Genomic DNA, 57,671 nt, shown 5'->3' with positions numbered 1-57,671 from the left:
CAGGCCGGAGGCATGCCACCGGGGATGGTTCAACAGACAGGCGCTGACCAGCAACTGGCACAGATAGGTGAATGAAAAGTACAGAACAACGCCAATACGGCGAGTCAGGTTAAAACCGTCCCCCGCATGGCCCAGCGCCAGGGTATAAAAGGCGAGGGCAGCACAGGCAATCAAACCGAGCCATGGAATCCAGGCAACGCGCCGAGCCTGAACACCAAGCTGGCGCAACCAGAGACCGTTCAGCCACCAGAACAAAATCCCCAGCAGTGCTGCCGGCAGCATGGTCCCCTTAAAAATGAAATAAGCGGTACCGTGGCGACCGGTTCGGCTGATGCTGGTGCAGCTGTCCCAATACGGCACACACCACGACACATACCCTTCTATTACCGACACGGCAAAGGTCAGGTGGATCGTCAGCAAGGGAATCAGTGCCGCTGCAAACGCCAACCACCATAGTGGCAAAGATCGATGCCCCATACCGTTGCTCCTGAAACGTTTTTTCTCTGACGAACACCATCCGAAGTCGGATGGCAAACGTAGGCACAAACCCAAGAATAAGACAGATTCCAGGTGCAGGCGACGGCCAAAAACGCCATACTCGGCAACACATTGGCGAAAAATCAAGCGAAGACAAAAGTACCAATGAGATCCGGGATACCAACCATCAACCTACCCGCCCAGCCGGAAAAACCGGTTCCGGACACCAGTACCTCCGCCGAGGGCCTGCAGGCCGTGCTCGACAATCTCGATGCCCTGGTTTATGTGTCTGACTTCGAGACCCACGAATTACTTTACATGAACGCCTACGGCCGCCGCATCTGGGGCAGCATAGACGGCCGCAGATGCTGGCAGGTGCTGCAAGACAGCGACGGCCCTTGCTCTTTCTGCACGAATGACCTACTTGTCGCCGATGACGGCACCGCCAACGCACCTCATGTCTGGGAGTTCCAGAACCAGCTCGACCAACGCTGGTACCAATGCCGGGACCAGGCTATTCAGTGGACAGATGGTCGGCTGGCGAGGCTGGAGATTGCAACTGACATAACTGAACGAAAGAACATGGAGCTGGCGTTACACGAAGCCCACGAGCGGGCTCGGGCCGCCGCGTTCGAGGATGAACTGACCAGGCTCAGGAATCGCCGGGCGTTCTTTGAGCTTGGCAATCAACTACTCAGCCGCGCCCTGCGACAACAGTCCCCGATGGCACTGATCATGATGGACCTCGACCATTTCAAGCAAGTCAACGACACCCACGGTCACGAGGCGGGCGATGAGGTGCTTCGCAAGGTATCTTCAACGCTTGGTGAGAACATCCGCGACTATGACATCCTTGCCAGGATGGGCGGCGAAGAATTCGCACTCCTGCTCCCGGAAACCACGGAGCAGGAAGCTCTGGATACCGCTCACCGACTTCTGAGTGCGCTGACCAGCCTCACAGTGGATTATCGGAACCATGCAATCCAGATCAGCGCGAGTTTTGGGATTACCCGTCTGGGGCGGCAAGACCAGCGCCTGGAAGACCTGCTACACCGAGCAGACCGGGCACTCTATCGCTCGAAAGAGCTTGGGCGTCGTCAGGTCAACCTCGATGCACCGTTATAAACCCTGATTGCCAACGTACCGGACCGTATATTCCTCGATAAGCGCTGGCAATCTTCTGTTCACCGTCAGGTGCGAGAGCCGTTCCATAAAAGCTTCCCTGAAGGATTCTGAATTGCACGGTGAGCCTTTTGGAAACGCAAAGAACAGCCCCTCCCTCGAAATCGGTGGGTCCAGCGCAATAAAATCGCCGGCAAGCCCGAGCGTCTGGAGTTTCACCTGCCCCTGAAGTTGCTCGTACAACACATAGTCAACTCGACCCGCCCTGGCCATGAGGAATGACTGCTCTATCGTGCGCACCCCTTCGATCATCAGGTTTGCTTTTGCGTACTGATCGAAACGCTGACCAAAACTGTTGTTGATCAGGGTGCTGCCCCGTTTCATAAGCAAATCCGGCCAATGGCGATACTCAAAAGGCCGGTCCTTTGGCACCCAGACGCTGGTGGGCAAGTGAGTCATCGGCGGCAACACATAATCCATATAACCAATGCGCTCCGATGTCATGAAAGCGCCGGCCACGAGATCAAGATCACCCAGCTTTGCAAGATGCTGTACCCTGGCCCAGGATCCCTTGTCCCGAACCTCAACCTTGACTCCGAGCGGCTCTGTCAGCTCCCGCAAAAATTCTGGTATAGCGCCAATCAGCTCCCCGGGCGACCGGTCTGAACGCCATAGCAGGGGTGGATACTGAGGATTACCACTGGCCACGAGTGTACTGCATACCAACCTTTCAGGCTCTCCGGCCGCGACCCCGCGATGGCTTACCGACACCATCATCAAGCAGGCAAGCACGAGCCTTGTCATCGCCCCACCAATCGTCACGTTGATTGACACACAGTCTCCTGATGCGAGAAAGCAGCCGCTGCAAACTGGCTGATAAAATGAACTAAATTGAGTGTATCACCGATCCCGGGGACCGGCAGGCTGAAAACTTGATATCTCTCAAACCCCGGTCAACTTCCTCAAACCAGTTTCGCCAATTCGTGTCAGCCCTTCACAAATAATATGTTATAACATAACATTATCAGCCCGGATTCAGCTTATCTCGCCAGACCAAGAGGCTCTAGCAATGACACAACACCCTCATAACCTCGAACGCTCCCTGAGTGTCCACGGCCGAAATGCACGGTGCCTTGCGGAAATACTCCGTGACAACGTTAACCTGGCCGTCTGGCAGAGACCCCGGAACAACCGCTGGGTCGCATTCGTAAATGAATTCTGTAACCGCGCGGGGAACCTTGAGCGTTTCGTTAGCCTCGAACGTGGGCAAAGTGCGGCCACTGCATTGCCCGGGTGGGCTCTTGATATCGAAGGTTCCAACCACTGGGTTGCCGATGTCGACGAGCTGGCAGAGATGTATCAGTGCTTGTTTGAGCCTGAAGCGATAGGTCTTCGCATACATGTTCTGGCCGACACTATGTGCCCCAGATTTCATGTGGATCGGGTACCGGTGCGACTGCTTTGCACATACCGCGGGCCAGGAACCGAGTGGCTACCCGAAACCCTCGTTACCCGCCCTGCCGGTGAAGGCCCTCTGCCAGAGCAAAGTGTTCCCTCAGATCAAATTCAAACCATACCCACTGCCGCCGTCGCCCTTCTGAAGGGCGAAGCATGGGAGGGCAATGAGGGCCGGGGACTGGTGCATCGTTCACCGCAGCCGAATGGCACCCCAAGACTGATTGTTGGCCTCGATTGGCTTTCATCCTGAACTTTTAATGCAACGTTATAACATGAACAAAGGAGTGAGAATTCAATGAAACTAGCACCCCCCGCTCAAAAACCGGTAACACCAAGGCTGATCATTACATCCATTGTCGCAGCCTCAGCACTCATGCTTTCTGGATGCGGCGGCAGCAGCTCCAGTGACGGTCACGACCACACAGAGATCGAGACCGCCGGGCGCCTGGCCATTTATGACAGCACCGGCTCACAGATCAAGGTGATGGACCTGGACGACGGAAGCATACTGGAACAATTCCCCCTGGACGGTGAGGCACCCCGCCTGTACCGATCACCCAACGCACGGTATGGGGTAGTCATCCAGCGTGGAGATGACCTGGTGTCCTTTGTTGACAGCGGACTCTATACCGAAGACCACGGCGACCACATGCATGATTACGCGGAAACGCCATCCATGCTGAGCCTGACGCTGAACGATCACCGGCCCACCCACTATTCCCTCGGCGAAGAGTATGGCGTGGTGTTCTACGACGGCGCGGCCAGCGCGGCCAACGCCAAGGTGACAGTCTTCTCCGACCACTCCCTGGAAAGTAACAGTGAGGTCGCATCTCTGGGTCGTGACAACAACATGCATGGCGTTGCCAAGATGGTTGGGGATCGCCTGTTCGTTACCCGTCGTGATTCATCGATCACCGATACGACCCTGCCAGCGGAAGTTGAGCGTTACCAGCTGGACGGTGGCAGTTTCACCCACGAACACCTCTACGCTGAACAATGCCCACGCCTGCATGGCGCGGCAGCCAATCACCATGCCCTGGCCTTCGGCTGCTCCGATGGTGTGCTGGTGATCGATCTGGAAGACGATACCTTCCCTGCGGAAAAACTGGATAACCCACCAACCCTGATCGACGGCAGCCGCATTGGCACCCTGGTTGCCCATCATGACGTCGACGCCCTGGTTGGCATTGCCGGAAACCAGCTTTTCGTCATCAACCCGGAAGATGCCGAGCCCTACCTGGAGTTGACCTTGGGCGAAGGCGTCACTCGCATTGCCCAGGGCTTTGATGGTCACGGTGAAACCTTCTACGTGTTCGGTAATGACGGCAAGCTTCGGTTGTTCGACCCGGCCGACGGCTGGCTGCTGGTTGCCACCCTGGACGTTATGGATCCACTGGCAGAGGGCGACCAAGTTGCGTTTACCGAGTCGGCCAGCGAAGACCGCCTGTTTGCACTGACACCGGATGGTCAGTCGATCATCGAAATCGACACCCATGAGCGGGAGGTTCTGCGGACCATCGCCCTGGACTTCCCGGCCGCCAGCCTGGTCTGGCTTGGCCTGATGGATGATCACGACCACGATCACGCTCACTAACCAACACCGATCACACAGCGCCGGCTGCCTAACGCATCGCCGGCGCTGACTCCATTTCCTATGCAAGCAGTACGAGGATTCAACATGCGTTTTACCCGCCTTCAAGCCGGCCTGTTCTCCACCTTGCTGGTGCCATTTGCGTCGGCCCAGGCCAATGAAATGAACCCAGACATCAGCGTGGTTCTGGATGGTTATTACAAACAGAACGCCACCGCGCTGTCCCACCGGGACGAAGGCTTTGGGCTCGGGCACACCGAGCTGTCTTTGTCTGCCCCAATTGATGATCTGTTCGCAGGCCGCCTGACCGCCGTCCTGGAAGAACATCACGGCGAAACCGAAGTGGCACTGGAAGAAGCCTACCTGCAGACCACCGGCATGCCCTGGAACCTGAGCATTCGGGGCGGCCGCTTCCTGTCCCAAGTTGGCTACCTGAACAGTCGCCACATGCATGAAGACAACTTTGTCGAGCGCCCCGCAGCCTATCGGGCTCTTCTGGGAAGCCACTACTTCGACGACGGCCTGCGGGTCAACCTGCTGATGCCCACACCGTTTTTCTGGCAGATCGGGGCGGAGGCTTTCAACGGCAATCGCCTGACGGAAGGTGACGAAGACATTGGTGTGTACACTGTCAACACTCGTTTCGGTGGCGACATCGGGGTGTCACAAAGCTGGCAGGCCGGGCTGTCCTATCTGAACAACCGCCAGGTTCAGGGTGACCATGACGGCGATCACGATCATGATCATGACCACGGTGATCACGACCACAGCCATGCCGCCGCCTACACCGGCGAGAACCTCTATATCGCCGACCTGGTCTGGAAATGGTCGCCTGATGGCAACACCCGCCAGCAACAGCTGACGCTCAGCGGCGAATACCTGTACGCGGACGAACTGAACGAACATGCCCGCTCCTCAGATTACCACCAGGGCTGGTATACCTCCGCTGTCTACCGCTTTACCCCCCAGTGGTCTGTCGGTGCCCGCTATGGCCGGGTGGATCTCAAGGAAGCCCACGGTGACCACTTCCACGATCAGCAACTGAAAGAAACCGACGTGATGTTGGCCTGGTCCCGGTCCCACTTCTCGACCCTGCGTCTGCAGTACACGCACCAGAGTGCTCACGGTTTCGATGACGCCGACAACACCGTCACCCTGCAGTACGTGATGACCTTCGGAGCTCATGGTGCCCATGATTTCTAAGCCCAACCGCCTGGCATGGGTGTTTGGCTGGCTGCTGGCGTTTGCCAGCGTGCCGGCCAGCGCCAGTCTGAATGTGTTCGCCTGCGAACCAGAGTGGGCCAGCCTGGTCTCGGCGTTGCTGCCGGATGCAACCATCACCACCGCGACCACCGCCTGGCAAGACCCGCACTACATTGAGGCCAGACCCAGCCTGATTGCCGCCATGCGTAAAGCCGACCTGGCCGTGTGCACGGGTGCGTCGCTGGAAGCCGGCTGGCTGCCTTCGCTGATCTCAAGGGCGGCCAATCGCAAGATCCAGCCCGGTAGCGATGGGCTGTTCTTTGCCGCCGACCATGCTCCTCTGCATCAGAGTCATGAGCACGTTGACCGCAGCATGGGGGACGTCCATCCAGAGGGCGACCCGCACCTGCATCTGTCTCCGGACGCCATCCCCCTGGTTGCCGATGCCCTCGCCGAACGACTGGCTGCCCTGGTCCCCGATCAGCAAGCGCAGATTCAAGTGAGGTACATTCGGTGGCGGGGAGAGTGGAATCAGCAGCGCCAGTCCTGGCGCCATGCCGCCCGGCAACTGGCCGGGACCGGTGTGGTTACCCAGCACTCCACCTTCGATTACCTGCTGCGTTGGCTGGGCATCGAGGTTATTGCCGACCTGGAGCCGAAACCCGGGTTACCACCCGGCAGCGCGCACCTGCGAAACGTGCTGGCCACCCCGGACCTGGCTCGCGCCAGCGTGATTATGGTGGCCTCCTATCAGGATGATCGTCCGGCCCGGTGGTTATCCTCACAATCCGGCGTACCGGCGATAGTGCTACCTGGCACCGTCACCGGCCAACCGGGTGAAGAGAACCTGGCGCAAGTGATCAGCCTGATCGTCAACACCCTGTTAAATCATCAGGAGCCAACGAATGTGGAATGAGTGGGGCTGGATGTGGCCGGCACTCACCGCCAGCGCGCTGACTGCAATCGCCCTGGTGCCTCTGGGCAACCGGGTACTTGAGCGGGGTATGGTATTTGCGGATCTGGCGATCGCCCAGTGGGCGGCGCTGGGCATTTTGCTGGTCGGTACGGTACTCCCTGCCAGCGGCTCCACTGCAAGCCTTGCCAGCAGTCTGGCCCTGGCGCTGCTTGCGGTTGCCTTGGTCAGCCTGGTTTTACGGTATCTGACCCGTCACCGTGAAGCCATGATTGGCCTGCTCTACGCACTGGGCGCGTGCCTGGCCACCTTGCTGGTAAGCCAGGACCCCCACGGCGCACAGCGGCTTGCCCATACCCTGAACGGAGATCTGCTCTGGACCACACCCACGGTGCTGGCCCCGATGGTGCTGCTGGCACTGGCCGTGCTTGTCTGGCAATACGTCCTGCCGCAGAGTTACAGGGGCTGGCTGTTCCTGCCAATGTTCGCTATCGCCATCACACTGACGGTCGACCTGGCCGGCATCTACGTGGTGTTCACCTCATTGATTGCCGCCCCACTGCTACTGATACACCTGCGGGGCACCAGCATTGTCTTCGCCATACTGACGTGCCTGGCGGGCCACAGTCTGGGGCTTCTGATCTCGGCCTGGCAGGATCTGCCAACCGGGCCAACCGTGGTTATCGCTGCCATGGCCACCTGTGCCAGTGCGGCGGTGCTGGCGCGCAAACCCATCAACCGGGACGCTTGGTAACCGCCATCGTCAGCCTGGAAATGCAGGTCAGCTTGCCTTGCTCGTTCTCCAGGCGGATTTCCCAAACCTGGGTGGTGCTGCCGATGTGCTGGGCGCGGGCCGTGCCGTATACCCAGCCGCCGGTCACCGGGCGAATGTGGTTGGCGTTGATATCCAGCCCCACCGCCACGGTGTTCTTGTCTTTCAGGCAGCAATTGGCCGCCATGCTGCCCAGGGTTTCCGCCAGCAACACCGAGGAACCGCCGTGCAGGATGCCAAATGGCTGAACCGTACGCTGGTCCACCGGCATGCGGCCCTTCACGTAATCGTCACCAATCTCGAGGTATTCAATACCCATGTGGCTGACGGCGGTGTTTTTACTTGCCTCAGCCATGTGTTCCAGGTTCGGGGTTACTGTCCAGATCGCCATATGCGGAATTCTCCAGATTGAACTTTGGTCTGTTATAACTGTCTGCAATGAGTCTATACAGGTAGCATGCTCATAACCATGCCTTTATAGAGCATTTTGGTAACCTAACCAATCAGACTAAAAGAGAGGGACCTGAGATGAAAAAAACCGGTGTTATTACCGCCGCTATACTCGCTGCTTCGTTTGCCATACCAGCGGTTGCCCAGTTGAGCGTGGAGGACCAGATCAAAGCACGCCAAGCGGGTTACCAGTTCATGTCCTGGAACATGGGCAAGATCAAGGCCCAGGCGGTTGATGGCGACGTTGAATTCAATGCTGACCAGATGAAAGCCGCAGCCAATGCCATTGCCGCCGTTGCCAACTCCGGCATGGGCGCTCTGTACAGCCCGGATTCAGCCATGGACAAGGCGGAAAACACTCGCCTGAAGCCTGAGTTTTTCCAGCAAACGGATAAAGTCCGGGAAGTCGGCACCAACTTTGTTCGTGAAGCCAACAAACTGCGGGAAGTGGCTGCCACTGGTGACCGTGGTGCATTGGCGCGCCAGTTCAGCGCTGTCGGGCAAACCTGCAAGGCCTGCCACGACAACTTCCGCGCCGACTGATCAGCGCGGTTAACCTACCAACCCAGATCCTGGGGTGCGGGTGCCGGCGGTGGTGATACAAGCTCACCGCTGGCCACCCACACCACCGCCAGTGCAAGCACCAGAGACACCACGAATGCGATCGCACCCCCGCCTTTAGCATCCTCAGCCTGCCCTTGTGGGACCACTTTCCTGCCGGTGATCATCGGTTCCACCAGATTGTCTTTCTTGACGTGGGTGTAGAACATCACCGCTGCCACATGCAGGGCCACCAGGCCATACAGATACCATTCGGTTTGCCGGTGCCAGCCACTCAGGGTGCCGCTCAGATCTGACGACACCAGCGGGTACAGAGGGCCGTAGAAGGCGATTTCGTCATTGGCGAACAACCCAGTCACGGCCTGAAAACCGAACAGGCCGATCAGGGCCAGAACCGATAAAGCACCCAGCGGGTTGTGGCCCACGCCCTGCCACCGGCCTTTGAGATAGGCCATGATAGCGCCGGGGCCGCGTACAAAACGGGTAAACCTGGCGTAACTGGAACCCAGAAAGCCCCAGACGATACGAAAGGCCAGCAAGCCCACAACCAGCAAGCCAAATCGCTCATGCCACGCCATCCAGCTGCCACCGAGCTTGGTGGTCACGATGGCGCCAATCACCGCCAACACCAACAACCAGTGAAACAGCCGGACCGGTAGATCCCATAATCGAATAGTGGTCATCTTCATTCCCTTGCGTCACTCACGGATTGGCGACATAGACCATCATAAGCTTACTAAGTTCCTTGTAACCCTCAGTACACTCTGACCAACTCCTGCTTCTGCCACCCCAACCGTCCGGTTTCGACAACCTGACGCCGAATGCCCGGTACTGGCCGCACCATGAACAGGTCGCCATTTCGGCCAACCATGGCCCTGGGCACGCCTGCACCTTTCGCAAGGTCGGCATGCACGTCCATGTGTTCAGCCTCACCGTGAACAGGAATGGCAATGCGGGGCTGAACCCAGCGATACATCGCCTTGAGTTCATCCTGGGCCGGATGGCCTGAGGCATGAATGGGCACGCCCGCGTCTTCGGCGGTAATCACAATCACCCCCAGTTTGCGCAGCTGGCTGATCAGCGCCTCGATGGCTTCTTCATTGCCGGGTATTGCCCGGGCACTGAAAATCACCGTGTCACCGGCTTCCAGCTCAAAATCCGGGTGGCTGCCCTGGGCAAGGCGCCGCAACGCGGTTCGAGGTTCACCCTGGCTGCCGGTGGCCACACCCAGTACCTCATGGCGCGGCAGGTAGCCCAGATGGGCGGGGCTGATCAGTTTGTCTGAGCCCGGCCAAAGCCCCGTAGCCTTGGCCGCACCACTCATGTTTACCAAAGAGCGGCCCAGCAATCCCATGTAGCGGCCTGTTTCCCGGGCAATACTGGCCAGCGTATGCAGGCGCGCAATATTACTGCCAAAGCAGGTGACAATCACCCGCCCCTCGGCCACCGCAATCAGGTCCCGCAGGCCTTCGTGCAGCGCCGCCTCGGACACCGAGTGGCCCTGCACGGTGGCGTTGGTGGAATCACAGACCATGGCGGCCACACCCTCTTCCGCCAGATCGGTAAACGTGGATGTGGTGTAACCGTGACCAACCAACGGATTATCATCCAGCTTCCAGTCACCGCTGTGGAAAATGTTGCCAATCCGGGTGCGGATCATCAGGGCATTGGGGTCGGGAATCGAGTGGGTGAGTGCCAGCCACTGCACATTGAACGTGCCGATCTGCCGGCGCTCTCCGGTGTCCACCTCGATGATCGGTACCCGATGCAACAGATCAAACTCCGCCAGCTTTCGGCGCAGGATTTCAGCGGTAAATCGGCTGGTGTAGACGGGGCACTGCAGCAGTGGCCAGAGATAGGGCACGGCGCCGATGTGATCTTCGTGGGCATGGGTAATGATCAACCCCGCCAGTTTGTCCCGCCGGTCGGCGATAAACGCCGGGTCTGCCATCTGCACCGGTGGCTCACCACGATGGTGCACGGTGCCATCGGCCGCGATACGGCCCGGCTTGGGGAAGGTCACCCCGCAGTCCACCATCAACCACTGGCCATCGTGGCCGTAGAGGTTCAGGTTCATACCGATTTCACCCGTGCCGCCAAGGGGCAAAAACCATAAATCGTTGTGGTCAGGGGTCATTGAGCGGGTTGTTCCAGGTACTTCAACACAAGATTTTCCTTGATACCTTCACGTTCGATCAGCTTCAGGGCCGCGCGAATGTCGTCAGCATATTTTAGCGCAGGCGATTTATCCGACACCGCAATCCAGGAACGTTCGCCCGGCACAAAAAACGGAGATACCTGCGCCGGGAGTTGCAATCGACTGATGGTGTACAGGCCTACAAGTTCCGGAGCGATCACCACATCCACCCGGCCTTTTTCCATCATCAGCATCAGGTTCTCGTAGTGCGGTGCCGATTCTTTGATCAGATCCCTGTCGCGATCAAACCGGCTGAAGTAGGTGGCGCCATCCAGGACGCCAACCGTTCTTCCGTAAAGATCGTTGTAGCGGGTGATCCGGTGGTCGTCATCCAGATAGAAGAAAAGACGGCGCTCCGGCGGGAAAGCGGGGGCAACGAAGGTCATGTAGTCCTCGCGACCGTCGGTTCTCAGCGGCCCCAGCATTACATCCACTTCCCCTCTTTGCAGCATCAGCAGAACACGCCGAAACGGCGCCTCCCGGTACTTCACCTGCCAACCAAGGCGATCGGCAATTTCCTCGAAAATCTCCAGATAGAGGCCACCTTTATGGCCGGCGTCCAGTATTCGGTAGGGCGGAGAATGGTTCACCCCGACGGTGACCGTGAGTGGTTCGACGGTTTCCGTGCCCTGCTGCGCCTGTGCTGACAAGGAGAACGCTAGCAGTATAGATGCCAGCCACAGCGGTGTGTTTCTCACGTCCATTTCGGCCTCAATCCATGGTCAAATGAGTGTAAAACGATGACAGTATAGTAGGCCGCAGCATCCATAACCTACCTGTAACCGTAATCCCTGTTGAAATATCGCCATCCCGCCACAAGGTCTCGGGGTAAGGCACATCAAACTCGTTTCTCAACTCCGACACAAGGATCGACCACAATGAAGATACTGATGGTACTGACTTCCCATGACCAAATGGGCGATACCGGCCACAAGACAGGCTTCTGGCTGGAAGAGTTCACGTCACCGTTTTACGTCTTCAAGGACGCAGGCGCCGACATTACCCTCGCGTCCCCTAAAGGCGGTCAGCCGCCGGTAGACCCCAACAGTGAAGCCGAAGACGCCCTCACTGAATCCACCCGCCGCTTCATGGACGACACTCACGCCCGTGAAATGCTCGCCAGCACGAAAAAGCTGGCGGATGTGGACATGAACCAGTTCGATGCCATTTTCTACCCCGGTGGCCACGGCCCGCTGTGGGATCTGGCAGAGGATCAAAAGTCCATCGCCCTGATCAAGACGGCCTACGAGCAGGACAAGGTGATTGGCGCTGTTTGCCACGCCCCGGCGGTTTTCAAGAACGTGTTCGTCAAGCCGGATCAGAACATCGTAGGCGGCCGGGAAGTCACCGGTTTCAGTAATACCGAAGAAGACGCCGTTCAGCTCACCAACATCGTGCCGTTTCTGCTGGAAGACATGCTCAAGCAGAACAACGCCCGCTATACCCGTGGCGATGACTGGGCACCGCACATTGTGGTGGACGGCAAGTTGATCACCGGGCAAAACCCGGCCTCTTCCGAGGGCACCGCCAAGGCCGTGGTGCAGGCGTTACAGGCCAGCTAACAGGCTGAGTCCATGACCGAAAAAACAAAGGGGAGGCCGGCGGCCTCCCCTTTAACGTTCTGACCTGGGTGCAACCCTGATCAGAAGTGAATCACCGTACGGATGCTCTTGCCTTCGTGCATCAGGTCGAACGCCTTGTTGATGTCTTCCAGCGGCATTTCATGGGTGATGAATACATCCAGCGGAATCTCACCCTTCTCGGCCTTCTCCACGAAGGACGGCAGTTCGGTACGGCCCTTCACGCCACCAAACGCGGAGCCACGCCACACCCGGCCTGTCACCAGCTGGAACGGGCGGGTGCTGATTTCTTCACCGGCACCGGCCACGCCGATAATCACCGACTCACCCCAGCCCTTGTGGCAGCATTCCAGGGCTGCACGCATCACCTTGACGTTACCGATGCATTCGAAGGAATAGTCCACACCGCCGTCGGTCATCTCGACAATGACTTCCTGAATCGGCTTGTCGTAGTCGTTGGGGTTGACCACGTCGGTGGCACCCAGCTGCCTGGCGATATCAAACTTGCCAGGGTTGATGTCGATGGCGATGATTCGGCTGGCCTTGGCCATGGTGGCGCCGATGATCGCTGCCAGGCCAATTCCCCCCAGGCCGAAGATGGCCACAGTGGCACCCTCTTCCACCTTTGCGGTGTTCATCACCGCACCGATACCGGTGGTGACACCACAACCCAGCAGGCACACCTTTTCCAGAGGTGCTTCTTTGGGAATCTTGGCCAGGGAAATTTCCGGCAGCACGGTGTATTCGGAGAAGGTAGAGCAGCCCATGTAGTGGTACAGAGGCTGGCCGTTGTACGAGAAACGGGAAGTACCATCCGGCATCACGCCTTTGCCCTGGGTCGCCCGCACCGCACCGCACAGGTTGGTCTTGCCAGAGGTACAGAACTTACACTCGCCACACTCAGCGGTGTACAGAGGGATGACATGGTCACCTACCTTCAGGTCTTTCACGCCCGGGCCAACCGCTTCCACAATGCCCCCACCTTCATGGCCCAGAATCGTCGGGAACAGGCCCTCCGGGTCGGCACCAGACAGAGTGTAGGCATCGGTATGGCACACACCGGTGGCGACAATCTTCACCAGCACTTCGCCCTCTTGAGGCGGCGCCACATCCACTTCCACAATTTCCAGTGGCTTGTTAGCCTCAAAGGCTACAGCCGCGCGGGATTTAATCACTTTCAATCTCCTGGTATCCGGTTGAGTCGAATTGCCTGCCAGCATTAACCTTGGACTTTAGCACGTCAGTGCCCTCAAGGCCTGAAACAGACGCCAATCCTCCGGGCAATTACTGACGTATGTTCCGGTAACTTTTTCAGAAGGTTTAATACTTTGAAAACGCTTTACTGGTTTACCCGCGACCTGCGAATGCACGATAACGCAGCGCTACTGGCAGCGGCCCGCTCTGACATGTTGCTGTGCGTGTACGTGGTGGATCCCCGGTGGTTTGCCAACGGGCCATTCCAGTGCCGGGCGATGGGTGAGCATCGATGGCGGTTTCTGTGGCAAAGCCTGACCGACCTGGAGCGCAGCCTGCGGGCCCTGGGCCAGCGGCTGCACATTGCCTTCGGAGAACCGGAGCAGGCACTCCCTGGGCTGGTTCACCAGCATTCCGTTGATCGCATTATTCGCTCACGCCAGCCCGGCACCATCGAAGCGCAACAGTGGCAGACGCTTCAACAGAAGCTGCCAAACACCCTGTTTCAGGAGTTCGAAACACTGAGCCTGTATACGGAAGGCTCGCTGCCTATGCCTCTCAGCGAGCTGCCCGGAACCTTTTCCCAGTTCCGCAAGCGGATCGAGAAGCAGGGCGAACGGGGCCCCGATCTTCTGCGTATTCGCACGCTGACCGCCCTGCCACCGCCGCCCGGGTTCCCGGAAGACAACCGGGGTGAATGCCCGCCTATCCCAGAGCCCTCATCGGCGCTGACGTTTACAGGCGGAGAGACTGCCGGGCTGGCGCGCCTGCAAGAGTATTGCTTTGGCAACCACGGCATTGCCACCTACAAGGAAACCCGCAACGCCCTGGATGACTGGGACTCGTCCTCCAAGTTTTCCCCCTGGCTGGCCAATGGCAGCCTGTCAGCTCGGGAGGTGGCTGCCACCATCGAAGATTACGAACGCCAGCACACCCGTAACGATTCCACCTACTGGCTCTGGTTCGAACTGCTCTGGCGCGAATACTTCTACTGGTACGCGCTCAAACACGGCAGCCACCTGTTCCGCCGGGATGGTGTGCAACGCAAGCATCGGCAGGTGACCTTCTATGGCCATCGTTTTAAGGCCTGGTGTGAAGGAAACACCCAGTATCCCATCGTCAACGCCGCCATGAACCAACTGCGCGAAACCGGCTACATGAGCAACCGGGCCAGGCAATTGGTCGCCAGTTGCTTCGTGCACGAACTGGAACTGGACTGGCGCTACGGCGCAGCCTGGTTTGAACAGCAGCTGGTAGATTACGATGTCGCCAGCAACTACGGCAACTGGCAGTACCTGGCCGGCGTGGGCGCAGACCCGCGAGGCTTGCGGCAATTCAATCTGGACAAGCAGGCGCAACAATACGATCCTGATGGAGCCTTCGTTGAGCGATGGCAGGGCAGGTCTTCACAACCGGTGGGCCTGCATACCGTGGACGCAGCAGACTGGCCCATTCTATGAGCACATCAGCGGACAGCCCGGCCAAGGTTCTGGCACGAATCATCGACACCAGCCAACCCCAAACCCTGCTTTCTTGCGGAAGCACCGCCAACGACGTTGCAGCAGTCTGGAAGCAGCAGGCAGGGTGCCAGTTACTGACTCTGGACACCAAAGACCCAAACGCCCACCTGCCACCGGCCCAGACACCGGATCTGGCCCTGATCACCGACACCCTTGAGCACCTTCCCTATGAAGAAGGCGCCCTGTTACTGGGCCAGCTGAGGAACTACGGCGCCCACCAGATTGCCGTCGTTATGCCCCAGTCCTCCGATTGGGGCTTTACCGATTTCATCGCTTTGGGTTTCCAGCGCCACGCAGAGCTGGAAACCGAGAACGGCGCACTCACGCTTTACACCTACAATCTGGATACTTACAACCATAAACGGGCCTGGAACAATCCCGATAACTGGGCCAATCCGCACATGTGGGGAAAATCGTGGTGGTAAAGAAAACAACCTCAAAAACACTGACACCCAGCTCCATCCGTATCGGCACCCGCTATCGGGCCAGCCGTTTGAAAGGCCCTTATGACGCCCTGGTGATCGGCTCTGGTATTGGCGGCCTGACCACCGCCGCCTGCCTGTCCAAGGCCGGCTACAAGGTGCTGGTTCTGGAACAGCATTACACCGCGGGCGGCTATACCCACAGCTATGCCCGCAACGGCTATGAATGGGACGTGGGTGTGCACTACATTGGTGACATGGGCGCCCGCCATACTCTTGGCCGCCGGCTGTTCGATTACATCACCGATGGCAAGCTCGAATGGGCGCCCATGGACGAGAACTACGACCGTTTCTTCCTGGGCGACAAGGTCGTCAACCTTCGGGCCGGCAAGGAGGGCCTGCGGCATTCCCTGTTGGCCTCGTTCCCAAACGAAAGCGAAGCCATCGATCGCTACCTGGCCCTGCTCGGAAAAGTTGCCGACGGCATGCAGTGGTACACCCTGTCCAAACTGTCCCCGGCCCTGGCCGGCCCGCTGGTTTCCCGGGGCCTGAAAACCGTCCTCCCGGACTGCTTTAACCGGACCACCTACGAGGTGTTAAGCGACCTGACCGACAACCAGGAGCTGATTGGCGCCATCACCGGCCAGTGGGGCGATTGCGGCGTGACGCCCAAACATTCCAGCTTTATGGTGCACGCGCTGATCGCCAAGCATTACCTGTATGGTGGCTTCTACCCGGTGGGCGGCGCCTCGGAAATTGCCAAAACCATCATCCCGGTGATTCAGGCCGGCGGTGGCGATGTGCTCACCTACGCCGACGTGAAGGATATCCTGATCGAGAAGGGCAAGGCCGTTGGCGTGCGTATGGCCGACGGCCATGACATCCGCGCCCCACTGGTGATCAGCAATGCGGGGGTGATCAATACCTTCGAACGACTGCTGCCCGAGTCCATCGCTGACCGCATTGGCTATCCCGGCAATCGGGAACACATCAAGCCGTCCATGCCACATATCGGTCTTTACATCGGTCTGAAAGGCACGCCCGACCAGCTCGGCCTGCCCCGCACCAACTTCTGGATTTACCCGAGCGCAGACCACGATGGCAATGTGGAGCGGTTCCTTAGTGATCCCCATAACGCGCCTTTCCCCGTGGTCTACATCTCGTTCCCGGCGGCCAAAGACCCGGATTACCAGAATCGCTGGCCGGGCACGTCCACCATCGAGATTGTGGCGCCCACCACCTGGGAGATGTTCGAGCCCTGGCAGGGCTCCACCTGGGGCAAACGAGGTGATGATTACGAGGCAGTGAAAGCCCGGATCACCGACCAGTTGCTGGAGGTGATGTATGAGAAGCTGCCCCAGCTCCGGGGCAAGGTGGACTATGTGGAAACCTCCACACCGCTGTCGACTGCCTGGTTCTGCCGTTACGAGCAAGGCGAACTCTATGGCCTGGACCACACACCGGAACGCTTTGAACAACGCTGGCTGCGGTCGAAAACCGACATCCCCGGCCTGTACCTGACCGGGCAGGACATACTCACCTGCGGTGTGGTGGGCGCGATGATTGGCGGGCTGGTGACCACCCTGGCGATCCGAGGTCTGAAAGGCGCAGGCCTGGCCAAACGGATCTTTGTGGGCTGAGGTGCTGCGATGAGCTCCACACTGACACCTGAAGACGTGTCTCGGGTTATCGAAATGGCCTGGGAAGACCGCACACCCTTTGAGGCCATCGAAGCCTGCTTTGGGCTGCCGGAGAAAGAAGTCATCAGGCTAATGCGTCGGGAGCTGAAAGCAGGCAGCTTCCGGCTTTGGCGCAAGCGTGTCAGCGGGCGTAACACAAAGCATGCCCGGTTGAGAGCGGAGGGTGTTTTGCGGGCTTACTGCCCGACCCAGTACAAACACAGATGACGACATGGACGACTTTCGTTACCGTTACAGTCATCGGATAACCATTGAGCACAGCTATGGCATTGTTCTCTGAAAGAGCAGCAGCAACGCAACTGAAACAGGAAGCAGATAAGGTCGCCAAGGAAGACCTGAAGCCGCTGCTGGAACGGCAGAAAGCCATTGAGGAAAAGGTTCGGGGCAGTGGCCGGCTGCAACGGTTCGCCACCGACGTGCGGCTGATGTTTTCCCTGATACGGGATTACTGGCGGGGCGATTACCGGGCCATTCCCTGGAAAAGCATTGCCGCCATCGCCGGCGCGCTGTTGTATGTGCTGAACCCCATCGATCTGATTCCGGACATCATTTTCGGCATCGGCTTTCTGGACGACGCCGGCGTAGTGGCGCTGTGCCTGAAACTGGTGGAATCAGACCTGCATCGCTACGCCGCCTGGAAAGAACACCGGGAATCCGACGATGTCACCACGGTGACAATTGATTAAGGAATAATCAAAGGGTATTCTCTCGCCCCCTGACTTCAACCCCCAGCAGTTAACGGAGTAACCGTGGATTTTGCCACCCTGATCGGCCTGGTCGGCGCCATCATGCTTATCGCATCGGCGGTGATACTGGGCGTGTCTCCCGAGGTATTTTTAAACCCGGCGTCACTACTGATTGTAGTGGGCGGCAGCCTGCTGGTGGTTCTAGCCAAATTCAGCTTTTTCCAGTTTCTTGATGCCTTCAAGGTGGCTGCCCGGGCGTTCAAGTTCAAGCTACCGGAAACCCAGGCCAGCATAGACGAGCTGGTTGAAGTCGCCCAGATTGCCCGCAAACAGGGTGTTCTGGGGCTTGAGGGCCGGGACGTCAGCTCGCCGTTTCTGGCCCAGGGCATTCAGATGCTGGTGGATGGCCAGGACGCCAACACCATCAAGCAACTGCTTAACAAAGAGCGGTTGATGACCCTGGACCACAACCGTTCCGGGGCCAAGGTGTTCAACGCCCTGGCTGATGTGGCGCCGGCCATGGGTATGATCGGTACCTTGATCGGCCTGGTGCAGATGCTGTCGAACATGGAAGACCCGAAATCCATAGGCCCGGCCATGGCGGTGGCGCTCCTCACCACGCTTTACGGCGCCATGATCGCCACCATGATTGCCACGCCCATCGCCGACAAACTGTCGCTGCGAATGACCGAAGAAGCCCGTATGCAGTCCCTCTACATTGATGCGCTGGTGGCCATACAGGAAGGCACCAACCCCCGAATCATTGAACAGATGCTGTCTTCTTACCTGCCCCCGAAAGAACGCGCAAAGAACGGTGAAGCGGAGACGGCAAGCGACTAACCATGGACGAGTTACCGGAAGAGGAAAAGCGCGCGATACCGGCCTGGGTGGTCACCTTTGCCGACCTGATGTCGTTGCTGATGTGCTTCTTCGTGTTACTGCTGTCGTTCTCCGAAATCGACGCCCAGAAGTTCAAGCAGATTGCCGGTGAACTGTCCAAAGCCTTCGGTGTTCAGCGCGAAATTCCGGCCCTCGAAATCCCCATGGGCACCAGCCCGATCTTCGACAAGTTCTCACCGGCACCGCCGGAGCCGACCGTGGTCAATGAAATACGCCAGACCACCACCGATCAGCAGCCACAACTGCAGACACTTAACGACCCCACCGAGCAGGCGGTGCAGGACGCTATTCAGGAACAGATGGATGCCAACCTGGCAGAGATCCTGGAAGTGCTGGAGCCGGCGATTATGGACGGGCGCATTAATGTCTCGGAAGACCAGCGCCGAATTGTAATCCGGGTCGAAGAGAAGGGCTCGTTCCCGTCCGGGTCTGCTCAGCTGACCTGGGAATTCGAGGGCTTGCTGCTTGACATGGCAGAGGTACTGGCCGACATGCCCGGCGATCTGGCGGTGGAAGGCCACACCGACAACATCCCGATCCGCACGGAAAGATTCTTCAGCAACTGGGACCTGTCAGCGGCCCGGGCAGCCGCCGTGGCGAATGTGCTGCTGGCGCGGGATCAGGTGTCGCCCGAGCGCCTGCGAGTAACCGGCCTGGCCGATACCCGCCCCCGGGTCGCAAACACCACCGCAGACAACCGGGCCAAGAACCGGCGCGTGGAAATCATCATTGATCTGTCCGGCCCCCTGGAAGAACAGGAAATCCGGCTGCGGGAGCTGATTGAAGCCGAGCAGCAAAGCCAGGAAGCAATCATTGATCTGCGGTCTGAGCAGGCTTCACCATCCGGCGACCTGGTCTGGTAAAGCGCTACGGCTCGGAATAGCCCGTGAGCTCCATATACCCCACCCCTTCGTGACTGCCAGTCACCGTTACCGGGCTTTCCCAGTAGGGATACAAACCATCATTGGTGTAGTTACCTGGTGGAGCCGACAGCGTCAGATCAATATCATGGTCCGGCACCGCCAAGCGCCACCGGGTGGGCACAGGCTCCGCGCCGGTGCCCGGTTCCAACTGCAACTGGCCCGGAGCCAGGGCAATCGGCTCACCACCCGCCGGTATCCAGGTGCCAGAGCGGAAATGATCTTGCTGCTCCCGAAGCTGGAATGCCATCAGTTTGTCGCCGGAGTCCAGGTGCAGGGCAAACCAGTCCCAGCCCTGCTGGCCCGCTTTCAGAAACTGGCTACTCCACTCCCGGTCGAACCAGGCCTTGCCCCTTACCGGCAGCGTTTCACGCCCTAACCTCACCTGTCCGGTCACCTCGATGTCCACCAGGCTGAAATACATGGACCCTTCACCGCTGGCCGACTTGGCACTAAACCCGTCAACCCCGTGAGCCACCGGCGCACCGCGCACGGTCAGTTCAAGGTCAAACGCCCAGTAGTCCTCCGTATCGGGCTGCCCATGACTGACCTGTACCAGCCACTGGTCCGGCGACTCACCCGTGGTCAGTTGCCAGTGGTCGAGCCAGACCTGGAAGGGCTCGGCAGTGGCACCCGCCTGGCCCAGATAACCCCGGGCCAGCCGTTCACCGAACCAATGCTGCTCCCGGTAGCTGACGGCGGCATGGGCCATCCAGGCCGCCTGCAGTGGCCAGCCCGAGGGCTCCGGTGACGGGGATTCATCATCCCGGGACTCGATGGCCTGGCGGAACTGGGTCCATTGCAGACCCAGTGGTTCGCCGGTGTCCGTTTCCAGGTTCGCGGTGAGGTACCACCATTCGATGCGATGGGCCGGATGAGGGCCGAAGTCCCGGGGGAAAACCAGTTCCGTGCCCGGTCCCGGCTGCTCAAATCCGTCGTCAGGGCCGGCCGTTCCGCCCAGACCGGCAAAACCCGCGTCTGTGCCCGGCTCGCTGCACCCTGCAAGCAGCCCGTAGACAAGCATCATGGTCAGCCAACGAAGCCTCATCGCTCTTCTCCCGTCACGCTACCGGTCACTGATGGCCGAACCGCAGGGCGCCCCAACTGCCGGCGCATCAGCAAGGCAATACAGCCGCCGATGAGCAACGCCAGGGCCAGCAATTCCAACCAGAAAACCGGATAGACAGCCATCGGCAGTGACCAGCCGAAGGCCAGGGGGTTGATGTGCTGCACCAGCACCCAGGTCAGACCAACACCCAACGGTAAAGCCAGCGCCGCTGCACTCAGGGTCACTGCCAGCGCCAACAGCAGGAGTTTCCGGAAGATTTCTGCTTTAGTCATACCCCAGACTTCCAGCAGCCTGAAGTACCACAGGCGGGTGGACAGAAATACCCAGCCCATCAGTAACAGGGCAACCGCCGCCAGGGCCAGGGTCAGCACCGTCATGGCACGGGTCAGCATAAAGGTCTGCTCGAACACCCGGTTGGCCAGATCCTGAATGGCACGATTGTCCCGGATGGTCAATGCCGGCTCGGCCCAGAGTGCCCGCAACGCGTCAGTGATGGTTTCAATAGGGACACTGGCCGGGGAGATCGAGAAGCTCTCGAAGGTCACCTCAAAGTCCGCCGGCAGAATTTGCCCTGCAATCAGCACTTCCCCCGCAGGCCGGCCGTAATCCGGGTAGATACCCAGCACCGGTAACTTAAGGGCCTGCTCCGCCAGCACCAGCTCCAGCTCTTCGCCCACGGACAATCCCAGGCGGTAGGCGAGCTGCTCGTTTACCATCACACCGGCACCAGATGCCAGTGTCTGCCAGGGCTGTGATGTCTGCTCAAGCAGGCCCCAGCCGGTCATCAATGGGCCAACCGGTGTCACGGCAAAGATATCCACATCCTGCCAGGCTTGCCCATGCCGGAAGCGGCCCGAGCCGCGCTGGACATGGTGCCAAAGCCCTTCGTCTGCGCTTGGAAGATGCTCCGTCAGCCAGTTAGCAGCCAGTGCGCTGTCCGCGCCTTCGGGCACCTGCACGTAGACATCCGCCGACAATCGCTGGCTCAACCAGCGATCAAAGGTGTCTTCAAAGGTAATCACCAAAGCCTGCACGGCCAACACCATAGCCAGGGAGAACTGTAACGCCACCAGGGGCAACGCCAGCCGCCGGCACAACACGCCAAACTCGGCCCACCACCAGCGCCAACCCGGCTGCGCGCTGGCACGCACACCTGCACCAGACAACAACGACAGGCCACGTGGCATTAACCACCCGATACCGGCTAACACCAGTGCCAGTGCCACAAACAACAGCCACAAGGCATTGGCCAGCCACACACCAGCCAGGCCAACCAACACCAACAATGTGGCCGCTGCGGGCCGCAGGCGGTTGCCCGGCGTGGCGCGGGCAACCATCGGCATCAGCCAATCCACCATAGCCACGGCGAGCAGCAGCACGGTCATCACCAATGCGGGCACCCGCCAGTGGTTGCCGCCGGTCGCTAACTGACGGCTATCAAACAGCCCTTCCATGACATTGGTGAAGCCACCTTCCAGTACCGAGGCCAGCGCCTGACCGAGCCAGATACCGGGTATCAGGGTGAGAGCGGCAAGACAAAGAAGCTCCAATAGCAGATGCCCGCGCACCCGCCGACCGGACACCCCTAAGCGGGCCAGGAGCGCGAAACTGTCCCGGCGCTGGGACAGCGACAATAGATAGACACTGCGCAGGAGCAACCCGGTAATCAGCAACACCAGCACACTCAAGGCATCCAGGTTCAGCAGGAAACTGTCACCCAGCTGACCGGTATCCGGTGACAAAGCGAAAGGGGCCGTGCGATAGGCCGAAGGCAAAGGACCCTCGCCCGCCGCCAGGATCAGGAACAGCTGCTGTTCGGCGGCCGTTAGAGCAGCTGCGTCGGCGATATCCAGAAACGGCTGGCCGACCAGTGGCTGGCCATCGAAGCTGGCAACATCAGCCTGGCCCTGAAAACACAGAGCCGCCAGAGGGTCGACGCCAATCACCCGGCGGGACTGCCCCTCCGGCAAGACTTCCAGCCAGGGCATCACGCACAGGCCCTGGCGGCGAAGCAAGACAAAATCCTCCACCGTGAGCGCTGCGCCATCAACTCGCTGCACCTGTTCACGCACCTCCACCAGCCGTTCACTCTGGCCGAGGCTGTCGCGGGCCTGGCTGGTGAGGTGGTGAATACCGGTCCACAAGGCGGTGGCCAGCAGCATCAGAAGGGCCAGCGCGGTGCCCTGCCAGGGGTGCCGGCGATAGTGGCTGAACAGGGCGGTAAACACCGTCATGGGCGATCAGCCCCCGGACCGATGGCCAAGGTCCAGCGTTTGCTGGCAGCGGGCCGCCAGCTCCGCGTCATGGGTAGCGAGAATCAGGCTGCAACCGGTTTCGGCCTGGAGCCTGAACAGCTCATCAGCCACCTCGTTGGCCGTGTTGCGGTCCAGACTGCCGGTGGGTTCGTCTGCCAGAATCAGATCCGGCGCCATGGCGAAGGCCATGGCCAGCGCCGCCCGCTGGCGTTGGCCGCCAGACACCTGGTCCGGAAACCGTTGGCCGAGCTCCCCGATATCAAGCACCTCCAGCCAATGCTGGCAACGGGTTTCCGGCTGGCCGGCCAATGCAGCGCGAAAGCGCACGTTATCCAGCAGCGACAAGGTGGGCATCAGGTTGGCTTCCTGAAACACTACACCGATCCGCTCGCGGCGCAGGCATGGCCAGTCAGCGGTCCGGCCGTCCGCGCCAAACAACGTCACGGTGCCGGCATCCGCTTGCTCCAGCCCACACAGAATATTCAGCAAGGTGGACTTGCCAGAGCCGGAACGCCCCATCAGGGCCAACGAACTGCCGGCAGGCAGAGCAAAGCCCAGGCCAGACAACACGGCAACGGCCGAATCGCCCTGGCCGAAGGTTTTACGTAAGCCGCTGACGTTTACTGCACTGTGCACCTTAACGTTCTCCCCGTTGGCCAATTCGCCCCCCAACGTTCAACCCTGCAGAGGTTCCGGTGTTTCGCCGTGGCGCTGCGCACGCCATTCCCGGAACTGCTCCAGCCAAGATAACAGCGCCGGTATCACCAGCAACACCAGGAATGTGGACAGGCCAAGGCCAAAGGCAATGGACGTCGCCATGGGTATCAGGAACTGCGCCTGCAGGGAGGTTTCAAACAACAGCGGCAGCAAGCCACCAATGGTGGTGAGGGAGGTCAACAGTACCGCTCGAACCCGCTGCACGGCTGCTTCATTGAGGGCATCGGTAATACCCAGTCCTTTCTGACGCTGCTGGTTATAGAACGACACCAGAATAATCGCGTTGTTGACCACAATACCGGATAAACCAAACAGCCCGAACAACGAAAGAATGGTCAACTGCAGTCCCATCAACCAGTGGCCCAACAAGGCACCCACCAGGGCAAAGGGAATGATCGCCATCACGATCACCGGCAGGCTCCAGGAGGCAAACACCCAGGCCAGCACCACATACATCAGCGCCACTCCGATCAGTAACCCGGTTTTCATGTCGTCCATGGTTTCCCGCTGATCAGCGGACCGCCCCTCAAAGCTGTAACGCACGCCGTACCGACTTGCGATGTCCGGCAGGGCGCCGGCCTGCAGGCTTTCCAGTACCTGATCGGTGGTGGCCACCCGGGTATTCAGGGCAGAGGTCACCTCCACAGCCAGTTTGCCGTCGGCATGGCGCAGAGCCTGGAAGCCCTGACGGTGGTCCAGGTTCATTACCTGGGTCAACGGCACGAACCGGCCATCCGGAATACGCACCGTCATTTGCTCCAGTGTCGAATACCGCTCCCGCTGATCGCGAGGTAGCTGAACCCGCACTTCGATCTCGTCACGGCCGTCCTGATAGATCTGGGCAATACGGCCATCAAAGGCTGCCCGCAGCTGACGCCCGAGATCCACGGTGGTCAGGCCCAGGGCTTCACCATAGGGGCTAACCTGATAGATCAACTGCTCCCGGCCCCAGGGCATGTCGTCTTCCACATCCAGCACTCCCGGCAGGGTACTGAGAGCCTGGGCCACTTCGTCGGCCGCGCGTTTGAGGTTATCGGCGCTGTCGCCGGTCAGGCGAATGTTCACATCCCGCCCCGGCGGTCCGGACTGGCGCTCACTGATGTTGAGCGAATCCAGCCCTGCGGGTAACGGAAGGCGCTTGCGCCATTGCTCAATGAACTCCGGGTTACGGACGTCGCGCCGATCCGACGGCACCAGTTCCACCAGCATCGAGCCCAACTCATCGTCGTTGCGGGAACTGCCCTCGGCTCCCTGGGTAGCGCCGTAGGTGGTCACCGCATGGAGAATCAGGTTACCGCCCAGCGCCTGCCCTGTTTCATTCAGCGCGCGCTGCATCTCGCGCATGAAATCCGCCACCTCGCGTTTATCGGTACCGGCGACAAAACTGGCGTTGGCATAGAACACCGAGGGCTCCGGTGTCGGGAAAAAATTGAAGCCCAGACGACCGCCAGCCAGCAGACCGACGGTGAAGATTGCCAGGGCCAGAGCGCTGGCCACCGTCACGCCGCGATGCTTCAGGCTGTAGCGGGAAAATCGCCGGAACGGGCCATCGCGAAAGGCATCAAAACGACGTTCAAAGCCATTGCGTAGGCGGGTAACCGGGTTTGGCTGCCGCTTGGCAGGCGCCGGTTGGCCCTCCCTTTCAGTTTTACGCTTGAAGGCATGGCGCAAGTGCGCCGGCAGCACGATGAAGCACTCCACCAGCGAAGCAATGAGCACGCAGATCATTACCAGGGGAATGTCCCCCAGAATGTTACCAATCACGCCACCCACCACCAGCAACGGCATAAACGCCGCCACCGTGGTCAGAGACGATGCCAGCACCGGCCAAACCATGCGCTTGGCGGCACCCTCGGAGGCATAAATGGATTCCTCGCCCATCCGCGCATGGGCATCGGCATCCTCGCCCACCACGATGGCGTCATCCACAATCACCCCCAGCGCCATGATCAGGGCAAACAGTGAAATCATGTTGATGGAGCCACCAATCAGCCAGAGCACCGCCAGCGCGGCCAGAAAGGCGGTGGGAATTCCGATCGCCACCCACATGGCCACGCGCCCCGGCAGGAACAGGTACAGCAACCCCACCACCAGCACCAGACCACCCAGGCCGTTGTTGACCAACAGGGAGATACGATCCTGCAACAGCTGCCAGGTTTCGTCATACACTTCCATTTTGATGGAATCCGGCAGCACCGGCCGGGTGTCTTCCAGCCAAATTTCCAGCACCTTGGCGGCGGCCAGAGAGTTGCCGTTTTCCGAGCGCTGCAGCTGTAGTTCCACCGCAGGCACGCCATGGTTCTCCATCACCGTCTGGTTGTCACGGGCTTCCTGGCGGATGATAGCGATATCGCCCAGCTGCATCCGCACCCGGTCACCACTGAGCACCGGAACGGTTTCAAAGGCCTGCGGGCTGCGCCGTTGCTCGATGGAGCGAAGTTCCCGGGTAGCGTCCTGCTGCGCCATCATACCCGCTGGCAAATCCCGTGACAGGGAGGCTACCCGGTCGGCAATCTGTTCAAGCGAGAGACCGAGGGTTTCCAGCCGTTCCGCCGGCACATCGATACTGATCTGCTGCTCCGGTAAACCACGGATAGCGATGCGGTCAATGCCCCGGTCCAACAGCTCGTCTTCAAACCGGTAAACCAGATTGCGCAGTTCACTGCGGTCCACGTCGCCATAGATCAACAGGCGGGCTACCGGCTCATAACGTTCGATGCGGGCTACCTGCGGTTCTTCAGCGTCAGCCGGCAGGTTATTGAACTCGTCCACCTGCTGGCGCACGTCGTCCACCGCCTGAATCGGATCGGTGCCCTCATGGAATTCCAGGGTGATGGAAGAGATGCCCTGAGCGGAGGTAGACGTCATTTTCTTCAGGCCATCGACACTTCGGAGCCGTTGCTCCAGAGGGTCCGTGATCCCCCGTTCGACGTCCTCGGCAGACGCACCGCTCCAGACCACCCGCACACTGACCACATCCAACGCAAAGGTAGGAAAGAACTGGATGTTCATCCGGCTCAGGGCCAGCACACCACCAAGAATCATCACCAGCATAACCAGATTGCCGGCTACCCGGTGGTGGACGAAGAAACCGATAATGCCTTTCCTGCGCCTCACTCTGACGACTCCCCGTTGTCACCGGCCACTTCAACTTTCAGGCCGGTCATGGCATTGGGGAGGTGGGTAATGATCAGGCGGGCACCTGGTGTGAACTGCTCGCCGGCGATCAGCAAACGACGCTCGCCGTTACTGGCTATCGCCTCGCCGATGCGCTCCACCTGCACCCGCTGCATACGCTGATCGTCGGTCATCAGATAGATGCTATCGGCGCCGTACAGGGCACTGAATGGCACCTCCACCGCCTGTTCCCGGGCAGGCCGCTCAAGGGTCAGCGGCAGCAGCGCACCCGGCCTCAAGCCCGCCGGCGCCCCGGCGAGCGTCAACACCGCTTCGGTGCCTGCGGGGTCAGCAATCCCGGCAAAGCGGGTTAACGTGAACCGATGCTCCCGGTTGCGGCTGTAGGCGTTGAGGGTGTCACCCCGCTCCAGCGCCCCGATCAATTCCCGCTGGAAGACTTCCGGCACCCTGGCGCGCACTTCGAGCCCGGCCAGCGGATAAATCGACAACAGCGACTGATTGCGGGATACCTGATCACCCACCGCCACCTGCACGTTGGTGACCACACCATCAAAGGGCGCGACGACGCGGGCCCTGTCACCGTCCCGTTCTGTGGCCGTCAGGTTAGCGGTGGCTTGCAGTAATCTGGCTTGCAGGCTTTGCAACCGGGCCGGGTGCTCTTCGATGGCCCGCGCCCGGGTACTGACCGTCAGTTCCGCCCGGGCCAGGGCGTCGGTTGCCGTTTCCAGGTTCTCCCGGGAAGCCAGGTTCCGACCCACCAGGGCTTCAATCCGTTCGAACTGGCGGCGGGCGTTGTCCGCAATGGCCTGCTCACTTTCCAGGGCGCGCTGGTCGTTCCGATGGCGAACCTGCTCCGAGCGGATCTGGGCCTGCAAATCCTGAACCTGAGCCCGCGCCTGGGCCAGAGCCGGCTCAATGTCTGCTTCGTCCAGGGCCAGCAAAAGGTCACCACGGCTCACCCGGGCACCCTCCGCTGCCGGGCGCTCGGCAATGCGGCCAGCCATGGTGGCAGCCACCGTTTGCTGGTCAGGCGCCACCACTTCACCGTACAACGGCAACACAGGCACCCCGGTAGCTGGAGCCACGACCTGAACCTCTACCCGCCAGCTACGTTCGGTGGCGGCCACTTGGGCAGGCTCGGGGCGCGTTGCCTTGAGCACAATGAAGCCCGCAATACCCGCGGCCAGAATCAGGAGAGGAACAAAACGTTTGTACATGGGTAGTGTCTACGCTCAGGATGGTTGAGTCGCGCTTTCGCGCAAAGTTACTATACAACCCGTTACCGTATTCGGATTGTTAACAGGGTGCGACAAATATTCACAGCCACAACCGACAGTCAGCCAACACCAGAAAATCCATCCGGTACCATTCAACGGATGATCATTCGTTTTTCCCGGGCTCCTCGGGCTTCAACCCGGGTTCAGAGCCAGCCCGCTCATCACCAAGGTGATCGTTTTCTGCCAGTAAGCGCAGCAAGCGCTCTCTGGTCATGGCCTCATGCAACTCGATCTGCCGCTGCTCGTTTCGCAGTGATTTCAACAGGGCAACAGCCATAAAAATCATCAACACCATGAACGGGAAGGCAGCCAGTATTGAAATGGTCTGGAGCGCTTCCAGTCCGCCACTGAGCAACAGTACCCCGGCCACCGACACCTGCACTATGCCCCAGGTCAAACGGGACCAGCGTTTCGGGTTCAGAACCCCTTTACTGGTAAACATACCCAGAACAAAGGTAGCCGAGTTGGCGGAAGTAATAACGAACAGCACGATCAGCACCAGCATCAGGCCGCCGATAATGGCGGTGCCCGGCAGGTAGTCCAGGGTGGCGAACAGGGCCGAGCTCATCTCCGCCAGCACGGCGTCACCCAGGGAGGCCCCCTCGAACAGCTCGAAATATAATGCGGAGCCGCCAAAGGTGGAGAACCAGACAATACTGAGCAACACCGGCATGCCAATCACCCCGAACACAAACTCCCGGATGGTTCGGCCCCGGGAAATCCGGGCAATAAAACTGCCGACAAAGGGCGCCCAGGACAGGCCCCAGGCCCAGTAGAAAATGGTCCATCGCTCCACCCAGTCATCGCCGGTGTAGGGCGTCATCACCAGGCTCATGCCGACCAAATTGGCGAAATAGTCTCCAATGGCATTGGTCATGGCGGCGGTGATGAAGTCTGTTGGGCCCATAAAGAACACGAACACCAGCAACCCTGCCGCCAGTAGCATGTTGGCGTCACTCACATAGCGAATCCCGCTCTCCAGGGGCGCCAGGGAACACAGCAGGAACACAACCGCAACGCCGGCGAGAATGAACAATTGTTGAGTGACGCCGAACGCGGCACCGGCCACCGCACCCAAACCACTGTTGATCTGGATGACGCCCAGGCCCAGGGTGGTCGCCACGCCAAACACGGTGGAGACAACGGCGAGGATATTGATGGAATGTCCGATACCCGAGTCCACCCGGTTACCCAAGGTGGAGCGGAAGGCTTCACTGATCAAACCGGGGCGTTGCAGGCGGAAGCGCACATAGGCAATGGCCAGGCCCACCAGGGCAAAGTTGGCCCACTGGTGAAAGCCCCAGTGAAACAAGGAATAGCGCATTGCCATGCTGGCGGCCTGGGGGCTGCGGGGTTCGGCTGAATCGAACGGCGGCGCTACGAAGTGGCTCATGGGTTCGGCCACCGCCCAGAACACCAGTCCAACACCCATGCCCGCGGAGAAAATCATGCCCAGCCAGGTCAGATAGGAGAACTCCGGTGCCTCACCATCGGCACCCAGGCGAATCTTGCCGTAATTGCCGGCCGCCACAGCAATGCAGAACACCAGAAAGCCCGATGTGGCAAACAGATACAGCCAGCCAAAATGCAGGGTGGTGAAATCCAGTGCCTCATGGGCATACCGTGACAACTCGGCGGGCATCAGGCCCCCGGCCACTACAAACAGAACCAGCAGCACGAAAGAACAGTAGAACACCCAGCCGGGTCGATGACTCATAACAAACCTGATAATCCGATGACTTTAAAAACGAAAGCGCTTTCATTCTAGCCGCATCCGCGCGGCCATTCCGAATCCCCGGCCGGGGCATCAAAAAAGCCCCGGGCAGATTCGTCATCTACCCGGGGCACAATGTCACCCGCCGGCTATGAGAAGCGGGCAACCGCCATAATCGTTTCTACCAGCGCGCGGTCAGCGCAGCGCGCAGGGTGCGGCCGGGTTCGTTGACCCTGAACACACCGCTGTCGGCAAGGTTGTCCTTACTGACGTGATACGCCCAGGTGTTATCAAACAGATTATCCAGCGCCCAAGTGAAGCTCAGGTTTGCCATCAATGGATGGGTACCAGAGAGATTAAAAACGCCATAGCCCGGAGAGGTGCTTGGGTCCAGGCCGGACTCCAGATCTACCCTGTCCTGCCGGCGCGCCAGTTGCCATTCCGCTTCGATGGTATGGCCCTGATGCTGCCACCCGAGAGTCTGGATAAACTGAACGGGCGGAATGCGAGGCAACGCCTTGTCGGCATCCCGGTTCTCACCGCGAACGGAGGCCAGTTTGCTACTAGCATTCCAGGACCCGTTGTTCCAGCCAACCAGGGCTTCCACACCCAGCAGTCGGGCATCTATATTGGCGTACCGGGTATCCACCGTGCCATCGGGATTGCGGGTATCAAATCGATAAACATAATCTTCCACCTGGTCTACCCAGACCGCCGGGCGCCAGCTCCAGTTGCCATCACGGCCAGACAGGCTCACTTCCAGCTTGTTGTGCTTTTCAGTTTCCAGATCCGGATTACCAATCCAGGAGCCGCGCATCGTTCTCTGGGCAACGTAGCGCTCGTTCACGCTGGGGGAACGAACACTGTGGGAAGCGGTGGCTTCCAGAGTATTGGCCGGAGACAAACGCCACTCGCCGGTGATAAAGCCACTGACATTGTTATCGTCGGCCTTGGTGTCCGTCACGCCGTAGGCACTCATATACAGCATCGCCGGGGTCATGGTCATGGGCGCCCCGGGCATCATCCGGAAGCTGTCTCCGGCGCGGGTGGCATCCATTTCAACCCGGTCATAGCGGATACCGGCACCCAGGCGGGTATTGACCCGAATCCGGTGAAATGCCTCCACGAAGACACCAACACGGTCCCGTTCCACACCCGGCCACATCAACGACGCCGGGTTGTCCAGATTCATGCCGTTGTACATGGTGGCATCCCACTCATTGCTTTCAACATCCACACCCACGGATAGGTCTTTGGTGAAGTTGATGGTCTGGTCCAGCACCAGGCGGGCGCCCTGAGTGCGGGTTTGCGAGTCGGTCTGCATTTTCATGGTTGCTTCGCGCAAGCTGAAGTTATCCATCACGTGGTCCACATCCGCCTGCCAGGCCATCAGGCTCCAGCCACCCTCAGCCACCGGTGCACCGATTTCCAGCCGATACAGGTCAGTATCGGTTTTCGGCGCATCCATACCACGGCCCGGGAACTTCACATCCCGCTCTTCCTGCCGGCTCACCAGGCCTTTGATGTAGAGGCCGTTGTCTGCGGTCCAGGCAGCGTCCACCCGGCCTTCGGAATTTTCATAGGAACTGCGAACCTTGTTGCCGTCACCGTCCTCATAATCGTTCGCTTCGTCATAACCGGCGGCCATTCGCAGGTAGGAGGCCTTACTACCAACCGCGACACTGCCATTCACCAGCTTGCCATCACCATTATCCGCACCCCCAAAAGTGAAATGGCCAGTGGTGGGATTATCGCCGGAAAATTCCGGTGCCGCCGTGGTAGCCACCACTTGCCCCCCGGCAATCGGCCCCCAACGCAGGGTGCGATTACTGGTGCGCACTTCCAGCACCGGTGCCAATGAGGTACTCAATCGACTGGTGGGCGGGTCCATACGGCTTGGGCAGGCACCTTCAACCCTCATACCATCCAGCAGCACGTCTACCCGCTCCTCGTTCTGGCCTCGAATCACCGGGTCAAGCCCCCGCCCCCCCATTCGAGACAGAGACACCGAGGCACTGCCTGACAACCGCTGTGCCGGCTCCGACTGCACTGCGGCAGCCGAAAGCCTTGCCGCCTCTGCAGATTGCCCCTCCGTCACCCGAATCAGTAACGAATCCTCACCTTCTACCTGGGCGTGAACAATGGGAGTGAGAGTAAAGCCAGCCAACACCAGGCTGATACTGCGAGCCAGACGTTTCATGAGCATGCAGGGCGTTCCTTTTAACAGTGCATTTCAAACGGAGGGGAATGATGATGTTTGGCAATTTTAAAGGGCGAGGGCATTGCTGGCTTGAGACACAATGCCGCACCCCGAAGGAGGTATCCCGGAAGGCAAAGGGTGAATAAATTTTGCGCGACCGACTTGCCAACTAACGCGCCAATGTGGTGCAATCACTGCCCTTTTTTTGGGCATCCGCATTTTTGCGGTTTTCAATACGCGTATTCCGAGGGCCTTGCCATGACAGTTAAACTCGACGAAAAACTCGAACCGATTTTCCAGGACGTACTGCACCGCAACCCGGGTGAGAGTGAATTCCACCAGGCGGTTCACGAAGTTCTGGAAACCCTCGGGCCGGTTCTGGTGAAGTACCCGGAGTTTGCCGACAAGAAGATCATCCAGCGTATCTGTGAGCCCGAGCGCCAGATTATCTTCCGTGTACCCTGGCAGGACGACAGCGGCGAGATTCATATCAACCGCGCCTTCCGCGTCGAATTCAACAGCGCCCTGGGGCCCTATAAAGGTGGCATGCGTTTCCACCCTTCCGTTTACCTTGGCATCATCAAGTTCCTGGGCTTTGAACAGATTTTCAAGAACGCCCTGACCGGCCTGCCCATTGGCGGCGGTAAAGGCGGCAGTGACTTTGATCCCAAGGGCAAGTCCGACGACGAGATCATGCGTTTCTGCCAGAGCATGATGACCGAGCTGTACCGCCACCTGGGCGAGTACACCGACGTACCTGCCGGCGATATCGGCGTAGGTGGTCGTGAAATCGGTTACCTGTTCGGCCAGTACAAGCGCATCACCAACCGTTACGAGTCCGGCGTGTTCACCGGCAAGGGCCTGGACTGGGGCGGCAGCCGCGCCCGCACTGAAGCCACCGGTTACGGCACGGTGTTCTTTACCCACGAAATGCTGAAAGCCCGTGGTGACTCACTGGACGGCAAAACCGTGGTGGTTTCCGGTTCCGGCAACGTGGCCATTTACGCCATCGAGAAAGCCCACGAGCTGGGCGCCAAGGTCATTGCCTGCTCCGATTCCCAGGGCATGATTGTCCATGAGAAGGGCATCGACCTGCAGACCCTGAAGCGCATCAAGGAAGTGGAGCGTCGCCGGATCAGCGCCTACACTGAATACCACAAAGATGCCAAGTACGTGGAAGACGGTAACATCTGGAGCGTGCCTTGCGATGTGGCGCTGCCCTGCGCAACCCAGAACGAGCTGAACGGTAAAGACGCCAAGATGCTGGTCGAAAACGGCTGTGTTGCCGTGGCCGAAGGCGCCAATATGCCGACCACGCCTGAAGGTATTATCGTGTTCCAGGATGCCAAGATTGCCTATGGCCCTGGCAAGGCCGCCAACGCCGGCGGTGTTGCCACGTCCGCCCTGGAAATGCAGCAGAACGCCAGCCGCGACTCCTGGACCTTCGATTACACCCAGAAGCGCCTTGAGGAGATCATGATCGATATCCACAAGAACTGCTACGAAACCGCCGCCGAGTTCGGTGCCGAGGGCAACTACGTGCTGGGCGCCAATATCAATGGCTTCCTGCGCGTTGCCAAGGCGATGAACGCCATGGGTGTTATCTGATCCGGCCATGATCAGCAACGAACCTCTCCAGCCTGATGACCGGGTTTCCACCGGCCTGAGTGGGCTGGATGAGGTTCTGGATGGCCTTCGAATCGGCGATAACGTGGTCTGGCGGGTTTCCGACCTGGACGACTATCGCCGATTTGTTCTTCCCTTCGTAGACGCCGCTTCTGACGCCGGCCGGCAGATTATCTACCTTCGCTTTGGTGACCATGCCCCGATTATCCGGGACCACCCGTCGGTTCGAACCATCACCATCGACGCCCTCGGTGGCTTTGAAAGCTTTACCAGCCGGGTCTGGCACCTGATCGAACAGCATGGCCGTGGCGCCTTCTATGTCTGCGACAGCCTGAGCGAGCTGCTCAACGCCTGGGCAACCGATGCCATGGTGGGCAATTTCTTCCGGGTGGTGTGCCCGTTTCTGTTTGAACTGGACACCGTGGCCTGGTTTGCCCTGCACCCCGAACGCCACTCCCGCCGGACCCTGGACCGGATTCGCCAGACCACCCAGGTGATGATTGATGTGCATCGCCACGGTGACGATGTGCAGATTCATCCGATCAAGGCCTGGCGGCGGCAATCGCCCACCATGTTCCTGCCGCACCGGGAGCATGATGGACAGTTTCAACCCATAACGGACAGCAGCGATGCCACCCGACTGCAAGCCAGCCTCGAGCTTGAACACCTGCATCGCCAACCCTTGCTGGACTATTGGGACCGATTGTTCCAGGAAGCCAGCCGGGCTTTGTCCGACCAGGACACCGACTGTATCGAAGACTTGCAGGAGCAAGTGCTGCAAGTAATGATCAGCCGCGATTCCCGGATACTGGAGCTGGCACGGCGTTACCTGTCGCTGGAAGACCTGCTGGGCATTCGCAGCCGCCTGGTCGGCAGCGGCTACATTGGTGGCAAGGCCACCGGCATGCTGATTGCCCGCAACATTCTGTTGAAAGACGCCACCGAACCATGGCAAAGCCAGCTGGAGCCCCACGATTCCAGTTATCTTGGCACAGACGCCTATTACGCTTTCCTGGTCCACAACGGGCTCTGGCCGGCGATCATGCGGCAGCGCTCCGGGGAGGGTTACCTGAGTGAGGCGCCCGCGCTCAGAGCCGCGATCCTGGCCGGCAAGTTTCCCGACGAGATACAGGCCGAGCTGGAGCGACTGCTGGACCATTACGGCCAGTATCCTATCCTGGTGCGCTCATCGAGCCTGCAGGAAGACGGCTTTGGCAATGCTTTTGCCGGTAAATACGACAGCGTGTTCCTGGTCAACCAGGGGGCACCGGAACAGCGGCTGTCGGCACTGGAAGACGCAATCCGCCAGGTGTACGCGTCATCCATGAGTGAAGATGCCCTGGTGTACCGCAAACAGCGGGGCCTGGACCAGCGGGAAGAGCCCATGGCGCTGCTGATCCAGCGGGTCAACGGGCGCTTTCATGGTCGCTATTACCTGCCCGATGCCGCCGGGGTAGGGGTGTCGCGCAACACCTTCGCCTGGGACAGCAGCATGGACCCGGAAGCGGGGATGGTCCGGCTGGTGATGGGCCTGGGCACCCGGGCGGTTGACCGCATTGAAGGCGATCACGCCTGCGTGATGGCGCTGGACCACCCCATGCGCCAGCCATTCCGCAACCAGGACGAAAGCTACCGATATTCCCAACACCTGGTGGATTTGCTGGACCTACAGGAAGGCACACTCGACACCCGGCCCCTGAGCCAGTTGCTGGAAACCACCAACGATCTACCCATGGATCACCTGGCCGAGGTGGATCGGGCGGCCAGTACCCGGGCCGAGCAGATTGGCTTGCAAGGCCCGGTGTGGCGGCTGACCTTCCGCCCTTTGGTGCAGCGCACTCCGTTTATCCGCCGGCTGTCACACCTACTGCAAACCCTGGAAGCGGGCTACCGGCACCCGGTGGATGTGGAATTCACCCTGCATCTGGACCAACAGGGCAACCCCGCCTTCAACCTGGTGCAATGCCGCCCGCTGGCGACCATCGGCGAGACCGGGCCGGTGGCTCTGCCCGACGACTTGCCTGAGCGTAAGCTGCTATTCAGAACCCAGGGCCACTTCATGGGTGGCAACATCAACCTGGCCATCGAACGGGTGATCCGGGTCGACGCGTCGGTGTACGCCGGACTGTCCACCAGCCAGCGCTACGACGTTGCCCGCCGTGTCGGCGAAGCTGTCCGCGCATCCAGTGTGCCGACCCTGCTGATCGGCCCGGGCCGTTGGGGCACCAGCAGCCCGGATCTTGGCGTTCCGGTCCGCTTTGCTGACATTGCCGGGGTCGCCGCCCTGGTCGAGGTCTCAGAAAAGGCCGGCGAGATGGTGCCAGACCTGTCCTACGGTTCTCACTTTTTCCAGGACCTGGTAGAAACCGGCATCGCCTACGCGGCGCTGTTTCCCGACATCCAGCATTGCCGATATCACCCTGAACGCCTGCCCGCCCCCCCAACGTCCAGCAGCACCGAATCTCCGGTCAACCGGGCGGTTCAGGTGCATGATCTGCAGGCGCAACATCTGCAACTGACCGGTGATGTGGTGCGCCAGCAACTGGTCTGTTATTTCACCGATTGACTCGCCGCAAACAAACGCCGTTTTCACCACCATGGCCGACGGCATACTGCTAGAATGCCCGCTATGGAATGGCTCACACACTCTCAAACCGGTTTTCGTCAGGCTGCCCGTTACCTTCTGGCTATGCGGCTGGCCATTATTGCCACGCAACTGGTCGCGATCGCTGTTGCCGAAACCACCGTAACACTGGCCCACCGGGCCGAGGCCCTGATCCTCAGCCTGCTTTATGCCGTTCTGGCCACGCTGGCCTGGCTGTGGTTCAGCCGTAAGCCCCCCGAAGCGTTCGCATCGGTCAGCCTGACCCTGGCCACAGATCTGTTCCTGATCGGCTGGTGGCTGTATTTCACCGGCGGCTACACCAACCCCCTGGTGTCCTTGCTGCTGCTGCCCATTGCCGTCGCCATCATTCTGGTCCCCAGCCGCCAGAGCATTGTCCTTACCGTCACCGGCGTTGCGGTGTATACAGCGCTGGTGCTCTGGCACACCCCGGTTATGCATGATCACCACTCGGCAGACCTGGCCAGGCTGCATCTGGTGGGCATGTGGGTGACCTTTGCCCTGACCGCCGCCATTCTGCTACTGGTGGTTGGCACCCTATCCCGCAGGCTAAGGCTGCAACAGTCCCAGCTTTCGCAATTCCGGGAAAACCGTTTGCGGGATGAACAGATCATCGCCCTCGGTCTGTCTTCGGCCGCCGTTGCCCACCGACTGGGTACCCCGCTGAATACCATGACCCTGTTACTGGACGAAATCCGTTCCCACACCGAAGGCCAGGCCTCCGTGGCTCTGACGGAAGATCTCGACCTGATGGGTCAGCAGTTGAACCTGTGCAGCCAGCATTTGCAGCAACTAACCAAGGCGGCGATTGAAGCCCGCACAGCGCAACTGGAAATACTGACGGTCAAAGACTGGCTCGCCAGGCTGAGGGAGTCGGCCACGCTGTTATGGCCGTCAGGGCCGGTTCAATGGCCAGGCGCCCACCCCGACGTCTCGGTGGCCGTGGATGCCACTCTGGACCAGGCGGTGCTCAACCTGCTGGCAAATGCCCTGACAGCGAGCCCGTCCTGGGTCGCCGTCAGAAGTCAGTTGTCGGAATCCGGTCGGGTGGAGGTGGTTGTCGAGGACCAGGGTGACGGCCTGGAAACGGCTCTGCAGGGCACGCCGGGTGAGGACATTGTCGACTCCCACCATGGTCTTGGGGTCGGGTTGTTCCTTTCCAATGCTACGATCCAGAGGCTTGGCGGCAATCTCCGGGCCAAGGCCAGTGAAACAGGCACCACCATGGTCATCGATTTACCGGTTGCCCGGCCCCAAGGCGAGGAGATACAACCATGACGACTCAGGAACTCTGGCTGCTGGTCGACGATGACCAGGCGTTTCTCCAGGTGCTGGCCCGATCCCTGTCTCGCCAGGGCATCGAAACACTCTGCGCCAGCGATGCGGACACCGCTCTGGAGGCCATCCGTACCAGGCCGGTGAACCGGTGTGTTCTGGATCTCAACCTGGCCGGGGAAAGTGGCCTGCAACTGTTGCCGGAACTTCTGGAGCAGAAGCCAGACCTGGACGTACTGGTGCTGACCGGTTACGGCAGTATTGCCACGGCGGTGGAAGCCATGCGCCGCGGCGCCGCCAACTACCTGTGCAAGCCGGTTACCGTGAACCAGTTAATGAATGGCTTTGAACCGCTGGACGCACCACCGGACCTGAGGCCCGAACCGCCGTCTGTGGAAGAAATGGAATGGGAACACATCCAGCGCGTGCTGAACGAACACGATGGCAACATTTCCGCCACCGCCCGGGCCCTGAACATGCACCGGCGGACCCTGCAACGCAAATTGCAAAAACACTCCCGCTGGCGCTGATGAACGGCTACCGTCCGGTGCGCCCGAAGAATCTCCCCGGAAATTGACATCAATCAACCAGACACCGCTTTGGTCGAATGTCTTAACAGGCCAGATGCGCTAGCATCGTGCCCCGTTGTGAGATTGCAATAAATGGACAAACTGATCCCCACGGATTCTACGGACGTATTCCCGGCGCCTGATTGATAGGCTGGCCAAACCATCTCACAGGGAGGAGAGACACTTAAACCACCGATACCCGGAACACCCGACACATGTCGAATGCCCCAGATTCTAACCAGACATCTCCCGACCTTGATCCCAAGCGCCTCGCCCTGGTGGCCTCTGCCACCCGCAACATGGTGCTCATTCTGGATGCCGCCGGGCGCATCGAATGGGTGAATTCGGCGTTCGAGCGGTATACCGGTTATTCAGTGGCCAACATCCTTGGCAAGCAGCCTAGCGAGGTTCTTCACGGCCCAGATACCGACCCCGACACCGTCCGGCGCATTCATCAGCACCTGTTCCGAGGCGAGGTGTTCGAGGAAGATCTGCTCAACTACAAGGCAGACGGAACCCCCTACTGGGTGCATACCTACTGTATGCCGATCGGCGAAAACGAGGGCGTGGAGCCGGGTTTTGTGGTGGTGCAAACCAACATTTCCGACCGCAAGAACAGCGAGCGTGGCCTGCGCATTGCTGCCAGTGTGTTTGATCGCAGCCACGAGGCGATTGTCATCACCGATCACTTCAACCGGATTATCGATGTAAACCCTGCTTTCTCCCGCATCACCGGTTACAGCCGCCAGGAAGTACTGGGGCTGAACCCCTCCATACTCAGCTCCGGGCGCCATTCGCGGGAGTATTACCATTCGATGTGGACCTCAATTGAGAAAAACGATCACTGGCGTGGCGAAGTCTGGAATCGTCGGAAGAACGGTGAGGAATACGTAGAGCTGCTGTCGATCAGCCGCGTGCACCTGGAGGAACCGGGGCGTTACTACCACGTGGCCGCCTTCTCCGATATCACGGCCCTGAAGAATCATGCCAAGGAACTTGACCGCGCCGCCAACTACGACGACCTGACCGGACTGCCGAACCGGCAACTGCTGGAAGAGCGTCTTCGCTCGGCCCGTACCCACGCGGATCGTCAGAAGCGAGTGCTCTCCATCTGCTACCTGGACCTGGACGGCTTTAAAGCCATCAACGACCAGCTGGGCCATGACACTGGCAACCAGGCGCTGCGGGCAACCGCCGAGCGTCTGACCCGCAACCTCCGCAGTGGTGATACCATCGCCCGCATTGGAGGTGATGAATTCGTGCTTCTACTGCAGAGCGACAGCCCGGAGCCAGTGTATTCGCGAATACTCGCCAGTGTCAGCGAGCCCCTTCAGATTGGTGGCCACACCGTCAACCTTACCGCCAGCCTGGGTGTCACCCTGTATCCGGAGGACGACACCGATGCAGAAGGCCTGATTCGCCACGCTGACCAGGCCATGTATGCCGCCAAAGAGAAGGGCCGGAATCAGTTCCACATTTTCGACCCCGGCCTGGACGCTCATCGTCGGCAGCGCCGGGACCAACTGATGCAGATTTCCCAGGCGCTGGAGAACGAAGAGTTTGAACTCTATTTCCAGCCCCAGGTTCGGATGGTCGACTGCCAGGTGATCGCGTTTGAGGCGCTGATTCGCTGGAATCACCCGGACAAAGGCCTGATTGCCCCCGGGCAGTTCCTGCCGGCCGTCGCCAACAGCCATCTGGAAATCCCGGTTGGCCAGTGGGTACTCAAGGAAGCCATCCATCAGATGAATCTGTGGCATGAGGCGGACGAACCGCTCGCCGTCAGCATCAACATCAGCGCACCCCACCTGATGGACCGAAGTTTCGCCGATTACCTGGAAAGCTACTTGCACAGCCATCCGGATGTGCGCCCCGGGCAAATCACCCTGGAGGTTCTGGAATCCACTGCGCTGGAAGACACCAAGCGCGCTAGCAATGTGTTGGCTCGCTGCCAGTCCCTGGGCTTACAGGTGGCACTGGACGACTTCGGCACCGGTTTCTCGTCGCTGACGTACCTGCGTACCCTGCCGGTGGATGTGATCAAGATCGACCAGAGCTTCGTCCGCAACATGCTTACCGATGACAGTGACCGCGCGATTGTGGAGAGCGTAATTTTCCTTGCGCAACGCTTCAATCACCCGGTTCTTGCTGAAGGTGTCGAAACCATGGAGCATGCTCGGGCCCTGAGGGACATGGGGTGCAACCTGATTCAGGGTTATGGCATCGCCCGTCCGATGCCGGCAGACGCCGTGCTGCCATGGCTGGAAAAGTGGCGCGATCGGGTGAGTCGTAACCAGAGCCCGACCACGCATGAAGAGGCCTCCGCCCAGAGCGGGGGAATCTGACCGGCCACTATCGATAACGCCGCTGGTCGAGTGTGCTGAGTCGGTCCGGGTGGAACACCATCAGGCCGGTCACAAAAACACCGTTCACAAAACCTTCCGGAATCATGAACAGTGGCAGGTAGCGCAGGTATTCGTGCACCAGGGTCTCGAAGGTATAGACGCCGCTTGACCAGAGCATCAGACACATCAGAACACCGGCTGCGGCCACCGACAGCCCGGCACCAAAAAAGCCGCAAAAGAAGATGTAGGCAAAGAAGTTGCGGAAATCCCGGCGCCGCTCCCACAGCATGATGGCGTGGGTCACCAGAGCCGGCACCATCACCGTCACCAGGCCATTGGCGGCAAACATCAGCAGAGGCTCGCGGCCGGTAATAACGGTGATCACCAGCGCTAACAGACCGCTGATAACGGCCAGCGCCCAGCCAAGCATCAGAGTGATCACAGTCATACCAAAGATATGAATGGCCAGCCCGGGCGAAATACCCGCCCGCAGCTGCCAGAGAAACCCGAGCGCCACCGCTGCACCGAACAGCGTGTGCTGGGTTACGCTGTCTTTGCGCAGTGCCTGCCAATCCACTGAGCGCAAGGTTGCCAGCAACACCAGCACAAAGACCACCGCGGTCAGCAACCACTGGCTGGTCGAAAGCAGGTTTTCGGTCATTCCCATCAAAGTCACCGGTTAACAAAGCATCGGATGCGGGGGGCAGTGTTTACTGATACCCCCTGGCCGGTCAATGGGATCACTTGACCCCGGTCACTCCGGGGCGGTACGCCCGGTCAGGGACTGCCAGGCCTCATAGGTGCTCAGGAAGACGCTGCCGCCGAGATGCTGGATGAACTCGGTACCCTTCAGCCGATCCATCACCGGGCCTTTCACCTCCGACAGATGCAACCGCACCCCGGCATCGGTCAGCCGCTCATTGATGGCTTCCAGGCTCTCCAGGGCCGACGCATCCACCAGGTTCACCGCCGGGCAGACCAGCACCAGATCGGTCAGCTCCGGTTCCCGGGTGACCAGGTCCATCACTCGCTCCTCAAGGAAGCGGGCATTGGCAAAGTAGAGGCTTTCATCCACCCGCAGAAAGGTCACTTTCGGGCACAGTTCCACGTCGTGACGCAGAATGTTCCGGAAGTGTTCGGTGCCCGGCACCCGGCCCACCACGGCACTGTGGGGTCGGCTGGTGCGGTACAGAAACAGACCGATCGACAGGGCAACACCGGCAATGATTCCCGCCTCAACGCTGTGAACCAGAGTCAGCACAATGGTTGCCAGCATGGCGCCGAAATCCGTCCGTGAATAACGGAAGGTGCGGCCCAGCGCTGGCAGGTCGATCAGCGTGGCAACCGCCACGATGATCGTGGCCGCCAACGTGGCCTGGGGCAGCCAGGCGATGGCCGGGGTCAGGAACAACGTGGCCAGGGCGATGCCGACCGCCGTATAAGCACCGGCCGCCGGAGTTTCCGCGCCGGCATCAAAGTTCACCACCGAACGGGAAAAGCCTCCGGTCACCGGCATCCCACCGGAGAGCCCGGAGCCCAGGTTCGCAGTGCCCAGGCCGATCAACTCCTGATCCGGATCGATTCTCTGGCGCCGTTTCGCCGCCAGGGTCTGGCCCACCGACACCGATTCCACAAAACCCACCACACTGATCAGCAGGGCACTGACCGCCAACTGAGACCAGATGGCCATATCCAGCGAGGGCAGGGTGAATGAGGGCAATCCGGCCGGCACATCCCCCACCAGACGGACGCCTTTCTCGTCCAGATTCAGCCACCAGGCAACCAGCGTAGTGACCACCACCGCCAGGATTGGCGCAGTTTTGGTGAAGATATCCGCAGCCCTGTGGGCCAGTCCAAACCGGATCAGCAAAGGTTTCAGAAACTGGCGGGACCACAGCAAGAACGCCAGCGCACCGCCCCCTACCAGCAAGGTGGGCACATTGGTTTGTGGCAGGGAGGCCAGCAAAGAGCCGCCAATATCCAGCAGATTATGGCCGGACGCCTGAATACCGAACACATGTTTTAGCTGACTGGCCGCAATCACGATACCCGAGGCCGTAATAAAACCGGAGATGACCGGATGGCTGAGGAAATTCGCCAGGAAGCCAAGCCGCAGGATGCCCATCACCGTCAGCATCAGGCCGGACATCACCGCAATCAATACGGCACCGGCAATGTACTCCGGTGTTCCCATGTCCGCCAGCGGCGCCAGGGCCGCCGCCGTCATCAACGAGACCACCGCCACCGGGCCCACCGACAAGGTCCTGCTGGTGCCGAACACCGCATACACCACCAGCGGCAGAATACTGGCGTACAGCCCGACCTGCGCCGGCAACCCCGCCAGCAAAGCGTAAGCCAGCGACTGTGGAATCAGCATGACGGTCACAATCACCGCCGCGACCAGATCACTGGTCGCCTGATCACGGCTGTACTTTGGCGCCCATTGCAGAACAGGCAGGTAATGTTTGAGGTTCATGCCGGGCTCAGAACCGGTTAACCGGAACTTTCAGGTACACCTGGCCGTTATCCTCAGCCGGCGGCATGTGACCGGCGCGCATGTTCACCTGCACCGAAGGCAGGATCAGCCGGGGCATGTCCAGAGTGGCATCACGCTCAGTGCGCATTCTGACAAATTCGTCCTCTGAAATTCCCTCATGCACATGCACGTTGGCCTCGCGCTGTTCCGCGACCGTGGTCATGTGATGGTACTCATCGCGACCAGGCGCCTTGTAATCGTGGCACAGGAAAATCCGGGTCTCGGCCGGCAACGACAGTACTTTCTGGATTGACCGGTACAGGGTACGGGCATCACCACCGGGGAAGTCGCAGCGCGCGGTGCCGTAATCCGGCATAAACAGGGTATCGCCAACGAAAGCGGCGTCGCCAATTACATAGGTCAAGCAAGCGGGCGTGTGGCCCGGAGTGTGCAAAACCCGACCTTCAAGGTTGCCGATGGCGAAGGTATCTCCCTCTTCGAACAGCTGGTCAAACTGGCTGCCGTCACGAGCGAACTCCGTGCCGGCATTGAACGCTTTGCCAAAGATTTCCTGAACATCGACGATTTTCGCGCCAATACCTGTCTTGCCACCCAGTTTCTCGTGCAAGTACGGGGCAGCCGAAAGATGATCGGCGTGCACGTGGGTTTCCAGAATCCACTCTACGGTCAGGTTGTTGGCGCGAACGTACTGAATAATGTCGTCAGCCGAACGCACGTCGGTACGGCCTGCGGCGTAGTCGAAATCCAGCACGGAATCGAGGATGGCGCAAGCCTGGCTGTCAGGGTCACGCACCACGTAACTGAACGTGTTGGTGGGCTCGTCGAAAAAATGCTGAACGATGGGCTGTGTCATGGTATTCACCTCTGAGATCTGCTGATCACTAATCTTATGATCTAAGAATATACCAAATGGATATATGAGGTGAAATGCTGTTTCCTTATATGCGTGATAATCCCGATGCATCGACCAGGCAGTCCCGACCACCCTGCTTGGCCTGGTACAACCGCTGGTCCGCAAGCCCAATCAATGCGTGGGGGCTGACCGGTTCCTCGGTAAGCTCCGCCACACAGACAGAACCAGCACTTACCGTGATCCCGAAAGTCTCACCACCAATCACAAACTTTTCCGCCCTGACGGCGTGCATGATTCGCTCCACCAATGGCTGAACATTCGCATCCGCCAATTCGGTGAAAACTACGAGAAATTCCTCGCCACCGTATCGGGAAACCACATCGGTATTCCGCGTGTTCGCGAGAAGCAGTTCGGCAAATCGCACCAACACCTGGTCCCCGGCCAGGTGGCCCAGGTTATCGTTAATCCGTTTAAAATGATCGATGTCAAACATCGCCAGGCAAAAACGTTCACCATGACGACTGCAGGTAGCCAGCACCTCATCCAGCCTGGGCATTAAGTAGCGACGGTTGTGAAGGCCGGTGAGAGGGTCACGAATCGACTGGTTCAGCAAGTCTTCCTCCAGACGATTGCGCTCAAGGGCACCGGACAAAAGCCCGGAGACAATGATCAGAAGGTCTGCCATGTCCTGCCGCCAAGGTCGCTGCGATAACGAATCAACGCCAAAAAAGCCCATTACCTGGCCACGTATCCAGATTGGCACGCAGAACATGGAAATCACGCCCTGCAACTCCAACAGGGCACGCTCGTTGTTGGCCTCGGGCGGCAACTGATTGACGTCTTCAATAAAAACCACCTGATTCTGGCTTTTCATCGCGTTGATTTGCGCTTGCCACCACTGGAATTCCTGAATGGCCACGCTTTGCTGATCCGCCATCAGGGAAGCCACCCCCGGCGCACACCATTCGTGGGTATTGGTCATCGTCAGGTGATCTTGCGAAAACCCATAGACATAGGCTCGATCAATGCCAAAAAAACCGCCAATGGAGCGGAGCAACTCGTCGATACACTCGTCGATCGAACCAAATCCAAGCTGGATAAATTCTCCGGACAACCGGGCAATCAGCTTCTGAAAACCCGCCTGAAACTGGAACTCCGCTTCGCTGTCCCGCAGGGTCTGCTCCAGTTCTTTGTAGTGCTGGATGTTGTGGAACTGACCATACCAGATGGTACTGCCATCGGGTTGGCGCTCCGGCACCGAATGGGCCTCAAACCACTGATACTGGCCATCCAGCAACTTCAGACGCGCCCGGTAACACCAGGGCTCCAGAGTCTGCGCCGAGTGCACAATACTGTTGGCCACCCCGGTCGCGTCCTCCGGGTGAATTACCGAGAATACTGCTCTGGCGTCTTCGTTAAGCAGGGCGGGTTCAATGCCGAACAGGTCCTGTACCTGATCACTGACATAGGGGTAACGGTGGGACTGACCATCCGGGCTGAGCCAATAGGTAAACAGGATTCCCGGAACTCCTGATGCCAATTTCCGGAAGAAATGAGCCGGCATTCGGTCTGGCTGGCCTGCCCCATAATTGCTCGCCATGAATGACCTGTCTCCCTAGCATTTGCACTCTTACGTAATGACGAGTGTAGCCCAGCCAGACAGGCGCGGCGACCAGCAATCACAGATTATTCAGGCGAGCCTGCGCCTCTGCCCGGCGCCCCTGGTCAGCCACCGCGCGGCCTGGCCTGTCGGGTGCCGCCAACACTTTTTCAAGATAAATACGGGCACGTTGGGGCTCGCCCTGATCCAGCAGAAAATCCCCGAAGAAGTAATTGGCATCAATACCGTCGGGATTGATGGCCAGCGACTTTTGCAGGTACTTCCGCGCCTTGCCATCATCCCCGAACCCCAGCGGCCAGCCCGGCACCTGATAGTACAGACTGCCGAGCGACGTGTAAGCGGAGCCATCCAACGCCTCCGGGTCGATGTCGAGGGCCGCTTCCAGTGAGGCCCGGGCTTGCTTTACCAGCCCGAGGGCGCCGAGGCCGCCTTTGGCACCGGCGTAGGTGCTGAGCACAATACCCTGCCAGATCAGCGGTTCGGCACGGCCCGGGTAGCGGCCAACAAAGGCTTCGGCCTCAGCGGCCAGCTTCTCGAATGCTTTCTCTTTGTCCCTGTCCTGAACCTGATATTGAATTTCAGCCCAGCGCTGCTGGATTTGCGCCAGCTCAATTTCAACATCCTGCGCCCACAGTGGCATAGCCGCCACAGAGACCAGCACCAGAATCATCCACTTCATCACACCACTCCTGAATCCAGAAAGCGCCGGATTACCGGCAGTTGTTTCAACATGGCTTTATCCACAATCTTCGGCAGGATGCCGTTGAGTACCACAAACAGTTTTTCCGGCCAGCCTAGAAAACGCCGGCGCTCATCTTTTTCCATGGCTTGAAGAATCTGGGCTGCGACGGCTTCCGGTGCGTCCATGGCATTGCCCAGGGCACGGTTCAGCTCGTTCACCGGCGCCGGGTTCATGGCTGTGGCGGTGGCTCTGGGCGCCACATACACCACCTGTACCGGGGTATCCGCCAGCTCCCGGCGCAGGGCTTCGCTGAAGCCGCGCAGGCCGAACTTGCTGGCGCAATAGGCGGTGTAGCCGGGAAATCCGATACTGCCAAAGGTGGAGCCGACAAACACCAGCGCGCCCATCCCTGCTTTGCGGAAACGAGGCGCAAAATGCCGGGCCACCAGCATGGCGGAACGCAGGTTGACCATAAGCTGGGCATCCAGGTCACTGACCGCCATGGTATCCAGCGCCGCAAACCGGTTCTGGCCGGCGCAATGAATCACCCCATCAATATCGGGATACACCTTGCTCAACTGTTGCAGCTGTTGATCCAGCTTCGGGCTGGCCAGCTCCAGGTGCACCGGAGAAACGCCCGCACGCTTTTCCAGCCGCTCCGGATGCCGGGTAGCGACGATCACCCGGGCACCGCATTCCACCAGCGGCCCGATCAGGGCCTGGCCAATGCCGCCGGTGCCGCCCAGCAGCAAAAAGGTACGGTCATGCAGCCTCATGGCGCTGCTCCTTGCCACGTGCCGGCAGCGGAATGCTGTGCAGCATATCGCCGTACAGGCGGTACACCATGCGTGCAGCCTCAATAATGGCCTGTTGGTCGTCCGGGTCGGTGATGTCGTTCATCAGGTTGCGGAAGAACTCGAAGTGTTCCTGGTCCAGGGCGCCGTGGGAGTATAGGTAGCTAAACGCCTGGTCCGGCAGGCCCAGCTGCTTCTGGACGGCTTCACCCAGCGGCGTGGCCAGCTCAATGGAAGTGCCTTCCAGTACCTGAACCATGCCAAAAAACGCCGCCGGGTTACCCCGCTGGATGCGGTCATACAGGTAGGCCACCATCAACTCGATGGAGGTATCGGGCTGGCCATCGCGAATGGTTTCCTTGTCTTCACCGCAGGCTTCAAGATCGTTGAGGATCCACTCATGGTGGCCGTATTCTTCCTCGATGTATTCCACCAGCGCCTTACGCACGAACTCCAGCCGCTCGGGCAGCCGGCCACCGCAGGCCATCATCAGCGGTACCGTGTGTTTGACGTGGTGGTAGGCCTGTGTCAGGAACCAGGTGTATCCGTCAAGATCAAAGCGACCCTCACGGATAGCCTGAATCACCGGGGCTCCAGTGACATGGGCCCGGGCCTGTTCGGTTTCGGATTGCAGTCGGTCAAAAAATGCCATGTTGGAGTCTCCTGGCGTTGAAAACTGGGTAGTTACGGGTTGTGAAGAGGCGCTTGATGGCGCCGAGAGGTTCATGAACAGGGGGAAGCCTTCCGCCAAAAGCATGGGCAGGTCGGCCTGAATCTGGTGCCGCACCGGGCGGCCGTTGGCGGTGATATGCCCTTCGGCCTGAGTGAGCGGTTGCCGGCGCAGGTATACCGCCTGCAGGCGGGCATAGTCGGGCAATCCGGCATTGAGCTGCGCCAGGGCCTGACGCACAGCCTCGGGGCTACGACCATCCCGGATGACCAACAGGGCCAGGGGCTGGGGCTCTCCGTCACCGAACACCACGGCCTGGGTAGCGCCCACGGCCTGTATCAGCTCGCTTTCCAGCCATTCCGGGCTGATGTTACGGCCGAAACTGGTAATGATCAGGTTCTTGGCCCGGCCGTTAACGCCCAGGAATCCGCCCGGGCCTGTGGCTCCAAGATCGCCGGTGTCCAACCAGCCATCATGCTCCGGCTCATCTCCCAGGTAACCCAGGTGGGTATTGCCCTGCACCAGAATCCGCTGGTCGCTATCCACACGAACCTGCACGTGATTCAGCGGCAGGCCTACGGTGCCCTCGCACTCGCAACCCGGCGCATTCAGCGCCACCACCGAGCCACACTCAGACAAGCCATAGCCTTCGTACAGCGGCAAACCAGCCGCCCGGCCCCGAGCCAGCAAATCCGTCGATACCCGGCCGCCACCAACAGCCAGGAAGCGGAAACCGCCAGCCAACAATTGGCCCTGCTCAGCGGCATTGACCAGCGCCATCGCAAGCTCTGGCACCAGAATCACTGAATGCGGCTGAAACCGGTTAAGGGCGAGGGCAAGCTGGCCCACGTCCAACCCGCTGCTGCCGGTCATGCCCAGGGTTTTCAGCGGCATAACCGTCACTGTGGCGCCTATCAGCAAGGGCAGGTAAACCCCGGCAATGTTTTCCAGCAGGGTGGCCAGCGGCAGGATGCACAGGTGCTTCTGCAGATCCACACCCTCGAGCCGTTGCTGCAGGGCACACGCGGTAGCGACCATTTGCCCGGCAGACAGGCATACGCCCTTCGGCGTGCCGGTGCTGCCGGAGGTGAAGGTGATCTTTGCGGTTTGCTCCGGCATCCAGGCGGCTCCCGGAAAAACCGACAAACGGCGCAGCCAGACTCCCTGTCCAATGGTCTCCGCGTGTTCTGCCTCAGCGCTGAATAGCAGGGCATCCAGCCCGGCCCGCTGGATCAGGTGCTCAGTCTGGCTGCTGGAAAAAAACACCGGCACCGGCACACACACCACCCCTGCCATCAGGCAGGCGAGATCGGCCACCACCCAGGCCGGCGTGTTGTCGCCACACAGCCCGATGCGTTTGACGCCCAGATTCCGCAGCTGTTCAGACACAGCCTGAGCCGCGAGCCACATCTGCTGGTAGGTTAATTCGTCATCCGGCCCGCGCAGGGCGATGTGATCCGGATACTGCTGTACGCGCCGGTACAACAGCTCAGGCAAGGCGACCATAGGCACCTCCCAAATCCGTCTGATGCTCGACCTCAGCCGCTGCAACCGGCTGCACCAGTTTCAAAAGTCCGGCTTCACGAAGCGCCGACATGCCATCGGCCACGCGAATGGTCATCACTACCGGGTGGTGGTCGTAGTAGCGGCCCCAGCCCGCACCGCCATCCGGCAGCCTTGAAGGGTCGGCATCTGCCAGCACCTGGGTAGCAATACCCAGGCGATGAAAGCTGTTGCGCAGCTGGTCGGTGCCGGTGCACACCACCCAGTCATAGCCCGCCGCATCCAGCCACACCGAAAGAGAAGCAAACAGATAACGGCTGACGCCGGCTTCCACCCCGGCCAGGTGGGCAATTTCGGCAATGCGGCGGCGTTCGGTGCCGAGTTCGGGCATCAGCGTTTGTACTGGCACCGACAGGTAATCCTCCAGGAACAGTGTGTCGTCGCCGGCATTACGTACACCCACCGCCGCCATCAGGCTGCCCTGAGCCGTGGTCAGCGCAAGCAGGGAGGGAATTCGCAAATTCGGCTCGGCTCCGTAGGCCTGCAGAAAACGGCGACGGATAAACGCCGCCACCGTTGCTGCCATGGCACTGTGCGGTGTGATTTCGCTGAACCAGCGGCCGGCACAACGCAGCACGGGCAAAACTTCCGGGGAGTCTGGCGGGCAGCAGGTGGACATCGTCAGCGGGTCAGTCATCGGGGTTCTCCAACAGCCGGGCAAGGCCCATGGGTTACAACTGTCAGAGTATTGTCAGAGCCTTAAACCTCCCTTAAGACGACACGCAAGAATTCTTAAGCTCGGCTTAAGGTTTCTGTGGCAAACTCGTTTTCAGATATCAGAACGGGGCTCGTGAATGCGCATACTGTTGGTGGAAGATGACCACTCCCTTGCCCGCACCATGCTCAATATGCTGCGGGAAGACCAGAACACGGTGGACTGGCTGGATGATGGCCAGCAGGCCCTGAATGCCCTGCTGCAGGAACACTTTGACTTGGCCATTCTGGACCTGACCCTGCCGCGGATGGACGGCCTGGACATTGTCCGGAACATCCGCCAGCAGGGTAACCAAACCCCGGTCATCATCCTCACTGCACGGGCAGATCTGAACGAAAAGCTCCAGGGACTCGACGCCGGGGCCGATGACTACCTGACCAAACCCTTCGCCATGGCCGAACTGAAAGCCCGGATTCGAGCGGTGACCCGCCGTGGTGCCGCAACCAGCCCCTCCACGGGGCTGACGGTAGGGCGCCTGACCCTGAATCCGGAGAACGGCCATTTGATCGTTGACGGCGAATCCATCACCTTGCCCCGCAGCGAGTTCCAGATTCTGCATTACCTGATGCGCAACCCGGACCAGGTGGCTACCCGGCGCCGGCTGGAGGAACAGCTTTACGGCTGGGAGGCGGGGGCGGAGAGCAATGCCCTGGAGGTGCATATCCATCATCTGCGCCGACGGATTGGCAAGGCAGCCATCCGAACCGTACGGGGTGTAGGCTACCTACTCGACAGCCAGGCCGCCGCGGAGCCCGCATGTCTCTGACCCGTACCTTGACTCTGCTGGTTACATCCGCCGTGCTGCTGATCGCCCTGATCGCCGCCGGCTGGAGCTATGTTGAGAGTAACCACGAGTTGGAAGAACTGTTCGACGCGGAGCTGGCCCAAAGCACCCGGATCGTGCAGGGGCTGATCCGGCACCTGGCCGACAGCCAATCACTGGAACAGCTTTCTGACACCCTTGAAGAAACCCTGCAGCTTCCCGGGCTTGGCCTGACCGAAGCAGAGCTTGAGTCAGACCGGGATGAGATCCTGCCGGATGGAGCCGGCCACAAGTACGAGAAAAAACTGGCTTTTGAGGTTTGGACTCCCGGAGGCTCCCCGTTGCTGGACACCTTGAATGCCGACGATTCTTTAGGCCTTACACCCGGCTATACCTGGGCCGAATCTACCGGTTATCGGTGGCGCACCTTTACCCTGCAGGACCCGGACACCGGATTCTGGATACGCGCCGCGCAACGTGAGGATATCCGCGAAGAACTGAGCCAGGAGTTGGCGCTGGGCAATATCCTGCCTCTATTGCTGGCCCTGCCATTGCTGGCATTAGCGGTAATAGCCGCCATACAGATCAGTTTCCGCCCCCTGCGCCGGCTGGAAAAGCCCGTTCGCAACATGGCCCCGGAACGCATCCACCCCCTGGACGACCGGCAGGCTCCCAAGGAAGTTGCCGGGCTGGTTCAGGCCGTCAACGGTTTGCTGAAACGGCTAAACCAGGCACTGGAGCGTGAGCGCCGGTTCTCCGCCGACGCCGCCCACGAGCTACGCACACCGCTGACCGTGCTTCGGCTGAACCTGGAAAAAGCCTGCGAGCAAAACCCCGAACAATTCAGCGAACTGATCGGTGCCGTGGACAGGATGGTTCACCTGGTAGAACAGATGTTGCTACTGAGCCGGGTAGACGCGGGCACCGACTCAATGCCGGACATTCACAACCTGCCAGAATTGCTGGAACAGAGCATCGCGGATATTGCCCCGCTGGCCCTGAAAAAGCACATCGAGCCGGAACTGGATGATAAAACCAGCGGCAATGGCCTGGTTCGATGCCACAGCACGTTGATCAACACCCTGATGCGTACCGTGCTGGCTAATGCCATCCAGTACAGCCCAGCACATACCGTGATTTCCATCCAGCTGGTGCCGGCGGGCGAAGGTTATGCCATTTCGGTATGCGACCAGGGACCAGGCATACCCTCAAAGGAGCGGGAGCGCGCTCTGAGCAGGTTTGTAAGACTGGATCAACGCGCAGGTGGCGGAGCGGGCTTGGGCCTGGCGATTGCCCGACGTATTGCTGAACTCCATGGCGGCCAGTTGACGCTGTTAGATAGAGCAGATGGACACCCCGGACTCTGTGTACACGTTTGGCTGCCTGCCTCAAGCGACCTCATTCACACGCCGTCCTGACTCTGTCACTTTCTCCCGACCAGCAAACGTCCGTACAAGGCAGCACTTCATGGCGCTCTAAAGTACAATGGCGCTTTGGCTCAAACATGGAGGCGCCCTTTGCCCCTTAGGTCACGCGTTGCCCATGAATGGCAAGCCTTCTGGCTGGCTATCGGCTTCCTTACACGCATCCCCATGCTCGTGCGGATTGACTACTCCCAGCGCCTCATGAATCAGAGCAGCACCTATTTTCCCCTAGTGGGCCTTCTGCTCGGATTGGTCTATTGCGCCGCCTTCTTTCTGTTTTCACTGATCGCCAGCCCAGTGGTCGCCATTATCCTGGTGGTTATTCTGCACCTGTTTATCACCGGAGCTTTTCACGAGGACGGTCTGGCGGACAGTGTTGACGCTCTCGGCGGGGGTTATACCTTAGAAAAACGGCTGGCGATCATGAAGGACAGCCGCATTGGTACCTATGGCACGGTGGCGCTGGTGATGGCCTTGCTGCTAAAAGTGGCCCTGCTGGCCGATGCCCAATTGATCTGGCTCGCGTTGCTGGTGTCACCTGCGGTTTCCCGCCTGACACCCTTGGTGTTGATGGCTTGCCTGCCCTATGTCACCGATCCTGACAAAAGCAAATCCAAACCGGTGGCGGACGGTTTCTCCCGCAGCCGGTTGTTGGCGGCGGCCGGCTTTGTAATGTTGCTTACAGCGGGGTTATCACTCTGGCAGCCGTTGCTTATTCCCGCGACCGTCACTGCCGTACTTCTGGCTGCCCTGCTCTGGGGAGGCTATCTGCGCAGGCAGCTTGGCGGCTATACAGGCGATACCCTGGGCGCGGCCGTCGTCTTAAGTGAACTGGTGCTATTGCTGTTTCTGTAGTCTCAGGCGGTCATTGATTCTGGGCAATGCTCAGTTATCCACCGTGAATGACACTATCCGGGAAAGCTGACTGATGGGCATCCCGGTTTCTTCATGCCAGCGATTAAATGCCTCCTGGGCCTGGGTGAGCCCTTTCTTGCTGGCAGGAGACGCATCCAGAATGCCTGCACGGGTCAGTGCAGTCACCACATCGTGAGACAGGATAAAGCCATCCCACCCCACCCGGCGCAGGAAATACTGGGCGGAATTACCCCCCAGACGCTCGCCATTGCGTTTCAGGTACAGCAGCAGCCCCACCTGATCGGTTGACGGCCACTGCGCCAGAAACCGGCCAAAGCTACCATGATCCTTCACCACATCCATGATCATCCGGGCATTCTCCGGAACCGTGCGGATCTTCTGCATGTTACGAACAATCCGCTCGTCCGTTGCCAGCCGCTCCAGGACTTCCGGCGGGACCTGCTGCCAGTAGGCGGGCACAAACCCTTCGAACGCCGCCTCAAAATCCGGCCATTTATTCTCAATCACCCGCCAGACAAACCCGGCCTTGAAAATGCACCGGGTGATCTCGGAAAGGTAACGGTCGTCGCTGATCTTGGCCAGGCGCTGCTTCCCGGTGACCGGTGGCAGCATGGATTTCAGGGCCTGTTCACCGCCTTTGCGGGCCAGTGCCTGCTGGTAGAGCTCGGAAAACTTCATCTCACCTCCTGAACAGAAGCCCCAAATCTAGTCTGATCGTACCCAATTCAGGACCTGTGAGGAAAACGATCATGCTGTTTTTCGGTGCCCTTCACTTGCCGGCCAGGTAACTTGCCAGACGCTGATGCTCAATAGGCTGGCCCCAGCCATTGCCATGCACCAGCTCTTCCAGCGGAAGCCGTGAACGCCAGCCTTTGGCCTGCAGCTCCGGCTGTTCCAGAAATTCGCTGACATAACCCAGGCACAGATACGCAAGAGGGTATACGTGATCTGGCAGCTGCAGGATGTCAGACAGTATTCCCTGATCCAGAATACTGACCCAGCCCACACCAATACCCTCTGCTCGCGCCGCCAACCACAGGTTTTGTACCGACAGACAGGTGCTGAACAGATCCATTTCCATGATGGAGTTACGGCCGAGCACATAGGGCCCGCCGCGGGACCGATCACAGGTAATGCAAAGATTAATGGGACTTTCCAATATGCCCTGGAGTTTCAGGGTCCGGTAGGTTTGCTGCCGCTCGCCGGTGTAATTTTCCGAGGCTTTTGCGTTTTCCTCATTGAAGCTGGCCAGCACCTGCTCGCGCACCGCCAGGCTGTCGATAACGATGAAATCCCAGGGCTGCATGAAGCCCACTGACGGCGCATGGTGGGCTGCCCTCAGAATACGGGCCAGCACCTCATCCGGAATGGCATCCGGCAAAAACTGCGAGCGCACATCCCGGCGCTCGAAGATGGCCCGGTAAAGCCCCTCACGTTGGGCATCAGTGAATGGGTCGTTCTGGTTGCTCATAACTGCAACAAGCTCCTTAACCGGTCCGTGTCCAGGCACTGCTCCACCTGATCTGCCAGGCGGTCGAGCTGCTGCAGACGGTGACTCTGGTAATCCACTGACCGCGCACTCCATGTATTGAGACCGGCCCAGCACAGAATGGCATCGCAGGCGGCAGGCTCATCAAAGAGACCGTGCACATAGGTGCCCGCCACCTGACCGTCGGGGCTGACCGCACCATCCGGTCGCCCATCAAGCTCCGCAAAAGGCCTGGCCAGCGCTGAGCCCTCGGTGACTCCGTTGTGCATTTCATAGCCGGTCATTGTCGCCGTAACACCACTTTCAGTAACCTCGGGGGATAGTCTACCGGTCACTTGTCTGAGCTGCTTACCCGACACCATGCGGGTGACCATCTCGAACAGTGCCAGGCCCTCGGTATTGCCAACTTCGCCCTCCAGACCGTCAGGGTCTTCCACCCGAAGTCCCAGCATCTGGAATCCGCCACAGATACCCAGCAGCTTGCCGCCATAGCGCAGGTGTTTCTGGATGGCCTCAGGCCAGCCCTGTTGTCTCAGCCACTGCAGGTCGTGCCGGGTGCTTTTGCTGCCGGGCAGGATAATCAGATCTGCCGGCGGAATGGTCTCATCCGGGCCAACGAAAACAAGGTCTACACCCGGGTGCAATCGCAACGGATCAAAATCATTGTGGTTGCTGATCCTGGGCAGTACCGGCACCACCACTTTCAAGGCGCCGGCCTCGCTGGTGCCGGCGGCACTGACACTGTCTTCGGAATCTATCACCAACCCGTGCAGGTAGGGCAAGACCCCGAACACCGGCTTGCCAGTGTGTTCGGCCAGCCAGTCCAGCCCGGGCTCCAACAGCGCAATGTCACCCCGGAACCGATTGATGATAAATCCGGCCGTTCTGGCTTGTTCACTGTCGGAGATCAACGCCAGGGTGCCCACCAACTGGGCGAAAACCCCGCCTTTGTCGATATCCCCTACCAGCAACACCGGGCAATCGGCGGCCTCGGCGAAGCCCATGTTGGCAATGTCGTTGGCCCGCAGGTTGATTTCCGCCGGGCTGCCAGCGCCCTCGGCGATGATCACATCATAACGTGTGCTCAGTGCTCTCCAGCTTGCCATCACCGAATTCATCGCCTCAGCTTTGTAGGCGTGGTAATCCAGGGCATCCATATTGCCACGAACCCTGCCCTGTAATATCACCTGGGCCCCGCAATCGCTCTGGGGCTTCAGTAACACCGGGTTCATGTCACTGTGGGGCTCCAGACCACAGGCCAGTGCCTGCAACGCCGTGGAGCGGCCAATTTCGCCACCATCCACGGTAACCGCACTGTTCAGGGCCATGTTCTGGGGTTTGAACGGTGCCACCGACACCCCCTGACGCGCCAGCCAGCGGCACAGGGCCGCCACCACCGTGGTCTTGCCAGCATCCGAGGTGGTGCCCTGCACCATCAGGGTGGGCATTTACAGCTCCACGCCCTTCTGGGCCTTGATGCCCTGATCCTTGAAAGCGTGCTTGACCACACCCATTTCGGTCACGGTGTCGGCCAGGTCGATCAGTTCCTGGGGAGCACCACGGCCGGTGACCACCACATGCTGCATCTCCGGCCGGGCCTGCAGGTCATCCAGCACCCGGTCCAGATCGATGTAGTCGTACTTCAGCGCGATATTCAGTTCGTCCAGCAGAATCAGGTCATAGCTGTCGTCTTTGAGCATGTCAGCTGCGATATTCCACGCTTCAGTCGCACTCTGCACATCCTGTTCCCGGTTCTGGGTGTCCCAGGTGTAGCCCTGTCCCATCACGTGGTAGGTCACGTTCGGCAGGCTCCGGAAGAACGCTTCCTCGCCGGTGCTGAAAGCGCCCTTGATAAACTGGACGATGCCCACTTTCATACCATGGCCCAAGGCCCGGGCGACCATGCCGAAGCCGGAACTGCTCTTGCCTTTACCTGGGCCGGTCAGCACCAGCAACACGCCCTGTTCTTTCTGGGCGCGGGCGATACGTTCCTGCATGATTTTCTGTTTGGCGGCCATGCGCTTGGCATGGCGTTCGGGGTCTTTGGCGCGTTCACGCATGATGACTCTCCTTGGGTTCACGCATTTGTATTCATCAGGAAAACCGGATTTCCTCGCCGCGAAAGATCGCGGCAACCAACGCCGGCGACGACGGGAAGTAGCCGTGAAAATAGCTGGCCACCAGATTCCGGTGGCGATACACCGCCTCTCCGTCAGAGCCGGCCTGCTTCTTCGCCCTGGCCGCAGGTTGCCAAGGGGTCTCAAGACTGGAATGGTGATAGGTATGGCCCCGCAACCCGCCCAGCTGGGTCTCCAGACTTTGCAGGCCCAGCGCGGTCAAACGGTTAGCCATGGTAGCGCGCCCGGGTACCAGGCCCAGCAGGCCATGCACCGTGCCGTCTTTGTCTGCCAGCTCTTCGGCACAGGCCATTAGCCCGCCACACTCTGCCAGAATGGGCTTACCGGCCTGATGAAAGGCGCGGATCGACAATTGCATAGGCTGGTTTTCCGCCAAGCTCCGGGCATGCAGTTCCGGATAGCCGCCCGGCAGCCAGAGCGCGTCGGCCATCGGTACTTCCGAATCGTGCAGGGGCGAAAAATACACCAGCTCAGCGCCCATGGCTGTGAGAAGATCCAGGTTGGCCCGGTAGATAAAGCTGAAGGCCGCATCCCTGGCCACGGCAATCCGGCGCCCGGTCAGCAGCGGTTCTGGCCTCGGTGGTGCTTGAAAATGAAAAGGTACGGGCTTGGGAAGTACATCCAGACCCGCTGATGTCAGGACTTCGGCCGCTCTATCCAGCCGATCACTGAGGTCGTCCATTTCTGCCGCCTGGACCAGCCCAAGGTGCCGGTCCGGGATATTCATGGCATCGTTTCGGGGTATCGCGCCCAAAAGGCTGATGCCATCCGGCAGGCTCTCCCGTAACAGCTCGCCGTGGTAGGAACTGCCAATCTTGTTGGCAATTACCTGATGAACAGGGAGTTCGGAATCAAAGCTCGCCAAGCCCAGGGCAACCGCGCCGAAGGTCTGAGCCATGCCCTTGGCATCAATCACGGGCAGGGCCGGAATGCCTGCCAGTTTGGCCAGGTCGCCGCTACTGGGGCTGCCATCAAACAACCCCATGGAGCCCTCCACAAGGATCAGGTCGGCGCTCTGGGCGGCCTCGGCCAGCCGCCACCGGCACTCGTCCTCGCCGGTCATCCAGGGGTGCAATTGGTAAACCGGGTTACCGGAGGCGACTTCCAGCACC

At 59.8% G+C, this 57,671-nt stretch carries 50 protein-coding genes (2 of these 50 running past the window's edge); 23 read left to right on the top strand and 27 right to left on the bottom strand.

Annotated elements, in window-relative coordinates; translation table 11 throughout:
- Window positions 1–477, bottom strand: the 5' portion of a protein-coding gene (locus C7H10_RS07160) for a Frag1/DRAM/Sfk1 family protein (RefSeq protein ID WP_106694315.1). It extends 198 nt beyond the left edge of the window; 477 of the gene's 675 nt are visible here — the first part of the coding sequence; it begins with the start codon at window positions 475–477; the stop codon falls past the left edge of the window.
- Window positions 478–642: 165 nt separating this feature from the next.
- On the opposite strand from C7H10_RS07160, the gene C7H10_RS07155 reads away from it, so the two are divergent.
- Window positions 643–1,602 (top strand): sensor domain-containing diguanylate cyclase, encoded by a 960-nt coding sequence (locus C7H10_RS07155; protein WP_106694314.1) that lies wholly within the window; start codon window positions 643–645, stop codon window positions 1,600–1,602.
- On the opposite strand, the gene C7H10_RS07150 is transcribed toward C7H10_RS07155, so the two are convergent.
- On the bottom strand, window positions 1,597–2,433 hold the full coding sequence (locus C7H10_RS07150; protein WP_244178215.1) for a substrate-binding periplasmic protein: 837 nt from the start codon (window positions 2,431–2,433) through the stop codon (window positions 1,597–1,599). The genes C7H10_RS07155 and C7H10_RS07150 overlap by 6 nt on opposite strands.
- 235 nt (window positions 2,434–2,668) lie before the next feature.
- Here C7H10_RS07150 and C7H10_RS07145 point away from each other — a divergent pair, with 235 nt between their 5' ends.
- The 5 genes from C7H10_RS07145 to C7H10_RS07125 all read left to right on the top strand — a co-directional run bounded on the left by C7H10_RS07145 (window position 2,669) and on the right by C7H10_RS07125 (window position 7,518).
- Window positions 2,669–3,307 (top strand): DUF1826 domain-containing protein, encoded by a 639-nt coding sequence (locus C7H10_RS07145; RefSeq protein WP_106694313.1) that lies wholly within the window; start codon window positions 2,669–2,671, stop codon window positions 3,305–3,307.
- Window positions 3,308–3,352: 45 nt separating this feature from the next.
- Entirely contained in the window at window positions 3,353–4,651 is a 1,299-nt protein-coding gene (locus tag C7H10_RS07140) for a hypothetical protein (protein ID WP_244178214.1), read from the top strand.
- Between the two features lie 84 nt (window positions 4,652–4,735).
- Window positions 4,736–5,851, top strand: a complete 1,116-nt coding sequence (locus tag C7H10_RS07135; RefSeq protein WP_244178213.1) for a porin family protein — start codon at window positions 4,736–4,738, stop codon at window positions 5,849–5,851.
- Window positions 5,841–6,767 carry a metal ABC transporter solute-binding protein, Zn/Mn family gene (locus tag C7H10_RS07130; RefSeq protein WP_244178212.1) on the top strand — a complete coding sequence of 309 codons (927 nt, stop codon included), beginning with the start codon at window positions 5,841–5,843 and terminating at the stop codon, window positions 6,765–6,767. Before C7H10_RS07135 ends, C7H10_RS07130 begins: the two co-directional genes overlap by 11 nt.
- Complete coding sequence (locus tag C7H10_RS07125; protein WP_106694312.1) at window positions 6,757–7,518, top strand: ABC transporter permease family protein; 762 nt, start codon at window positions 6,757–6,759, stop codon at window positions 7,516–7,518. Before C7H10_RS07130 ends, C7H10_RS07125 begins: the two co-directional genes overlap by 11 nt.
- Here C7H10_RS07125 and C7H10_RS07120 read toward each other — a convergent pair.
- Window positions 7,499–7,927 (bottom strand): hotdog fold thioesterase, encoded by a 429-nt coding sequence (locus C7H10_RS07120; RefSeq protein WP_106694311.1) that lies wholly within the window; start codon window positions 7,925–7,927, stop codon window positions 7,499–7,501. The genes C7H10_RS07125 and C7H10_RS07120 overlap by 20 nt on opposite strands.
- A 137-nt stretch (window positions 7,928–8,064) precedes the next feature.
- Between C7H10_RS07120 and C7H10_RS07115 the strand changes: the two genes are divergently transcribed.
- Window positions 8,065–8,529: a c-type cytochrome gene (locus C7H10_RS07115; RefSeq protein ID WP_106694310.1), complete on the top strand. Its 465-nt coding sequence runs from the start codon at window positions 8,065–8,067 to the stop codon at window positions 8,527–8,529.
- 14 nt (window positions 8,530–8,543) lie between these two features.
- On the opposite strand, the gene C7H10_RS07110 is transcribed toward C7H10_RS07115, so the two are convergent.
- The 3 genes from C7H10_RS07110 to C7H10_RS07100 all read right to left on the bottom strand — a co-directional run bounded on the left by C7H10_RS07110 (window position 8,544) and on the right by C7H10_RS07100 (window position 11,448).
- A complete protein-coding gene (locus tag C7H10_RS07110) occupies window positions 8,544–9,230 on the bottom strand; it encodes a cytochrome b/b6 domain-containing protein (protein ID WP_106694309.1) in 687 nt (228 codons plus the stop codon).
- Between the two features lie 71 nt (window positions 9,231–9,301).
- Entirely contained in the window at window positions 9,302–10,684 is a 1,383-nt protein-coding gene (locus tag C7H10_RS07105) for a ribonuclease J (protein ID WP_106694308.1), read from the bottom strand.
- Window positions 10,681–11,448, bottom strand: a complete 768-nt coding sequence (locus C7H10_RS07100) for a substrate-binding periplasmic protein (protein WP_106694307.1) — start codon at window positions 11,446–11,448, stop codon at window positions 10,681–10,683. Before C7H10_RS07100 ends, C7H10_RS07105 begins: the two co-directional genes overlap by 4 nt.
- Window positions 11,449–11,622: 174 nt before the next feature.
- Here C7H10_RS07100 and C7H10_RS07095 point away from each other — a divergent pair, with 174 nt between their 5' ends.
- Entirely contained in the window at window positions 11,623–12,306 is a 684-nt protein-coding gene (locus C7H10_RS07095) for a type 1 glutamine amidotransferase domain-containing protein (RefSeq protein ID WP_106694306.1), read from the top strand.
- Window positions 12,307–12,386: 80 nt separating this feature from the next.
- Here the strand turns inward: C7H10_RS07095 and C7H10_RS07090 are convergent, their stop codons facing one another.
- Window positions 12,387–13,499 carry an S-(hydroxymethyl)glutathione dehydrogenase/class III alcohol dehydrogenase gene (locus C7H10_RS07090; protein ID WP_106694305.1) on the bottom strand — a complete coding sequence of 371 codons (1,113 nt, stop codon included), beginning with the start codon at window positions 13,497–13,499 and terminating at the stop codon, window positions 12,387–12,389.
- 153 nt (window positions 13,500–13,652) lie between these two features.
- On the opposite strand from C7H10_RS07090, the gene C7H10_RS07085 reads away from it, so the two are divergent.
- The 7 genes from C7H10_RS07085 to C7H10_RS07055 all read left to right on the top strand — a co-directional run bounded on the left by C7H10_RS07085 (window position 13,653) and on the right by C7H10_RS07055 (window position 19,609).
- On the top strand, window positions 13,653–14,978 hold the full coding sequence (locus C7H10_RS07085) for a DASH family cryptochrome (protein ID WP_106694304.1): 1,326 nt from the start codon (window positions 13,653–13,655) through the stop codon (window positions 14,976–14,978).
- A complete protein-coding gene (locus C7H10_RS07080; protein WP_061331195.1) occupies window positions 14,975–15,463 on the top strand; it encodes a DUF6231 family protein in 489 nt (162 codons plus the stop codon). The genes C7H10_RS07085 and C7H10_RS07080 overlap by 4 nt, the downstream gene beginning before the upstream one ends.
- Window positions 15,457–17,100 (top strand): phytoene desaturase family protein, encoded by a 1,644-nt coding sequence (locus tag C7H10_RS07075; protein ID WP_244178210.1) that lies wholly within the window; start codon window positions 15,457–15,459, stop codon window positions 17,098–17,100. The genes C7H10_RS07080 and C7H10_RS07075 overlap by 7 nt, the downstream gene beginning before the upstream one ends.
- 9 nt (window positions 17,101–17,109) lie before the next feature.
- Window positions 17,110–17,367, top strand: coding sequence for a TIGR03643 family protein (locus C7H10_RS07070; protein ID WP_106694302.1), 258 nt, complete (start codon window positions 17,110–17,112; stop codon window positions 17,365–17,367).
- Window positions 17,368–17,423: 56 nt separating this feature from the next.
- Window positions 17,424–17,846, top strand: a complete 423-nt coding sequence (locus C7H10_RS07065) for a YkvA family protein (RefSeq protein WP_061331198.1) — start codon at window positions 17,424–17,426, stop codon at window positions 17,844–17,846.
- Between the two features lie 63 nt (window positions 17,847–17,909).
- Window positions 17,910–18,686, top strand: coding sequence for a flagellar motor protein PomA (pomA, locus tag C7H10_RS07060; RefSeq protein ID WP_061331199.1), 777 nt, complete (start codon window positions 17,910–17,912; stop codon window positions 18,684–18,686).
- 2 nt (window positions 18,687–18,688) lie between these two features.
- On the top strand, window positions 18,689–19,609 hold the full coding sequence (locus tag C7H10_RS07055; protein ID WP_061331200.1) for a flagellar motor protein MotB: 921 nt from the start codon (window positions 18,689–18,691) through the stop codon (window positions 19,607–19,609).
- A gap of 4 nt (window positions 19,610–19,613) precedes the next feature.
- Here C7H10_RS07055 and C7H10_RS07050 read toward each other — a convergent pair whose 3' ends face one another.
- The 7 genes from C7H10_RS07050 to C7H10_RS07020 form a co-directional block, all read right to left on the bottom strand.
- Window positions 19,614–20,714: a lipocalin-like domain-containing protein gene (locus C7H10_RS07050; protein ID WP_106694301.1), complete on the bottom strand. Its 1,101-nt coding sequence runs from the start codon at window positions 20,712–20,714 to the stop codon at window positions 19,614–19,616.
- Window positions 20,711–22,969, bottom strand: a complete 2,259-nt coding sequence (locus C7H10_RS07045) for an FtsX-like permease family protein (protein WP_106694300.1) — start codon at window positions 22,967–22,969, stop codon at window positions 20,711–20,713. The genes C7H10_RS07050 and C7H10_RS07045 overlap by 4 nt, the downstream gene beginning before the upstream one ends.
- 6 nt (window positions 22,970–22,975) lie before the next feature.
- Window positions 22,976–23,626 (bottom strand): ABC transporter ATP-binding protein, encoded by a 651-nt coding sequence (locus tag C7H10_RS07040; RefSeq protein ID WP_106694513.1) that lies wholly within the window; start codon window positions 23,624–23,626, stop codon window positions 22,976–22,978.
- A gap of 39 nt (window positions 23,627–23,665) precedes the next feature.
- On the bottom strand, window positions 23,666–26,824 hold the full coding sequence (locus C7H10_RS07035) for an efflux RND transporter permease subunit (RefSeq protein ID WP_106694299.1): 3,159 nt from the start codon (window positions 26,822–26,824) through the stop codon (window positions 23,666–23,668).
- Complete coding sequence (locus tag C7H10_RS07030; RefSeq protein ID WP_106694298.1) at window positions 26,821–28,062, bottom strand: efflux RND transporter periplasmic adaptor subunit; 1,242 nt, start codon at window positions 28,060–28,062, stop codon at window positions 26,821–26,823. Before C7H10_RS07030 ends, C7H10_RS07035 begins: the two co-directional genes overlap by 4 nt.
- 163 nt (window positions 28,063–28,225) lie before the next feature.
- Window positions 28,226–29,839, bottom strand: a complete 1,614-nt coding sequence (locus C7H10_RS07025; RefSeq protein ID WP_106694297.1) for a BCCT family transporter — start codon at window positions 29,837–29,839, stop codon at window positions 28,226–28,228.
- Between the two features lie 178 nt (window positions 29,840–30,017).
- Window positions 30,018–32,042: a TonB-dependent receptor domain-containing protein gene (locus C7H10_RS07020; protein ID WP_146136803.1), complete on the bottom strand. Its 2,025-nt coding sequence runs from the start codon at window positions 32,040–32,042 to the stop codon at window positions 30,018–30,020.
- 252 nt (window positions 32,043–32,294) lie between these two features.
- On the opposite strand from C7H10_RS07020, the gene gdhA reads away from it, so the two are divergent.
- The 5 genes from gdhA (at window position 32,295) to C7H10_RS06995 (ending at window position 40,474) form a co-directional block, all read left to right on the top strand.
- Window positions 32,295–33,644 carry an NADP-specific glutamate dehydrogenase gene (gene gdhA / locus C7H10_RS07015; protein WP_106694296.1) on the top strand — a complete coding sequence of 450 codons (1,350 nt, stop codon included), beginning with the start codon at window positions 32,295–32,297 and terminating at the stop codon, window positions 33,642–33,644.
- A 7-nt stretch (window positions 33,645–33,651) separates the two neighbouring features.
- A complete protein-coding gene (locus C7H10_RS07010) occupies window positions 33,652–36,228 on the top strand; it encodes a PEP/pyruvate-binding domain-containing protein (protein ID WP_106694295.1) in 2,577 nt (858 codons plus the stop codon).
- A gap of 63 nt (window positions 36,229–36,291) precedes the next feature.
- The gene (locus tag C7H10_RS07005; protein ID WP_106694294.1) at window positions 36,292–37,563 is read left to right on the top strand and encodes a sensor histidine kinase; all 1,272 of its coding nucleotides are present in this window, start codon (window positions 36,292–36,294) and stop codon (window positions 37,561–37,563) included.
- Window positions 37,560–38,090, top strand: a complete 531-nt coding sequence (locus C7H10_RS07000; protein ID WP_106694293.1) for a response regulator transcription factor — start codon at window positions 37,560–37,562, stop codon at window positions 38,088–38,090. The genes C7H10_RS07005 and C7H10_RS07000 overlap by 4 nt, the downstream gene beginning before the upstream one ends.
- Window positions 38,091–38,344: 254 nt before the next feature.
- A complete protein-coding gene (locus C7H10_RS06995) occupies window positions 38,345–40,474 on the top strand; it encodes a putative bifunctional diguanylate cyclase/phosphodiesterase (RefSeq protein ID WP_106694292.1) in 2,130 nt (709 codons plus the stop codon).
- Window positions 40,475–40,481: 7 nt separating this feature from the next.
- Here C7H10_RS06995 and C7H10_RS06990 read toward each other — a convergent pair whose 3' ends face one another.
- The 8 genes from C7H10_RS06990 to C7H10_RS06955 form a co-directional block, all read right to left on the bottom strand.
- Window positions 40,482–41,141 (bottom strand): energy-coupling factor ABC transporter permease, encoded by a 660-nt coding sequence (locus C7H10_RS06990; protein WP_106694291.1) that lies wholly within the window; start codon window positions 41,139–41,141, stop codon window positions 40,482–40,484.
- An 87-nt stretch (window positions 41,142–41,228) separates the two neighbouring features.
- Window positions 41,229–42,950, bottom strand: coding sequence for a SulP family inorganic anion transporter (locus C7H10_RS06985; protein ID WP_106694290.1), 1,722 nt, complete (start codon window positions 42,948–42,950; stop codon window positions 41,229–41,231).
- 7 nt (window positions 42,951–42,957) lie between these two features.
- Window positions 42,958–43,824, bottom strand: a complete 867-nt coding sequence (locus C7H10_RS06980) for an MBL fold metallo-hydrolase (RefSeq protein WP_061331211.1) — start codon at window positions 43,822–43,824, stop codon at window positions 42,958–42,960.
- 85 nt (window positions 43,825–43,909) lie between these two features.
- The gene (locus tag C7H10_RS06975) at window positions 43,910–45,424 is read right to left on the bottom strand and encodes a sensor domain-containing diguanylate cyclase (protein WP_106694289.1); all 1,515 of its coding nucleotides are present in this window, start codon (window positions 45,422–45,424) and stop codon (window positions 43,910–43,912) included.
- A 79-nt stretch (window positions 45,425–45,503) separates the two neighbouring features.
- Window positions 45,504–46,124, bottom strand: coding sequence for a tetratricopeptide repeat protein (locus tag C7H10_RS06970; protein ID WP_061331213.1), 621 nt, complete (start codon window positions 46,122–46,124; stop codon window positions 45,504–45,506).
- The gene (locus C7H10_RS06965; protein ID WP_061331214.1) at window positions 46,124–46,903 is read right to left on the bottom strand and encodes an SDR family oxidoreductase; all 780 of its coding nucleotides are present in this window, start codon (window positions 46,901–46,903) and stop codon (window positions 46,124–46,126) included. The genes C7H10_RS06970 and C7H10_RS06965 overlap by 1 nt, the downstream gene beginning before the upstream one ends.
- Window positions 46,890–49,097: an AMP-binding protein gene (locus C7H10_RS06960; RefSeq protein WP_061331215.1), complete on the bottom strand. Its 2,208-nt coding sequence runs from the start codon at window positions 49,095–49,097 to the stop codon at window positions 46,890–46,892. The genes C7H10_RS06965 and C7H10_RS06960 overlap by 14 nt, the downstream gene beginning before the upstream one ends.
- Entirely contained in the window at window positions 49,081–49,791 is a 711-nt protein-coding gene (locus tag C7H10_RS06955) for a thermostable hemolysin (RefSeq protein ID WP_197463806.1), read from the bottom strand. The genes C7H10_RS06960 and C7H10_RS06955 overlap by 17 nt, the downstream gene beginning before the upstream one ends.
- A gap of 157 nt (window positions 49,792–49,948) precedes the next feature.
- Between C7H10_RS06955 and C7H10_RS06950 the strand changes: the two genes are divergently transcribed.
- The 3 genes from C7H10_RS06950 to cobS all read left to right on the top strand — a co-directional run bounded on the left by C7H10_RS06950 (window position 49,949) and on the right by cobS (window position 52,911).
- Window positions 49,949–50,635: a response regulator transcription factor gene (locus C7H10_RS06950; protein ID WP_061331216.1), complete on the top strand. Its 687-nt coding sequence runs from the start codon at window positions 49,949–49,951 to the stop codon at window positions 50,633–50,635.
- Entirely contained in the window at window positions 50,626–52,050 is a 1,425-nt protein-coding gene (locus C7H10_RS06945) for an ATP-binding protein (RefSeq protein ID WP_061331217.1), read from the top strand. The genes C7H10_RS06950 and C7H10_RS06945 overlap by 10 nt, the downstream gene beginning before the upstream one ends.
- Window positions 52,051–52,149: 99 nt before the next feature.
- A complete protein-coding gene (gene cobS / locus C7H10_RS06940; RefSeq protein WP_082780509.1) occupies window positions 52,150–52,911 on the top strand; it encodes an adenosylcobinamide-GDP ribazoletransferase in 762 nt (253 codons plus the stop codon).
- Between the two features lie 30 nt (window positions 52,912–52,941).
- On the opposite strand, the gene C7H10_RS06935 is transcribed toward cobS, so the two are convergent.
- The 5 genes from C7H10_RS06935 to C7H10_RS06915 form a co-directional block, all read right to left on the bottom strand.
- The gene (locus tag C7H10_RS06935) at window positions 52,942–53,610 is read right to left on the bottom strand and encodes a DNA-3-methyladenine glycosylase I (protein ID WP_106694288.1); all 669 of its coding nucleotides are present in this window, start codon (window positions 53,608–53,610) and stop codon (window positions 52,942–52,944) included.
- Window positions 53,611–53,701: 91 nt separating this feature from the next.
- Window positions 53,702–54,403 (bottom strand): 5,6-dimethylbenzimidazole synthase, encoded by a 702-nt coding sequence (bluB, locus tag C7H10_RS06930; protein WP_106694287.1) that lies wholly within the window; start codon window positions 54,401–54,403, stop codon window positions 53,702–53,704.
- Entirely contained in the window at window positions 54,400–55,869 is a 1,470-nt protein-coding gene (locus C7H10_RS06925; protein ID WP_106694286.1) for a cobyric acid synthase, read from the bottom strand. Before C7H10_RS06925 ends, bluB begins: the two co-directional genes overlap by 4 nt.
- Window positions 55,870–56,481: a cob(I)yrinic acid a,c-diamide adenosyltransferase gene (gene cobO, locus C7H10_RS06920; protein WP_061331222.1), complete on the bottom strand. Its 612-nt coding sequence runs from the start codon at window positions 56,479–56,481 to the stop codon at window positions 55,870–55,872.
- 34 nt (window positions 56,482–56,515) lie between these two features.
- Window positions 56,516–57,671, bottom strand: partial view of a cobyrinic acid a,c-diamide synthase CobB gene (locus C7H10_RS06915; protein WP_106694285.1) — the 3' portion only. Its footprint extends 152 nt past the window's final position; only the last 1,156 of its 1,308 coding nucleotides appear in the window; its start codon lies beyond the right edge, outside the window; it ends in the stop codon at window positions 56,516–56,518.

Origin of the sequence: Marinobacter shengliensis (genome assembly GCF_003007715.1) — a bacterium.
In the GTDB taxonomy this organism is placed as follows: Bacteria; Pseudomonadota; Gammaproteobacteria; order Pseudomonadales; family Oleiphilaceae; genus Marinobacter; species Marinobacter shengliensis.
Note: the sequence above shows the minus strand (reverse complement) of the source record. Positions and strands in the feature narration are given on the sequence as shown.

What these genes read in the sequence shown, in the direction of transcription:
- C7H10_RS07155 (WP_106694314.1), top strand. Translation starts at nt 643, where the DNA reads ATGAGATCCGGGATACCAACCATCAACCTACCCGCCCAGCCGGAAAAA.
- C7H10_RS07145 (WP_106694313.1), top strand. Translation starts at nt 2,669, where the DNA reads ATGACACAACACCCTCATAACCTCGAACGCTCCCTGAGTGTCCACGGC.
- C7H10_RS07140 (WP_244178214.1), top strand. Translation starts at nt 3,353, where the DNA reads ATGAAACTAGCACCCCCCGCTCAAAAACCGGTAACACCAAGGCTGATC.
- C7H10_RS07135 (WP_244178213.1), top strand. Translation starts at nt 4,736, where the DNA reads ATGCGTTTTACCCGCCTTCAAGCCGGCCTGTTCTCCACCTTGCTGGTG.
- C7H10_RS07130 (WP_244178212.1), top strand. Translation starts at nt 5,841, where the DNA reads ATGATTTCTAAGCCCAACCGCCTGGCATGGGTGTTTGGCTGGCTGCTG.
- C7H10_RS07125 (WP_106694312.1), top strand. Translation starts at nt 6,757, where the DNA reads ATGTGGAATGAGTGGGGCTGGATGTGGCCGGCACTCACCGCCAGCGCG.
- C7H10_RS07120 (WP_106694311.1), bottom strand. Translation starts at nt 7,927, where the DNA reads ATGGCGATCTGGACAGTAACCCCGAACCTGGAACACATGGCTGAGGCA.
- C7H10_RS07115 (WP_106694310.1), top strand. Translation starts at nt 8,065, where the DNA reads ATGAAAAAAACCGGTGTTATTACCGCCGCTATACTCGCTGCTTCGTTT.
- C7H10_RS07110 (WP_106694309.1), bottom strand. Translation starts at nt 9,230, where the DNA reads ATGACCACTATTCGATTATGGGATCTACCGGTCCGGCTGTTTCACTGG.
- C7H10_RS07105 (WP_106694308.1), bottom strand. Translation starts at nt 10,684, where the DNA reads ATGACCCCTGACCACAACGATTTATGGTTTTTGCCCCTTGGCGGCACG.
- C7H10_RS07100 (WP_106694307.1), bottom strand. Translation starts at nt 11,448, where the DNA reads ATGGACGTGAGAAACACACCGCTGTGGCTGGCATCTATACTGCTAGCG.
- C7H10_RS07095 (WP_106694306.1), top strand. Translation starts at nt 11,623, where the DNA reads ATGAAGATACTGATGGTACTGACTTCCCATGACCAAATGGGCGATACC.
- C7H10_RS07080 (WP_061331195.1), top strand. Translation starts at nt 14,975, where the DNA reads ATGAGCACATCAGCGGACAGCCCGGCCAAGGTTCTGGCACGAATCATC.
- C7H10_RS07070 (WP_106694302.1), top strand. Translation starts at nt 17,110, where the DNA reads ATGAGCTCCACACTGACACCTGAAGACGTGTCTCGGGTTATCGAAATG.
- C7H10_RS07065 (WP_061331198.1), top strand. Translation starts at nt 17,424, where the DNA reads ATGGCATTGTTCTCTGAAAGAGCAGCAGCAACGCAACTGAAACAGGAA.
- C7H10_RS07055 (WP_061331200.1), top strand. Translation starts at nt 18,689, where the DNA reads ATGGACGAGTTACCGGAAGAGGAAAAGCGCGCGATACCGGCCTGGGTG.
- C7H10_RS07050 (WP_106694301.1), bottom strand. Translation starts at nt 20,714, where the DNA reads ATGAGGCTTCGTTGGCTGACCATGATGCTTGTCTACGGGCTGCTTGCA.
- C7H10_RS07045 (WP_106694300.1), bottom strand. Translation starts at nt 22,969, where the DNA reads ATGACGGTGTTTACCGCCCTGTTCAGCCACTATCGCCGGCACCCCTGG.
- C7H10_RS07030 (WP_106694298.1), bottom strand. Translation starts at nt 28,062, where the DNA reads ATGTACAAACGTTTTGTTCCTCTCCTGATTCTGGCCGCGGGTATTGCG.
- C7H10_RS07025 (WP_106694297.1), bottom strand. Translation starts at nt 29,839, where the DNA reads ATGAGTCATCGACCCGGCTGGGTGTTCTACTGTTCTTTCGTGCTGCTG.
- C7H10_RS07020 (WP_146136803.1), bottom strand. Translation starts at nt 32,042, where the DNA reads ATGCTCATGAAACGTCTGGCTCGCAGTATCAGCCTGGTGTTGGCTGGC.
- gdhA (WP_106694296.1), top strand. Translation starts at nt 32,295, where the DNA reads ATGACAGTTAAACTCGACGAAAAACTCGAACCGATTTTCCAGGACGTA.
- C7H10_RS07010 (WP_106694295.1), top strand. Translation starts at nt 33,652, where the DNA reads ATGATCAGCAACGAACCTCTCCAGCCTGATGACCGGGTTTCCACCGGC.
- C7H10_RS07005 (WP_106694294.1), top strand. Translation starts at nt 36,292, where the DNA reads ATGGAATGGCTCACACACTCTCAAACCGGTTTTCGTCAGGCTGCCCGT.
- C7H10_RS07000 (WP_106694293.1), top strand. Translation starts at nt 37,560, where the DNA reads ATGACGACTCAGGAACTCTGGCTGCTGGTCGACGATGACCAGGCGTTT.
- C7H10_RS06995 (WP_106694292.1), top strand. Translation starts at nt 38,345, where the DNA reads ATGTCGAATGCCCCAGATTCTAACCAGACATCTCCCGACCTTGATCCC.
- C7H10_RS06990 (WP_106694291.1), bottom strand. Translation starts at nt 41,141, where the DNA reads ATGGGAATGACCGAAAACCTGCTTTCGACCAGCCAGTGGTTGCTGACC.
- C7H10_RS06985 (WP_106694290.1), bottom strand. Translation starts at nt 42,950, where the DNA reads ATGAACCTCAAACATTACCTGCCTGTTCTGCAATGGGCGCCAAAGTAC.
- C7H10_RS06980 (WP_061331211.1), bottom strand. Translation starts at nt 43,824, where the DNA reads ATGACACAGCCCATCGTTCAGCATTTTTTCGACGAGCCCACCAACACG.
- C7H10_RS06975 (WP_106694289.1), bottom strand. Translation starts at nt 45,424, where the DNA reads ATGGCGAGCAATTATGGGGCAGGCCAGCCAGACCGAATGCCGGCTCAT.
- C7H10_RS06970 (WP_061331213.1), bottom strand. Translation starts at nt 46,124, where the DNA reads ATGAAGTGGATGATTCTGGTGCTGGTCTCTGTGGCGGCTATGCCACTG.
- C7H10_RS06965 (WP_061331214.1), bottom strand. Translation starts at nt 46,903, where the DNA reads ATGAGGCTGCATGACCGTACCTTTTTGCTGCTGGGCGGCACCGGCGGC.
- C7H10_RS06960 (WP_061331215.1), bottom strand. Translation starts at nt 49,097, where the DNA reads ATGGTCGCCTTGCCTGAGCTGTTGTACCGGCGCGTACAGCAGTATCCG.
- C7H10_RS06955 (WP_197463806.1), bottom strand. Translation starts at nt 49,791, where the DNA reads ATGACTGACCCGCTGACGATGTCCACCTGCTGCCCGCCAGACTCCCCG.
- C7H10_RS06950 (WP_061331216.1), top strand. Translation starts at nt 49,949, where the DNA reads ATGCGCATACTGTTGGTGGAAGATGACCACTCCCTTGCCCGCACCATG.
- C7H10_RS06945 (WP_061331217.1), top strand. Translation starts at nt 50,626, where the DNA reads ATGTCTCTGACCCGTACCTTGACTCTGCTGGTTACATCCGCCGTGCTG.
- C7H10_RS06935 (WP_106694288.1), bottom strand. Translation starts at nt 53,610, where the DNA reads ATGAAGTTTTCCGAGCTCTACCAGCAGGCACTGGCCCGCAAAGGCGGT.
- bluB (WP_106694287.1), bottom strand. Translation starts at nt 54,403, where the DNA reads ATGAGCAACCAGAACGACCCATTCACTGATGCCCAACGTGAGGGGCTT.
- C7H10_RS06925 (WP_106694286.1), bottom strand. Translation starts at nt 55,869, where the DNA reads ATGCCCACCCTGATGGTGCAGGGCACCACCTCGGATGCTGGCAAGACC.
- cobO (WP_061331222.1), bottom strand. Translation starts at nt 56,481, where the DNA reads ATGCGTGAACGCGCCAAAGACCCCGAACGCCATGCCAAGCGCATGGCC.